The 55,635-nt window shown below is 71.7% G+C and carries 54 protein-coding genes, 1 tRNA gene and 3 pseudogenes (1 of these 58 cut by a window edge); 43 read left to right on the top strand and 15 right to left on the bottom strand.

Annotated features, from left to right (window positions below; translation table 11 throughout):
* Positions 1-281 precede the first annotated feature (281 nt).
* The 4 genes from lpdA to MVG78_RS12745 all read left to right on the top strand — a co-directional run bounded on the left by lpdA (position 282) and on the right by MVG78_RS12745 (position 4,048).
* Positions 282-1,676: a dihydrolipoyl dehydrogenase gene (lpdA, locus tag MVG78_RS12730; RefSeq protein WP_247560428.1), complete on the top strand. Its 1,395-nt coding sequence runs from the start codon at positions 282-284 to the stop codon at positions 1,674-1,676.
* Between the two features lie 7 nt (positions 1,677-1,683).
* Positions 1,684-2,793 (top strand): lipoyl synthase, encoded by a 1,110-nt coding sequence (gene lipA, locus MVG78_RS12735; protein WP_247551995.1) that lies wholly within the window; start codon positions 1,684-1,686, stop codon positions 2,791-2,793.
* On the top strand, positions 2,793-3,281 hold the full coding sequence (locus tag MVG78_RS12740) for a type II toxin-antitoxin system RatA family toxin (RefSeq protein ID WP_247551997.1): 489 nt from the start codon (positions 2,793-2,795) through the stop codon (positions 3,279-3,281). The genes lipA and MVG78_RS12740 overlap by 1 nt, the downstream gene beginning before the upstream one ends.
* A gap of 131 nt (positions 3,282-3,412) precedes the next feature.
* A complete protein-coding gene (locus tag MVG78_RS12745; protein WP_247551998.1) occupies positions 3,413-4,048 on the top strand; it encodes a glutathione S-transferase family protein in 636 nt (211 codons plus the stop codon).
* Positions 4,049-4,052: 4 nt separating this feature from the next.
* On the opposite strand, the gene MVG78_RS12750 is transcribed toward MVG78_RS12745, so the two are convergent.
* Positions 4,053-4,748 (bottom strand): LrgB family protein, encoded by a 696-nt coding sequence (locus MVG78_RS12750; protein ID WP_247552000.1) that lies wholly within the window; start codon positions 4,746-4,748, stop codon positions 4,053-4,055.
* The gene (locus MVG78_RS12755) at positions 4,738-5,181 is read right to left on the bottom strand and encodes a CidA/LrgA family protein (protein WP_247552002.1); all 444 of its coding nucleotides are present in this window, start codon (positions 5,179-5,181) and stop codon (positions 4,738-4,740) included. Before MVG78_RS12755 ends, MVG78_RS12750 begins: the two co-directional genes overlap by 11 nt.
* 128 nt (positions 5,182-5,309) lie before the next feature.
* Between MVG78_RS12755 and MVG78_RS12760 the strand changes: the two genes are divergently transcribed.
* Positions 5,310-6,197, top strand: coding sequence for a LysR family transcriptional regulator (locus MVG78_RS12760; protein ID WP_247552004.1), 888 nt, complete (start codon positions 5,310-5,312; stop codon positions 6,195-6,197).
* A gap of 77 nt (positions 6,198-6,274) precedes the next feature.
* The gene (locus MVG78_RS12765; RefSeq protein ID WP_247552005.1) at positions 6,275-7,342 is read left to right on the top strand and encodes a threonine aldolase family protein; all 1,068 of its coding nucleotides are present in this window, start codon (positions 6,275-6,277) and stop codon (positions 7,340-7,342) included.
* Positions 7,343-7,383: 41 nt separating this feature from the next.
* Here MVG78_RS12765 and MVG78_RS12770 read toward each other — a convergent pair whose 3' ends face one another.
* From MVG78_RS12770 to MVG78_RS12785, 4 genes are all read right to left on the bottom strand, one after another.
* Complete coding sequence (locus tag MVG78_RS12770) at positions 7,384-7,872, bottom strand: CinA family protein (protein ID WP_247552007.1); 489 nt, start codon at positions 7,870-7,872, stop codon at positions 7,384-7,386.
* A complete protein-coding gene (locus tag MVG78_RS12775; RefSeq protein WP_345892828.1) occupies positions 7,872-8,327 on the bottom strand; it encodes a phosphatidylglycerophosphatase A family protein in 456 nt (151 codons plus the stop codon). Before MVG78_RS12775 ends, MVG78_RS12770 begins: the two co-directional genes overlap by 1 nt.
* 31 nt (positions 8,328-8,358) lie before the next feature.
* Positions 8,359-8,943 (bottom strand): alpha/beta fold hydrolase, encoded by a 585-nt coding sequence (locus tag MVG78_RS12780; protein WP_247552010.1) that lies wholly within the window; start codon positions 8,941-8,943, stop codon positions 8,359-8,361.
* 307 nt (positions 8,944-9,250) lie between these two features.
* Complete coding sequence (locus MVG78_RS12785) at positions 9,251-11,188, bottom strand: lytic transglycosylase domain-containing protein (protein WP_247552012.1); 1,938 nt, start codon at positions 11,186-11,188, stop codon at positions 9,251-9,253.
* A gap of 247 nt (positions 11,189-11,435) precedes the next feature.
* On the opposite strand from MVG78_RS12785, the gene dapA reads away from it, so the two are divergent.
* The 3 genes from dapA to MVG78_RS12800 all read left to right on the top strand — a co-directional run bounded on the left by dapA (position 11,436) and on the right by MVG78_RS12800 (position 13,786).
* Positions 11,436-12,314, top strand: a complete 879-nt coding sequence (dapA, locus tag MVG78_RS12790; protein WP_247552014.1) for a 4-hydroxy-tetrahydrodipicolinate synthase — start codon at positions 11,436-11,438, stop codon at positions 12,312-12,314.
* A 145-nt stretch (positions 12,315-12,459) separates the two neighbouring features.
* Positions 12,460-12,957: an SsrA-binding protein SmpB gene (gene smpB, locus MVG78_RS12795; protein ID WP_247552016.1), complete on the top strand. Its 498-nt coding sequence runs from the start codon at positions 12,460-12,462 to the stop codon at positions 12,955-12,957.
* 160 nt (positions 12,958-13,117) lie between these two features.
* Positions 13,118-13,786, top strand: coding sequence for a sulfite oxidase-like oxidoreductase (locus MVG78_RS12800; protein ID WP_247552018.1), 669 nt, complete (start codon positions 13,118-13,120; stop codon positions 13,784-13,786).
* Between the two features lie 7 nt (positions 13,787-13,793).
* Here the strand turns inward: MVG78_RS12800 and MVG78_RS12805 are convergent, their stop codons facing one another.
* A complete protein-coding gene (locus tag MVG78_RS12805) occupies positions 13,794-14,192 on the bottom strand; it encodes a hypothetical protein (RefSeq protein ID WP_247552020.1) in 399 nt (132 codons plus the stop codon).
* A gap of 331 nt (positions 14,193-14,523) precedes the next feature.
* Here MVG78_RS12805 and MVG78_RS12810 point away from each other — a divergent pair, with 331 nt between their 5' ends.
* From MVG78_RS12810 to MVG78_RS12860, 11 genes are all read left to right on the top strand, one after another.
* On the top strand, positions 14,524-16,125 hold the full coding sequence (locus MVG78_RS12810; protein WP_247552023.1) for an ABC transporter substrate-binding protein: 1,602 nt from the start codon (positions 14,524-14,526) through the stop codon (positions 16,123-16,125).
* Positions 16,109-16,648, top strand: coding sequence for a 2-amino-4-hydroxy-6-hydroxymethyldihydropteridine diphosphokinase (folK, locus tag MVG78_RS12815; protein ID WP_247552025.1), 540 nt, complete (start codon positions 16,109-16,111; stop codon positions 16,646-16,648). Before MVG78_RS12810 ends, folK begins: the two co-directional genes overlap by 17 nt.
* 97 nt (positions 16,649-16,745) lie before the next feature.
* Positions 16,746-17,144, top strand: a complete 399-nt coding sequence (rpoZ, locus tag MVG78_RS12820) for a DNA-directed RNA polymerase subunit omega (RefSeq protein ID WP_247552027.1) — start codon at positions 16,746-16,748, stop codon at positions 17,142-17,144.
* Positions 17,145-17,155: 11 nt separating this feature from the next.
* Entirely contained in the window at positions 17,156-19,447 is a 2,292-nt protein-coding gene (locus tag MVG78_RS12825) for a RelA/SpoT family protein (protein WP_247552030.1), read from the top strand.
* Positions 19,448-19,514: 67 nt separating this feature from the next.
* Positions 19,515-19,979, top strand: coding sequence for a holo-ACP synthase (acpS, locus tag MVG78_RS12830; RefSeq protein WP_247552032.1), 465 nt, complete (start codon positions 19,515-19,517; stop codon positions 19,977-19,979).
* Between the two features lie 82 nt (positions 19,980-20,061).
* Positions 20,062-20,817, top strand: a complete 756-nt coding sequence (gene lepB / locus MVG78_RS12835) for a signal peptidase I (protein ID WP_247560430.1) — start codon at positions 20,062-20,064, stop codon at positions 20,815-20,817.
* Between the two features lie 5 nt (positions 20,818-20,822).
* On the top strand, positions 20,823-21,527 hold the full coding sequence (gene rnc, locus MVG78_RS12840) for a ribonuclease III (protein WP_247552035.1): 705 nt from the start codon (positions 20,823-20,825) through the stop codon (positions 21,525-21,527).
* Entirely contained in the window at positions 21,520-22,545 is a 1,026-nt protein-coding gene (gene era / locus MVG78_RS12845; RefSeq protein ID WP_247552037.1) for a GTPase Era, read from the top strand. The genes rnc and era overlap by 8 nt, the downstream gene beginning before the upstream one ends.
* Positions 22,546-22,552: 7 nt before the next feature.
* Complete coding sequence (recO, locus tag MVG78_RS12850) at positions 22,553-23,350, top strand: DNA repair protein RecO (RefSeq protein ID WP_428480812.1); 798 nt, start codon at positions 22,553-22,555, stop codon at positions 23,348-23,350.
* Positions 23,351-23,408: 58 nt separating this feature from the next.
* Positions 23,409-25,643, top strand: a complete 2,235-nt coding sequence (gene parC, locus MVG78_RS12855; RefSeq protein ID WP_247552041.1) for a DNA topoisomerase IV subunit A — start codon at positions 23,409-23,411, stop codon at positions 25,641-25,643.
* Between the two features lie 122 nt (positions 25,644-25,765).
* The gene (locus MVG78_RS12860) at positions 25,766-26,968 is read left to right on the top strand and encodes a patatin-like phospholipase family protein (RefSeq protein ID WP_247552043.1); all 1,203 of its coding nucleotides are present in this window, start codon (positions 25,766-25,768) and stop codon (positions 26,966-26,968) included.
* Positions 26,969-26,992: 24 nt separating this feature from the next.
* Here MVG78_RS12860 and MVG78_RS12865 read toward each other — a convergent pair whose 3' ends face one another.
* Both MVG78_RS12865 and MVG78_RS12870 read right to left on the bottom strand, forming a co-directional pair.
* Positions 26,993-27,769, bottom strand: a complete 777-nt coding sequence (locus tag MVG78_RS12865; protein ID WP_247552045.1) for an arginyltransferase — start codon at positions 27,767-27,769, stop codon at positions 26,993-26,995.
* Positions 27,770-27,823: 54 nt separating this feature from the next.
* A pseudogene (locus tag MVG78_RS12870) lies at positions 27,824-30,366 on the bottom strand (penicillin acylase family protein).
* Here MVG78_RS12870 and MVG78_RS12880 point away from each other — a divergent pair.
* Together MVG78_RS12880 and MVG78_RS12885 are read left to right on the top strand one after the other, a co-directional pair.
* Entirely contained in the window at positions 30,359-31,231 is an 873-nt protein-coding gene (locus tag MVG78_RS12880; protein ID WP_247552047.1) for an alpha/beta fold hydrolase, read from the top strand. The pseudogene MVG78_RS12870 and the gene MVG78_RS12880 overlap by 8 nt on opposite strands.
* A gap of 148 nt (positions 31,232-31,379) precedes the next feature.
* Complete coding sequence (locus tag MVG78_RS12885) at positions 31,380-32,531, top strand: alpha/beta hydrolase (RefSeq protein ID WP_247552049.1); 1,152 nt, start codon at positions 31,380-31,382, stop codon at positions 32,529-32,531.
* 46 nt (positions 32,532-32,577) lie between these two features.
* Here MVG78_RS12885 and hemB read toward each other — a convergent pair whose 3' ends face one another.
* On the bottom strand, positions 32,578-33,573 hold the full coding sequence (gene hemB / locus MVG78_RS12890) for a porphobilinogen synthase (protein WP_247552051.1): 996 nt from the start codon (positions 33,571-33,573) through the stop codon (positions 32,578-32,580).
* A gap of 179 nt (positions 33,574-33,752) precedes the next feature.
* Here hemB and MVG78_RS12895 point away from each other — a divergent pair, with 179 nt between their 5' ends.
* From MVG78_RS12895 to thiL, 10 genes are all read left to right on the top strand, one after another.
* Positions 33,753-34,643, top strand: a complete 891-nt coding sequence (locus MVG78_RS12895) for a dienelactone hydrolase family protein (RefSeq protein WP_247552053.1) — start codon at positions 33,753-33,755, stop codon at positions 34,641-34,643.
* A gap of 131 nt (positions 34,644-34,774) precedes the next feature.
* Complete coding sequence (gene rpiB / locus MVG78_RS12900) at positions 34,775-35,218, top strand: ribose 5-phosphate isomerase B (RefSeq protein ID WP_247552055.1); 444 nt, start codon at positions 34,775-34,777, stop codon at positions 35,216-35,218.
* 8 nt (positions 35,219-35,226) lie between these two features.
* Positions 35,227-36,531, top strand: coding sequence for a serine hydroxymethyltransferase (glyA, locus tag MVG78_RS12905; RefSeq protein ID WP_247552057.1), 1,305 nt, complete (start codon positions 35,227-35,229; stop codon positions 36,529-36,531).
* 15 nt (positions 36,532-36,546) lie between these two features.
* Positions 36,547-36,999: a transcriptional regulator NrdR gene (nrdR, locus tag MVG78_RS12910; RefSeq protein WP_027281366.1), complete on the top strand. Its 453-nt coding sequence runs from the start codon at positions 36,547-36,549 to the stop codon at positions 36,997-36,999.
* A 94-nt stretch (positions 37,000-37,093) separates the two neighbouring features.
* Entirely contained in the window at positions 37,094-38,218 is a 1,125-nt protein-coding gene (gene ribD, locus MVG78_RS12915; RefSeq protein WP_247552059.1) for a bifunctional diaminohydroxyphosphoribosylaminopyrimidine deaminase/5-amino-6-(5-phosphoribosylamino)uracil reductase RibD, read from the top strand.
* On the top strand, positions 38,218-38,835 hold the full coding sequence (locus MVG78_RS12920; protein WP_247552061.1) for a riboflavin synthase: 618 nt from the start codon (positions 38,218-38,220) through the stop codon (positions 38,833-38,835). Before ribD ends, MVG78_RS12920 begins: the two co-directional genes overlap by 1 nt.
* Complete coding sequence (ribB, locus tag MVG78_RS12925) at positions 38,832-40,004, top strand: 3,4-dihydroxy-2-butanone-4-phosphate synthase (protein WP_247552063.1); 1,173 nt, start codon at positions 38,832-38,834, stop codon at positions 40,002-40,004. Before MVG78_RS12920 ends, ribB begins: the two co-directional genes overlap by 4 nt.
* A complete protein-coding gene (gene ribH, locus MVG78_RS12930; protein ID WP_247552065.1) occupies positions 40,001-40,495 on the top strand; it encodes a 6,7-dimethyl-8-ribityllumazine synthase in 495 nt (164 codons plus the stop codon). Before ribB ends, ribH begins: the two co-directional genes overlap by 4 nt.
* Entirely contained in the window at positions 40,492-41,022 is a 531-nt protein-coding gene (nusB, locus tag MVG78_RS12935; protein ID WP_247552067.1) for a transcription antitermination factor NusB, read from the top strand. Before ribH ends, nusB begins: the two co-directional genes overlap by 4 nt.
* A gap of 7 nt (positions 41,023-41,029) precedes the next feature.
* On the top strand, positions 41,030-42,037 hold the full coding sequence (thiL, locus tag MVG78_RS12940) for a thiamine-phosphate kinase (RefSeq protein ID WP_247552069.1): 1,008 nt from the start codon (positions 41,030-41,032) through the stop codon (positions 42,035-42,037).
* Positions 42,038-42,149: 112 nt separating this feature from the next.
* Here the strand turns inward: thiL and MVG78_RS12945 are convergent, their stop codons facing one another.
* A complete protein-coding gene (locus MVG78_RS12945; protein WP_247552071.1) occupies positions 42,150-42,623 on the bottom strand; it encodes an outer membrane protein assembly factor BamE in 474 nt (157 codons plus the stop codon).
* Positions 42,624-42,797: 174 nt separating this feature from the next.
* Here MVG78_RS12945 and MVG78_RS12950 point away from each other — a divergent pair, with 174 nt between their 5' ends.
* The 11 genes and pseudogenes from MVG78_RS12950 (at position 42,798) to MVG78_RS13000 (ending at position 51,993) form a co-directional block, all read left to right on the top strand.
* On the top strand, positions 42,798-43,385 hold the full coding sequence (locus MVG78_RS12950) for a ubiquinol-cytochrome C chaperone family protein (protein ID WP_247552072.1): 588 nt from the start codon (positions 42,798-42,800) through the stop codon (positions 43,383-43,385).
* The gene (locus tag MVG78_RS12955; protein ID WP_247552074.1) at positions 43,382-43,894 is read left to right on the top strand and encodes a YceD family protein; all 513 of its coding nucleotides are present in this window, start codon (positions 43,382-43,384) and stop codon (positions 43,892-43,894) included. The genes MVG78_RS12950 and MVG78_RS12955 overlap by 4 nt, the downstream gene beginning before the upstream one ends.
* Before the next feature lie 226 nt (positions 43,895-44,120).
* Positions 44,121-44,324 (top strand): 50S ribosomal protein L32, encoded by a 204-nt coding sequence (gene rpmF / locus MVG78_RS12960; RefSeq protein WP_026033043.1) that lies wholly within the window; start codon positions 44,121-44,123, stop codon positions 44,322-44,324.
* A gap of 83 nt (positions 44,325-44,407) precedes the next feature.
* Entirely contained in the window at positions 44,408-45,565 is a 1,158-nt protein-coding gene (gene plsX / locus MVG78_RS12965) for a phosphate acyltransferase PlsX (protein ID WP_247560433.1), read from the top strand.
* A gap of 14 nt (positions 45,566-45,579) precedes the next feature.
* Positions 45,580-46,542, top strand: a complete 963-nt coding sequence (locus MVG78_RS12970; RefSeq protein ID WP_247552076.1) for a beta-ketoacyl-ACP synthase III — start codon at positions 45,580-45,582, stop codon at positions 46,540-46,542.
* 244 nt (positions 46,543-46,786) lie between these two features.
* On the top strand, positions 46,787-47,116 hold the full coding sequence (locus MVG78_RS12975; protein ID WP_247552077.1) for an integration host factor subunit alpha: 330 nt from the start codon (positions 46,787-46,789) through the stop codon (positions 47,114-47,116).
* A gap of 14 nt (positions 47,117-47,130) precedes the next feature.
* Positions 47,131-47,424: pseudogene (locus MVG78_RS12980) on the top strand (MerR family transcriptional regulator); the annotation flags it as partial.
* Between the two features lie 194 nt (positions 47,425-47,618).
* A tRNA-Pro gene (locus tag MVG78_RS12985) sits at positions 47,619-47,695 on the top strand.
* Positions 47,696-47,936: 241 nt separating this feature from the next.
* Complete coding sequence (locus tag MVG78_RS12990) at positions 47,937-49,241, top strand: ArgE/DapE family deacylase (protein ID WP_247552082.1); 1,305 nt, start codon at positions 47,937-47,939, stop codon at positions 49,239-49,241.
* Positions 49,238-50,488 (top strand): Zn-dependent hydrolase, encoded by a 1,251-nt coding sequence (locus tag MVG78_RS12995; RefSeq protein WP_247552084.1) that lies wholly within the window; start codon positions 49,238-49,240, stop codon positions 50,486-50,488. The genes MVG78_RS12990 and MVG78_RS12995 overlap by 4 nt, the downstream gene beginning before the upstream one ends.
* Before the next feature lie 5 nt (positions 50,489-50,493).
* The gene (locus tag MVG78_RS13000) at positions 50,494-51,993 is read left to right on the top strand and encodes a M81 family metallopeptidase (RefSeq protein WP_247552085.1); all 1,500 of its coding nucleotides are present in this window, start codon (positions 50,494-50,496) and stop codon (positions 51,991-51,993) included.
* A gap of 276 nt (positions 51,994-52,269) precedes the next feature.
* Here the strand turns inward: MVG78_RS13000 and MVG78_RS13005 are convergent, their stop codons facing one another.
* The 4 genes and pseudogenes from MVG78_RS13005 to MVG78_RS13020 form a co-directional block, all read right to left on the bottom strand.
* The gene (locus MVG78_RS13005; protein WP_247552087.1) at positions 52,270-53,901 is read right to left on the bottom strand and encodes an NTP transferase domain-containing protein; all 1,632 of its coding nucleotides are present in this window, start codon (positions 53,899-53,901) and stop codon (positions 52,270-52,272) included.
* Positions 53,898-54,605, bottom strand: coding sequence for an XdhC family protein (locus MVG78_RS13010; protein WP_247552088.1), 708 nt, complete (start codon positions 54,603-54,605; stop codon positions 53,898-53,900). Before MVG78_RS13010 ends, MVG78_RS13005 begins: the two co-directional genes overlap by 4 nt.
* Positions 54,602-54,945: pseudogene (locus tag MVG78_RS13015) on the bottom strand (XdhC family protein). Before MVG78_RS13015 ends, MVG78_RS13010 begins: the two are co-directional and overlap by 4 nt.
* Positions 54,942-55,635, bottom strand: the 3' portion of a protein-coding gene (locus MVG78_RS13020) for a vWA domain-containing protein (RefSeq protein WP_247552090.1). Its footprint extends 509 nt past the window's final position; the window shows 694 of its 1,203 coding nt (coding positions 510-1,203); its start codon lies off the right edge, out of view; it ends in the stop codon at positions 54,942-54,944. The pseudogene MVG78_RS13015 and the gene MVG78_RS13020 overlap by 4 nt, the downstream one beginning before the upstream one ends.

Raw genomic sequence — 55,635 nt, forward strand, 5'->3', positions numbered from 1 at the left:
ACTGGGGGATCGGCATGGTCCTCCTGGCGCCCTTCGGCCTCGCTGCCGCGCGCCGGGCCGGGCGGCTCGGCCCCCTCCTGCTCTACGCGTCGCCCGCCTGGATCATGCTCCTCGTCCATGCCGGCGCCTCGGTGAACCAGGAACGCTACAACCTCGCCCTGATGCTCGGCGGCGCCATCGCCGCGGCCTGGGAATCCTCTCACTCGCGGCCCGGCGGATACCGGGGCTGCGCCGCCTGCCGGGTCTGGCGGCGGGCTGATCACACGGAAGGACAAGAACCGATGGCCGAGCAGTTCGACCTGGTGGTGGTGGGCGGTGGCCCCGGCGGCTATGTCGCGGCGATCCGCGCGTCGCAGCTGAAGATGAAGACCGCGCTGGTGGAGCGCGAGAACCTCGGCGGGATCTGCCTGAACTGGGGCTGCATCCCGACCAAGGCCCTGCTGCGCGCCAGCGAGATCAACCACCTCCTGCACACGCTGGATGCCTATGGCTTCGCCGCCGACAATGTCCGCTTCGACTTCCAGAAGGTGGTGAAGCGGTCCCGCGCGGTCGCCTCGCAGCTCTCGGGCGGCGTGAAGCACCTGCTGAAGAAGAACAAGGTCACGGTCTTCGACGGCCATGCCAGGCTGGCCGGGCCGGGCAGGCTCTCGGTCGCCAAGGACGGCAAGCCGGTCGCCGAGATCCAGGCGAAGCACATCGTGCTCGCCACCGGCGCCCGCGCCCGCGTCCTTCCCGGCATCGAGCCGGACGGCAAGCTGATCTGGTCCTACCGCGAGGCCCTGGTGCCGCAGGAAATGCCCAAGTCCCTGGTGGTGATCGGCTCCGGCGCCATCGGCTCGGAATTCGCCTCCTTCTACCTGAACATGGGCGCCAAGGTGACGCTGATCGAGGCGCTGGACCGCATCCTGCCGGTCGAGGATGCCGAGGTCAGCGCCTTCGTGCAGAAGGCCTTCCAGAAGCAGGGCATGACCGTCATGGCCGGCGCCAAGGTGCAGGGCGTGAAGAAAGGCGCCGACAGCGTCACGGTCACGGTGGAGGCCGGCGGCAAGATCCAGGAGATCACCGCCGACCGGCTGATCTCGGCGGTCGGCATCGTCGGCAATGTCGAGGATCTCGGCCTGGAAGGGACCAAGGTGAAGGTGGAGCGGACCCATGTGGTCACCACCGGTTTCGGCGAGACCGGGGAGCCCGGTGTCTACGCCATCGGCGACCTGACCGGCGCCCCCTGGCTGGCGCACAAGGCGAGCCACGAGGCCATCGCCTGCATCGAGGCCATCGCCGGCGGCCACCCTCACAAGATGGACACCAGCAACATCCCGGGCTGCACCTATTGCCGCCCGCAGGTCGCCTCGGTGGGGCTGACCGAGGCCAAGGCCAGGGAAGCCGGGCACGAGGTGCGCGTCGGGCGCTTCCCCTTCATCGGCAACGGCAAGGCGATCGCGCTGGGCGAGCCCGAGGGCTTCGTGAAGACCGTCTTCGACAGCAAGACCGGGGAGCTGCTGGGCGCCCATATGGTCGGCCCCGAGGTGACCGAGATGATCCAGGGCTATGTCATCGCCAAGACCATGGAGACCACCGAGCAGGAGCTCATGGACACGGTCTTCCCCCACCCCACGGTCTCGGAAGCCATGCATGAGTCGGTGCTTGATGCCTATGGCCGCGTGATCCACATCTAGGGGCGTCATGGCCAACCGTATCCTGGTGGATCACCGCGCCGGCGGCGTGGTGCAGCAGAATGGCGAGGCGGCGGGTGCCGCCATCGCCCCCACCCCGAACGAGGAGGTGCGCGCCGCGCTGGCGGCGCGCAAACCCTCGCCTGTCGCCCCCTCCCTGGCGGCCCTGCGCCATCCGGAGAAGGCGCACCGGCCGGACAACCCGATCAAGCGGAAGCCGGAATGGATCAGGGTGAAGGCCCCGACCCATCCGGTCTATCACGAGACGCGCGAACTGATGCGCGACAACAAGCTCGTGACGGTCTGCGAGGAAGCGGCCTGCCCGAATATCGGGGAATGCTGGTCCAAGCGCCACGCCACCATGATGATCATGGGGGAGATCTGCACGCGGGCCTGCTCCTTCTGCAACATCACCACGGGGATGCCGAAGCATCTGGATGCGGACGAGCCGCGCCGGGTGGCGGATGCCGTGGCCAAGCTCGGCCTACAGCACGTCGTCATCACCTCGGTGGACCGCGACGACCTGCGGGACGGCGGCGCCCGGCACTTCGCCGAGACCATCGCCGCCATCCGCCGCGCGGCCCCGGACACCACCATCGAGATCCTGACGCCCGACTTCCTGCGCAAGAACGGGGCGCTGGAGGTGGTGGTGGAGGCCAAGCCGGACGTCTTCAACCACAATCTGGAGACGGTGCCGAAGCTCTATCCGAGTATCCGGCCCGGCGCCCGCTACTTCCACTCGCTCCGCCTGCTGGACCGGGTGAAGGAGCTGGACCCGATGGTCTTCACCAAGTCCGGCATCATGGTCGGGCTGGGCGAGACGCGGGTCGAGGTGCTGCAGGTCATGGACGACATGCGCTCAGCCGAGATCGACTTCCTGACCATCGGCCAGTACCTCCAGCCCACGGTCAAGCACGCCGCCGTGGACCGCTTCGTCGAGCCGGCGGAGTTCGAGGACTATGCCGCCATGGCCCGCTCGAAGGGCTTCCTGCTGGTCTCCGCGACGCCGCTGACCCGTTCTTCCTACCATGCCGACCGCGACTTCGCGGCGCTCCGGGCGGCCCGGGAGGCCAGGCTCGGGCTGCAACCGGCCGGGCAGGGGGCGCGTTCGGCCGTCTGATGCCGACCCATGCCGAAAAGAGGCTGCTCCGGTACACGCCGGAGCAGATGTTCGATCTGGTCGCGGATGTCGGCCGGTATCCGGAATTCCTGCCCTGGTGCGTGGGCGCGCGCGTCATCTCGCGGGACGAAGGGAAGCTGATCGCCGACCTGACCATCGGCTTCAGGATGTTCCGCGAGACCTTCCGCTCCCAGGTCACGCTGGAACGGCCGGATCATGTCCAGGTCGAATATCTCAACGGTCCCTTCCGCTACCTGAACAACCACTGGCGCTTCCACCCCATGCCGCTGCCTGGCGGCGGCACCGGGTGCGAGGTCGATTTCTTCGTGGATTTCGAGTTCCGCTCCCGCCTGCTCCAGGCGGTGATCGGCACCGTCTTCGGTGAGGCGGTACGGCTGATGGTCCGGGCCTTCGAACGCCGCGCCATGGCCCTTTATGGCCGCCCCGGCGTGACCCAGCCGAGTGGCGAGCCGCAGCCGATCAGCTAGAAAGCCGCAGGAACAGCGCCTTACAGAAAGAAGCTGACCTTGTGAGGGATCGGCTCATGCGGCGGATTGATGCCGGGCATCAGGCTTATTGACTCGCCTGCGCCCGGCCTCCGGCGGCAGGCTTGCCCGCCATGGAACCCTATATCCTCTATGGCGACCGCCGCTCCGGCTCCTGCACCGCGGAAATGGCCCTGGCCGAGATCGGCGCACCCGTGGAACTGCGCCCGGTACCGCTGGAAGGCGACCATCAGCTTTCCGATGAATACCGCAAAATCAATCCAATGGGCCGCATTCCTGCCATGATTCTTCCGGATGGAACGGTGCTCACGGAGAGCCTCGCCATCCTCCTGACCCTATCGGACCGGCATCCCGAGGCAGCCCTCCTGCCGCCGCCCGGCGATCCGGAACGGGCCTGGGCCCTGCGCTGGATGGCGCTCGCCGCCGGGGAATTCTATCCGCATGTGACCCGGGCCGATTACCCGGAACGTTTCAGCGCCGACCCGTCCCACGCCCCCGCCATCCGTGAGCGGGCGCGCGAGATGGGGCGGGAGATCTGGCTTCTGGTGGAGCGGGAGGCGAGGCCGGACCCCTTCATCCTGGGGCCGCGCTTCTCGGCGGCGGATATCTACCTCTCCGTCCTGACCCGCTGGATGGGCGGGGAGGACTGGGTACCGGCCCATTGCCCCGGGCTGGAGGCCCTGACCCGTGCCGTGGCGGCCCGCCCGGCGGCGGGGTCCGTCTGGCGGAAGCACTTCCAGCCGGGCTGAGCCGTCACCCCATCAGGGCAGCCACGCCCACCGCCACCAGCACGTTCAGCAGCCCCGCCAGCACCATCACCGTGCTGGCCACCGAACCGTCCTGCGCCGAAAGCTGATAGGCCCGCCCGACCCCGGCGCCATGCGCGCCCATGCCCAGCATGGCGCCGCGCGCGAAGCCGCTGCGCAGGCGCAGCAGGCGGATCAGCACCGGCCCCACCGTGGCGCCGAAGATGCCGGTGATGGCCACGAAGCTGGCGGTGATGCCCGGGACGCCGCCGATCTCCTGCGAGGCGATCATGGCGAAGGGCGTGGTCACGGAGCGGGGGAAGAGGCTCAGCTCCATGACCGGGGAGAAGTGCAGCAGATGCGCCAGCGCGGCGGAGACGGCCACGGACAGCAGGCTGCCCGCCAGGACCCCGGCCATCAGCACGGGCCAGTAGCGCCGGATCAGCGCACGCTGGTCATAGATCGGCAGGGCGAAGGAAATGGTCGCCGGCCCCAGCAGCGCCCCCAGCCAGGCCGTGCCGCCGAGATAGGTCCGGTAATCCGAATGGGCCAGCGGGATCAGCACCAGCAGGGAAGCCCAGGTGACCAGCAGGGGAGCGCTCCACCACGCCATGAAGCGGCGGTGCAGGGCGCGGCTGCCCGCATAGATCGCCAGCGTCGCCAGCAGCCAGGCCAGGGCGGCGAGGGGATGCTCAGGCCACATGCTGCCCATCCTGAAGCGCGTCCTCACGCGCCTCCGCCCGCTCCATGAAGCGGATGCAGAACTCCACCACCAGACCCGTCCCGGCCATCACGACCAGCGTGCCGGCCACCACGGAGAGCAGCACCAGGAGGCCGTCGAGGCTGAGGAACTCGGCATGGTCCAGCAGGGCCAGCATGGGCGGCACGAAGAAGAGCATCAGGTGGTCCTGCAGCACCAGCGCGCCGCGGCGCAGGCTCTCCGGCTGCATCCGGCGGGAGGCGAGGAGAATCAGGACCACCCCCAGGCCCAGGATGGTGCCGGGCAGCCCGATCCCCGTCCGCTGGACGAACTGGCCGCAAAGCCAGGACACGAGGACGAAGAAGCCGAGCTGGAGCCACCAGCGCTTCTGGAACTCGTGTCGGAAAGGGCCTGCGAGATTGGCGGGAATGCTCATGATGGGGTCCGGGGCGGGGTCCATGGTCCGGAAAAGAAATCCGGACGTCAGAACCCCAGAATAGGGAGCGCCGCAGCATACCCAAAATGAATTGCTGGAATTCTGTCCATTCCGATGCAGAATAAGATATGGACCTGCGCACCCTCCGGGCCTTTGTCGAGGTCGTGCGGCGCAACGGCTTCTCCGCCGCCAGCCGCGAGATCTTCGCGAGCCAGCCCACCGTCAGCAAGGCCGTCCGCCAGTTGGAGGACGAACTCGGCCTCGGCCTGTTGCACCGCCTGCCCCACGGGGTGCGGCCCACGGAGGCCGGGGAGGTCGTGCTGCGCCATGCCCAGGCCATGCTGGCCAGCCGCGAGACCATGCTGGCCGAGCTGGACGCGCTGCGTGGCCTGACGCGTGGCCATCTGCGCCTGGGGCTGACCCCCTTCGGCAGCGCCGCGCTCTTCGCGCCGCTGGTGGGGCGCTTCCGGGCCGCCCATCCGGACATCACCATCGCCCTGCTGGAACAGGGCTCGCTCACCCTGTCGGAAGCCGTGCTGGGTGGGGAGATCGAGATGGCCATGGCCATCCTGCCGATCGCGGCCGGGCTGGAATGGCAGCCCGTCTGGGACGATCCACTGGTCGCCCTGCTGCCGGAAGGCGATCCGCTCGCCGGGCGGGCGGCGATCCGGCTGGAGGAACTGCGCGACCGGCCGCTGATCCTCTTCGAGACCGGCTTCGCGCTGAACGAGGTGATCCAGCGCGCCTGCGCCGCCCGCGGCTTCACCCCGCGCGAGGCGGCGCGCAGCGGGCAGAGCGACTTCATCACCGCCCTGGTGGCCTCCGGCCTGGGCGTGGCACTGCTGCCGCGCCTGATGGTCGCCCCGCGCGCCCCGCTCTCCATGCCCGTGGCACTGGTCGAGGAGCCCGATTTGCGCTGGCAGTGCGGGCTGATCTGGCGGCAGGACGGCGCGCTTTCTCCGGCCGCCAGGGCCTGGCTGGAAATGGTGCGGGCGGCCCTGCCGCTGCGCCGCTGATCCGGCGGGCGAGGGGATGACGCGATGCGACATCCCTGCCAACGTCCGCGCCGAAGCAGTGTCAGGAGTCCGCGCGCATGGTCCATGCCCCGCCCCGCCCGCCCGCCGGTGCGCCCCCCGTCCGGATCAACCTCTATTCCGACACCCAGACCCGGCCCACCCCGGCGATGCTGGAGGCCATGACCCGGGCCGAGGTGGGGGACGACCAGTCCGGCAACGACCCGACCATCAACGCGCTCTGCGACCGCATGGCCTCGCTGCTGGGCAAGGAGGCCGCGGTCTTCCTGCCCTCCGGCACCATGTGCAACGTCATCGCCACGCTGGTGCACACGCGGCCGGGCGACGAGATCCTGGCGCATGAGACGGCGCATATCATCAACAGCGAGGGCGGCGCCCATGCCGCGCTGGGCGGGGTGCAGATCACCGGCCTCAAGGGCCCGCGCGGCATGTTCGACGCCGAGGCCGTCCGCGCCGCGATCCGCCCGCGCAACCGCAACGCCCCGCCGCAGACGATGCTGGAGGTCGAGCAGACCTCGAACCATGGCGGCGGCGCGATCTGGCCGAAGGCGCAGCTCGACGCCGTGGCGGCGGTGGCGCATGAGCAGGGCTGGGCCACGCATATGGACGGCGCCCGGCTGCTGAACGCCTGCGTCGCCTCCGGCATCCCCGCCGCCGAGATGTGCGCCGGCTTCGACACGGCCTGGCTCGACTTCACCAAGGGCCTCGGCGCCCCGCTCGGCGCGGTGCTCTGCGGTTCGGAGGAGTTCATCGGCCATGCCTGGCGCTGGAAGCAGCGGCTGGGCGGGGCGATGCGCCAGGGCGGCGTCTGCGCCGCGGCCTGCCTCTATTCCCTCGACCACCATGTGGACCGTCTGGCGGAGGACCACATGAATGCCAGCGCCCTGGCGCGGGGCCTCCGGCAGGTCCCGGGCATCGAGGTCACCAACCCGGACACCAACCTGGTCTACTTCGACCCGCGCGGCGCCGGCTTCTCCCCCGCCGACCTGCAGACGGAGCTGCGCCGCCAGGGCATCCTGGTCAGCGCCCTGGCCGGCAAGATCCGCGCCTGCACGCATCTCGACGTGTCCTCGGGCATGATCGAGGAAACCCTGGCCGCCATCCGCGGCATCGTCGCCGGCCGCTGAACGGCGCAGCCGGGGGGGGAGCAGTCCCTCCCGGCCCGGCCTCAGGCGGCGGCTTCGTCCAGCAGGCGGAGCGCCTCGGCCACGGTCGCGGCCCGGACGGCGCCGCGGTCGCCGGGGAAGACATGGCGCAGCGCGCGCACCGGCCGGCCCCGCCGGGCGAGGCCGAACCAGACCGTTCCCACCGGCTTGCCCGGCACGGCGCCGCCGGGGCCGGCGATGCCCGTCACCGACACGGCGAGGTCGGCGCCCGAACGCTCCAGCGCCCCTTCCGCCATGGCGCGGGCGGTCTCCTCGCTGACCGCGCCGGCGGCGGCGATCACCGGTGCCGGCACGCCCAGCATCGCCGTCTTGGCCTCGTTGGAATAAGTCACGAACCCCGCCAGCACCGTGGCGGAGGAGCCGGGGATGGCCGTCAGCGCGGCGGCGATCAGCCCGCCGGTGCAGCTTTCCGCCGTGGCCAGGGTCAGCCCCCGGGACTGGAGCCGTTCCAGCAGGCGTCCGGCCTGCGCCAGGGTTTCCTCGGGCAGCATCACAGGACACTCCGCGCGATCGCCAGCACGGCGGCGGCGAGCGCCCCGGCCAGCACGTCGTCCAGCATCACCCAGACCGGCCCGTCGCGCCGGTCGGCCCAGCGGACCGGCGGCGGCTTCAGGATGTCGAAGAAGCGGAACAGGAGGAAGGCGGCCAGGACCCAGGGGAGCCCGGCCTGTGGCGCCAGGGCGGCCAGGGCAAAGCTCTGCCCGGCGGCCTCGTCCACCACCACCCAGGGCGGGTCGCTCTGCGCCCGGGGCAGGCGGCTGACGGCCAGCACCCCGGCCAGGGTGAAAAGCACCGCCGCCAGCATGCAGGGTCCGGGGCCGAGCCAGGCGAGGGGCAGGACCAGGGCCGAGCCCCAGGTGCCGGGCGCCGGCCGCAGCCATCCCACGCCGCCCATCGAGGCGACGAGCACCGCGAGGCGGGGAGCGGCCCGCAGCGGCGCGGTCACGGGTGCAGACAGGGGGTGGACCGGGGGACGGTCACGCCAGCCGGTCCAGGAAGGCGTCCAGGCGCGGGACGATCTCCGGCTCCTCCAGGAGTGGGGCATGGCCGGAATGCGGATGGACCACGAGTTCCAGGTCCGGCTTCTCCCGCCGCATGCGGTTCACCGTGTCGGCCGAGAGGAGCTCGCTCCGCTCGCCCCAGACCAGCATGGCCGGCACGTTGCCCAGGCCGGAGAAAAGCGGGCCGAAATCCGTCACCGGCGCCTTGGCCTCCATGGCCTGCGCGATGCGGAGATCCCATCGCGGATGCAACCGGCCATCGGGGCCGCGCTGATAGGTGCGCGCGGCGAGGCGCAGCCAGCCGGCCTCGTCCGCCACGGTGAGCTGCGGCAGCACCTTGCGGAGATACTGGGCCGCCTCGGCCTCGGTGGCGAAGGCCGGGTCCAGCCCCAGGAAGTCCCGCACCCGGCCCAGGCCGCCGCTCTCGACGCGCGGCCCGATGTCGTTCAGCACCACCCCACGCAGCATGGCGGGCCGCTGGAGGGCCAGGAACATGGAAAGCAGCCCGCCGAAGGAGGTGCCCACGGTGACCACCCGGGGCATGCCGAGCGGCGCAGACATCCAGGATGTCGGCCAGGGCCTCGCGCGGGTCGTAGCGCCCGATCTCCTCGGCACGGTCGCTTTCCCCATGGCCGATATAGTCGAGCGCCACCACGCGGCGCTGCCCCGCATGGCGCTCCGCCAGGGGGCCGAAGTCCAGCGCGTTCCGCCCGATCCCCGGCAGGCAGAGCAGCGGGGTGCGCGAGGCATCGCCCGCCCAGTCCAGCGCCGCCAGGGTGAATCCGTCGCGGCTGCGTATCCGGCGCTCCCGGGGGGCTTGCTCCGGCATGCTCAGGGGGCCAGCCAGCGGGCCAGGGGATGCGGCTGCTCACCCTCGCCGCCCAGGGCACGGTAGACGACCATGTTCTCGATCACGCGCTGCACGTAGTTCCTGGTTTCGGAGAAGGGGATCAGCTCCACCCAGTCGATCATGTCCACGCCGGTGGCCGCGCTGGGCGTGCCCGGCTCGCCATAGGTGGCCAGCCATTCCGCGACCCGGCGCGGCCCCGCAGGCCGCCGCCGCCAGGGCCGGGTTGTTGCCGAAGCGGGAGAGCTGGTCGCCCAGATAGATCGAGCCGAGCTTCATGTTGTGCGCCGGATCGCTGGTCAGCCAGCCGAACTGGTGCGGGATGCCGTTCTTGCGGGCCACCTCGGCCGCCGTGGTGGGCAGGAGCTGCATCAGCCCCCGGGCATTGGAGGGCGAGACCGCCTGCGGGTCGAAATTGCTCTCCTGCCGCGAGATGGCGCGGACCAGGGCCGGCTCCAGCCCGTCCGGCGTGGGGTAGGGGGTGGGCCAGCCCTCGGGCACCAGGGCCACGCCGTCGATGCCGGAGCGGCGGGAAACCCAGACCGCCTGGTCGGGGCGGCCGGTGCTGTTCGCCAGCCGCGCCACCAGCAGCCGCGTCCCCGCATCCGGTGACAGTTCCTCCAGCCGCAGCAGGAAGGGCAGCGCCCGCCTTTGCAGGCCGAGATCGGCCAGGGTGAGCACCGCCCGGGGAAGCTCCCGCTCCACGAAGAGCGCGGTCTGGCCGGGCGGCGGCGGCGCGGTGCCCGCGGCGCGGATGCGCTCCGCCAGCCGGGCGGGACTCTCATTCAGGGTGAAGGAGGCGAGCTGTCCGTAATAGGAGGTCGGCAGGCTGGCGGCGGCATTCCAGGCGGCCCTGGCCCCCGCCGCATCGCCCTGGGCGGCCAGGGCGCGGCCCTGCCAGTAGGCGGCGCGGGAGCGTGTGATGATGCTGGTGCTGTCCTCGGCCACCCGGCTGAAGTGGAGATGGGCGGTGGCGGGCTCGTTCAGGCGCCGCAGGGCGATCCAGCCGGCCAGGAACTCCGCCTCGCCACGCGCGGCACCCGGCCCGGGCTGCCCGTTCTCGGCCGCGACAGCATAGGCGGCGCGCGGCTCGTTCAGCCGGATCAGCTTGCGGGCGAGGACCTCGCGCTCCGCCCAGACCGCCCTGGCGGCTTCGGGGGGCAGGTTCCGTTGCAGCCGCGCGGCGCTTTCCCAGACGGTGGCGGCCTCGGCATCCCGGTCCCGCCGCCGCAGCCAGCGGGCCTGTTCCAGCAGCAGCCCCAGATCGGGCGTGCTCACCGCCGGCAGCAGCGCCTCGGCATCCGGCCGGTCCCCGGCCAGGGCCAGCCGGGCCGAGGCGGAAGGGCGGCGCGCCGGGTCGAGATAGGGCATCACCCGCGCCGCCGCGCCGGGTTCGCGGGCATAGGCCAGCCGGTCGAAGCGCTGCCAATGGTCCTCCGGCGTCAGCACCGAGGCGTTGCGGGCCAGGAAGCCGGGCTCCGCGACGGCATCGCCCGGCGCCTGGACCCAGGCGGCGCGCAGCACCGGCGTGACCTCGCCCAGCCGTCCGGCGCGGTTCAGCGCATCGGCATAGCGCTGCGCGCCATCCAGGCTGCGCGGCGGGCGCTGCGCGAAGAAGCGCAGCGCCAGCGCATCGTCGGGGCTGGCGAGCAGCGCCTCCTCGGCGCGCTTCGCGATCAGGCCGGGCAGGGGCCAGTCCGGATTCGCCTCGATCCAGGCGACCAGCTCCTCCGCCGTGGCCTGGTCCTTGGCCTGAAGGCGAATCCAGGTGACCAGCTTGCGCACCATCGGATCGGCGGTGAGGGCGAGGCCCTGGGCCTCCACCATCCGGCCGGAATCCGCCATGGCCAGGGCCACGCGCCCGGCATTGCGCTGATCCTCCGGCGACCAGGGCTGCGCGGGAATGGATTGCGGGAAGGCGACGGTGGCGAGCAGCAGGGCGAGGGCGGCGCGGCGCATGACACCGCCTTTACCCGAGCGCGGCCGCTTTGTCCCGCGGCGGGTTGTATCCGGCGCCGCTCGTTTCACGCCTGTTCCGTCCCGTCCGCGCCATCCGCCCCCTTCGCCAGCCACCCGGGCGGGCTTTGGCGCGGAAGCCGGCCCGCGCCGCCTTGTTCCGGGCCCGCCGGGCGCCTAGTTTCGGCACCTTCCCCATGCCAGCCGGCAGGGGGCGCGTTCTCGCCTGCCTTTCCAAGGATCAGCCGCCATGTTCAAGGGCTCCCTCGTCGCCCTGGTCACCCCGATGACGCGCGAAGGAGTCCTGGACGAGAAAGCCTTCCGCGACCACGTCGAATGGCAGATCGGGGAGGGCACCCAGGGCTTCATCCCCGTCGGCACCACAGGCGAGAGCCCGACCCTCTCCCATGCCGAGCATGACCGCGTGGTGGAGCTCTGCGTCGAGGTTTCCGCCGGCCGCGTGCCGGTCATGGCCGGCGCCGGCTCCAACAGCACGGCCGAGGCGATCCGCCTGACCCGCCATGCCAAGGAAGTGGGCGCGGATGCCGCGCTGGTGGTCACGCCCTACTACAACAAGCCGACGCAGGAGGGGTTGTACCGCCACTTCATGGCCATCGCCGATGCGGTGGACCTGCCGGTGGTGATCTACAACATCCCGCCACGCTCGGTGGTGGACATGAGCGTCGAGACCATGGCGCGGCTGGCGAAGCACCCCAATATCGTGGGGGTGAAGGACGCCACGGCGAACCTCGCCCGCCCGCTGCACACCCGCGCCGCCTGCGGCCCGGATTTCTGCCAGCTTTCCGGCGAGGACCATACGGCGGTGGCCTTCCTGGCCGCCGGTGGCCATGGCTGCATCAGCGTCACCGCCAATGTCGCCCCGCGCCTCTGCCGGGAGATGCACGATGCCTGGGCGGAAGGACGGGTGGCCGAGGCCATCGCCATCCAGGACCGGCTGCTGCCGGTGCATGACGCGATGTTCTGCGAGACCTCGCCGGGCCCGGTGAAATACGCCGCCAGCCTGCTCGGCTACGGCTCCGACCATTGCCGCCTGCCGCTCGCACCGATCGCGGAGGGCAGCCGTGGCCGGGTGCGTGAGGCGATGGTGACGGCGGGACTGCTCAACTGAGGACGGCCCCCGGGGCGCAACCCCCGGGATGCCAGGAGCGTGACGGCCCGGGGCTCACCGGCCCGGGGCCGGGCCACGCGATGACAGGAAAGGCCGGTGCCCGGCCCGCCGCGCGGGCGGGGGCCGGACCCCGGGGACGGACAGCATGGCAGAGCCACGCAAGAAGGGCCTGATCAGCCACGGAACCGCCGCGACCAACCGCAAGGCGCGTTTCGACTACAAGATCAACGACACGGTGGAGGCGGGCATCATGCTCGTCGGCCCGGAGGTGAAGTCGCTGCGCGCCGGCCGCGCCACGCTGACCGAGGCCTGGGCCGGGGAGCGGGATGGGGAGATGTGGCTGTTCAACTGCTACATCCCCGAATGGCAGGCGGGCTCGGTGGTGGCGAAGTTCGAGCCGCGCCGCCCGCGCAAGCTGCTGCTCCACCGCAAGCAGATGGCCTCGCTGGCCGGGGCCGTGTCGAAGGAGGGCGCGACCCTGGTGCCGCTGGAGATCCTGTTCAACCAGCGGGGCATGGCCAAGGTCGTGCTCGGACTGGCCGAGGGCAAGAACAAGGCGGACAAGCGCGCCGCCATCGCCGACCGCGATTGGAAGCGCGACAAGGCCCGGCTGATGCGCGACCGGGGCGGCGACAGGGGGTGACCTCGGGGGTGACCTCGGAGCCGGGATAGGCGTTCCGGTTCCGGTATTGTGTCCCGGCGCATAGTCCCCGCCCCGAGCTGATCGATACCGGCGGGTGGCCCGTTGCGCCGCCAGGCCCGCCGCCTCATGTGCCAGCCGTGCCGCATTGCGAGGATGGCAGATGAGCGAGGACGGGACGGGGCCGGCCGGGCGTATCCGCGACAAGCTGGTGGAAACCAAGCGGCGCTGGGCCGAGGAAGGCCGGCTGCTCACCGGCCGGCCCGGCGATCGCGAACGGGACCGCCTGCCGCCCGGCCAGCGCCTGGTGACCGACTTCCCGGTGCTGGATCTCGGCGTGCAGCCGGATGTGCCGCTGGAGAAGGCCCGGCTGCGGATCGACGGGCTGGTGGCGGCGCCGGCCCTGCTGGACTGGGGCGCCTTGCAGGCCATGCCGCGGCAGGGCTTCCGCAACGACATCCACTGCGTCACCCAGTGGTCCCGCTACGACAATGACTGGGAGGGCGTGCCGGTCGGCGCCCTGATCGAGCATGTGCGGGTGAAGGACGAGGCGCGCTTCGTCTCGCTCGAATCCCACGATGGCTACACCACCAACCTCGCCCTGGAGGATTTCGCGCGGCCGGAGAACCTGCTGGCCTTCCGCTGGAACGGCGCGCCGCTGACGCGGCAGCATGGCGGGCCGATGCGGCTGGTGGTGCCGCATCTGTATTTCTGGAAAAGCCCGAAATGGCTGCGGCGGATCGAGTTCCTGGCCCAGGACCGGCCGGGCTTCTGGGAGGTCCGCGGCTATCACCACCGTGGCGATCCCTGGCTGGAGGAACGCTACGGCTGAGGCGGGCTCAGAAGCTCAGCCGCAGCGTGGCGACGCCGACCATCGGGCGGCGCTCCGCCGGGTCGTATTCGACGGCGGCGCAGACCAGGGCGCCGACCGAAACCTCGCCCAGATCCTCGATCCGGCCGATCCCATAGCGTGCGCCCAGGGCCATCTGCGGGCGGCTGTCCCAGACCGCCCTGGTCAGCGGCAGGAAGGGCGAGGCTTTGGCGATGCTGACCCCGTCATCCAGGAGCCCCTGCGCGTTCAGGCGGGCGACGAGATAAACGCTGTCGCCGCCGACATTCTGCGAGGGCACGGCACCGCCGAAGGCCGCCGTGACCACCAGCCCATCGTGCGAAGGCCCGGCGGGCTGCGCGGAAGCATGGCCGGCGGCTGCAAGCAGAATCGCCGCCAGCCCGCCCATGAGTCCCGTCCGGATCCGCCGATACTGCAAGACCACGCCCCCTGCATGTCATTGTGCGATGCGGCATCAAACCGCCATGGCCGTCTTAGGGGCAGGGCACGCCTTATTGCAAACACAATTTCGCCCGAATTGGACCGATACGCGTCCGTATGAAAATTAACAATAACAAAGCTTAAAAAGGATCAACTTATATATCACAGAAGATCTCGCCTCATGCGCTGCCACAATGCTGCGAAATCATGGCACGCGTTCCGCGACGCCGGACGGCTGGAAAGCCTGGGCGCCACCGCCTAGCCTCCGCGCGAACCGGGAACGGAAGGGATTCGGCGTGATGCGACGCAGGAGCTTCTTGGCGGCGGGCGCCCTGGGGGTGGCGGCGCCGGCACTGGACGTCCCCATCCTGGCCAGCCCCGCTCTGGCCCAGGGGAATGCGCGGGTGCTGCGCTTCGCGCCCGAAAGCAACCTGGCCAATGCCGATCCCGTCTGGACCACCACGACCATCGCCCGGAACCACGGGCTGATGATCTGGGACATGCTCTACGCCCGCGATGCCCGGTTCACGCCGCAGCCACAGATGGTGGCGGGGCACGAACTGTCCGGCGACCGGCTCACCTGGCGCTTCACCCTGCGGGACGGACTGCTCTTCCATGATGGGGAGCCGGTGCGGGCGGTGGACTGCACCACCAGCATCAACCGCTGGGCGAAGCGCCGTCCGCTGGGCCAGAAGCTGCTGGAACTGACGGAGGAGATGAAGCCGCTCGACGACAAGCGCTTCGAGATCCGGCTGAAGCACCCCTTCGCCCTGATGACCCATGCCTTCAGCGATAGCTGCTTCGTCATGCCGGAGCGGATCGCGAAGACCGACGCCTTCCAGCAGATCACCGACTATGTCGGCAGCGGCCCCTATCGCTTCCTGCGCGACGAATGGGTCTCCGGCGACCGCGCGGTCTATGCGCGCTTCGACCGCTACCAGCCGCGCCAGGAGCCGCCGAGCTATCTCGCCGGTGGCAAGGTGGTGCATTTCGACCGGGTGGAATGGCGGGTCATGCCCGACAGCGCCACCGCCTCCTCGGCCCTGCAGAATGGCGAGGTGGACTGGGTGCAGGTGCCGCAGTTCGACCTGCTGCCCATGCTGCCCATGCTGCGCGCCGCGCGCGGGGTGAAGGTCGCGGTGAACGACCGGGTGGGGGTGATGGGGATGCTGGCGCTGAACCACCTGCACCCGCCCTTCGACAACCCGGAACTGCTGCGCGCCATCCTCTCGGTGCTGGACCAGCGCGACTTCATGACCGCCGCGCTGGGCGACGAGAAGGATCTCTTCCACGTCCCCTGCGGCGTCTTCACCCCTGGCCTGCCCATGGCCAACGATGCCGGGATGGAGGTGCTGACCGGCCCCCGCGACATCGAGCGGGGGCGGAAGCTGGTGGCCGAGAGCGGCTACAAGGGCGAGCGGATCGTGCTGATGTCGCCCTCCGACTACCCGACCACCCAGACCTTCGCCCAGGTCGCGGCGGACCTGTTCAAGCGGCTCGGGCTGAACGTGGACTATACCAGCATGGACTGGGGCACGCTGGTGCAGAGGCGGACGAGCAAGGAGCCGGTGGAGAAGGGGGGATGGAGCGCCTTCGCCACCACCTATGAGGGGCTGACCGTGGCCGATCCCGCCACGCACATCCCGTTGCGGGGCAACGGCGCCGCGGGCTGGTTCGGCTGGCCCACCAGCCCGCGCCTGGAGGCCCTGCGCGACCGCTGGTTCGACGCCCCGGACGAGGCGGCGCAGAAGCAGATCGCGCGGGAGATGCAGGCGATCGCCTTCGAGGAAGTGCCCTTCCTGCCCCTGGGCCAGCTCTTCTACCCGACCGCCTACCGCACCTCCCTGCAGGATGTCGTGCCCGCCAACATGCCGATCTTCTGGAATGTCCGGCGCGGCTGAGGCGGCGGGGCGGCCCTTCGCCGGCACGCCCTTCGCCGACACGCTGATCGCGCTGGGGGCCAACCTTCCGGCCGCCGACGGCACCGGGGCGCTGGAGACCTGCCGCCGCGCCGCGGCGGCGCTGGACGGCCTTTGCGGCCTGCCGCTGATGGCGCTCTCCAACTGGTGGGAAACGCCCCCCGACCCGCCGGACCCCCGCTCGCCCCCCTATGTGAACGGCGTGGCCCGCCTGCGCGGAACGGCGGAGCCCCTGGCGCTGCTGCGCGCCCTGCAGGCGATCGAGGACGCGGCGGGGCGGGTCCGCCCCTATCCCAACGCCCCCCGGACCCTGGACCTGGACCTGATCGCGGTGGGCAGCACGATCCGTCCGGCGCCGGACCCCATCCTGCCGCATCCCCGGGCACATCTGCGGCGCTTCGTGCTGCTGCCCCTGGCCGAGGTGGCCCCCGGCTGGCGCCATCCGGAAGGGCCGGTGGAGGCCCTGCTGGACCGTCTCCCGCCCATGCCGATGCGGCGGCTCTGACCCGCCCGGAGCGTCTGCCTTCCGGCAAAAGCCTTGCGGCGCAGGGGGGTGACGTCTATCTAGTTTTGTCCTCCCAAGCAGCGACTGGTTTTTCGATATGGCACGCGTCACGGTAGAAGACTGCATCCTTCAGGTTCCGAACCGCTTCGAGCTTGTGCTGAAGGCGGCGCAGCGTGCCCGCAACATCAGCCGGGGCGAGGAACTGACGCTCGACCGGGACAACGACAAGAACCCGGTCGTGGCCCTGCGCGAGATCGCGGAGCAGACGGTGGACCTCGATGCGCTGGAGCAGGACATCGTGAAGTCCCTGCTGCGCGCGCCGGAGCCCGAGCCGGTGGAGGAGGAGGTCATCGACCTCATCGCCACCGACGAGAACATCTTCGGCGTCATGGACGTGAACGAGAACGAGGGCGGCGATTCCTCTGCCTCGGGCGAGGAACTGAACCCCGATGACATCGAGGCGGCCATCGCCGCCGAGCTCGGCGGCCGCCGCTGAGAGGCCCGGGCGTGCACGCTGCCGGAGCCGGCGGGTTCTGGGCGGCGCACGCCCCTGACGGCGCGGGCGGCACGCTGGCGGACGTCGCCCCCGCCGCCATTCCGGCGGAGGGTGACGGCGCCCAGCTCGGTGCCCTCGTCGCCTCCTATGACGGACGGGCCGACGCGGCCCTGATCCAGCGGGCCTATGAGGTCGCCCGCAAGGCCCATGAGGGCCAGACCCGCGAGAACGGCGACCCCTATATCGGCCATCCCGTGGCCGTGGCGCGGATCCTGGCCGGCTACCGGCTCGACACCGCCTCCATCGTCACCGCCCTGCTGCACGACACGGTCGAGGACACCGGGCTGACGCTCCAGGCGCTGGAGAAGCAGTTCGGCACCGAGATCGCGCGCCTCGTGGATGGCGTGACCAAGCTGACCCGGCTGGAGATCCAGTCCGAACGCACCAAGCAGGCCGAGAACTTCCGCAAGCTGGTCCTGGCGATGAGCGAGGACATCCGCGTCCTCCTCGTGAAGCTGGCCGACCGGCTGCACAATGTCCGCACCCTGCATCTCGTGGTGAAGCCCGAGAAGCGGCAGCGCGTGGCGCGCGAGACGATGGAGATCTACGCGCCGCTCGCGGAGCGCATCGGCATGGACGCCCTGCGCACGGAGCTGCAGGCGATCTGCTTCCGCGAATTGCAGCCGGACGCCTTCCAGACCATCTCCGCCCGCCTCGCCTTCCTGCGTGGCCAGGGCGCCGACCTGATCGACGAGATCGCGGCCGACCTGCGGCACAAGCTCTCCGAGGCCGGGGTGCCGCTGATCGACATCCAGGGGCGGGAAAAGGCGGCCTATTCCATCTGGCTGAAGATGCACGAGAAGAAGGTCGAGTTCGAGCAGCTCTCGGACATCATGGCCTTCCGCGTCATCGTGCCGGACAAGGGGCAGTGCTACGCGGCGCTGGGGGCGGTCCACTCGGCCTATCGCGTCGTGCCGGGGCGCTTCAAGGACTACATCTCCACCCCCAAGCCCAACGGCTACCAGTCACTCCACACGGGCGTGACGGTGCCGGAGCGGCGCAACGCCAAGATCGAGGTGCAGATCCGCACGCCGGAAATGCACGAGGTCGCCGAATACGGCGTGGCCGCGCACTGGATCTACAAGCAGGGGCGGGAAGGGACACCACCGCCGCGGCGCCGCTATCCCTGGGTCAAGGACCTGCTGGACATCCTGGAGAATGCCGGGGGGGAGGCGCAGGACTTCCTGGAGCACACCAAGCTCGCCCTGCACCAGGACCAGGTCTTCTGCTTCACGCCCAAGGGCGACCTGATCGCCCTGCCGCGCGGCGCCACGCCGGTGGACTTCGCCTATCAGGTCCACAGCGCCATCGGCGATGCCTGCGTCGGCGCCAAGATCAACGGCCAGATCAAGCCGCTGCGCCAGCGGCTGGAGAATGGCGACCAGGTCGAGATCATCACCGCCCGGGGCAACACCCCTAACCCGGCCTGGGAACGCTTCGTCGTCACCGGCAAGGCGCGGGCCCGCATCCGCCGCTTCGTGCTGGCGAGGCAGCGGGAGGAAGCGCGCGAGAACGGCCGGGGCGCCATGGCCCGCGCCTTCCGGCAGGAAGGGCTGGACTTCTCCGAGAAGATCGTCGAGCCGGCGATCAAGGCACTCAAGCAGCCGGGCTATGACGAGCTCTGCATCGCCGTCGGCAGCGGCAACATCCAGCCCAAGGACGTGCTGCACGCCGTCTATCCGGAACTGCGCGGCCCGGCCCGGCAGGCACATGAGGTGCTGCCCTTCACCCATGCGCGCGGCAAGCCCGGGGCCACGGTGCTGCCCAGCCGGCAGGCACGGCGGCCGGAGGCGGCCTATGGCATCTCCGGACTCGTGGCGGGCATGGCGGTCAGCTTCGCCGGCTGCTGCCATCCGGTGCCGGGGGACCGGATCGTGGGCATCGTGACCACCGGCAAGGGGGTCACGATCCACAACGCCGAATGCTCGACCCTGACCTCCTTCGCCGCCACGCCGGAACGCTTCATCGACGTGGACTGGGACATCGCCTCCGGCTCCGTGGGGCAGCATCTGGCGCGGCTGTCCATCATCACCGCCAACGACAATGCCGCCGTGGCGGCGCTGACCATCGCCATCGCGAAGCAGGATGCGAAGATCCAGTCGCTGAAGTTCCTCCACCGGGCCAGCGACTTCACGGAACTGCGGGTGGACCTGGAGGTCCGGGACCTGCGGCACCTGTCCGGCGTCATCGCGACCCTCCGCGCCACCAGCGGGATCGAGCAGGTCGAGCGCGCCAAGGGCTGAGGCCCATGGCCAGGCCCGGGAAAGGCCGGGGGCGACGTTTCCCCGGCGCCGCGCTATGACCGGGGGCATGATCATCGGCCTCGGCAACGACATCGTGGACATCCGCCGCATCGAGAAGGTGCTGGCGCGGCACGGGGAGCGCTTCGTCCAGCGCGTCTTCACGGAGGCTGAGCGGCGCAAGGCGGAATCGCGCACCGAGAAGCTGCGCGCCGCCACCTATGCCAAGCGCTTCGCGGCCAAGGAGGCGGCGTCCAAGGCGCTGGGCACGGGCTTCAGCCACGGCGTCTTCCACCGCGACCTGGGGGTGGTGAACCTGTCCACCGGGCAGCCGACGCTGCGCCTGACCGGCGGCGCCTCGGCGCGGCTCTCCGCCATCACGCCGCGGGGCTATGCCGCCCAGGTCAGCCTCACCATGACCGACGAATACCCCTATGCCGAGGCGATCGTGATCATCTCCGGCATCCCCGTGGCCCTGGCCGCCGGTGCCGCCGGCATGGGCGGTATCGGCGCCGCGCCGCACGGCCTTCCTTGACAGGCCGGAGGGGCAGGGGGTCTAACCGGCCCCCTGCGGCCCCTTCCGTGCCGCGCGAATGTGGATCCTTCCCTTGAGCAGCATGGCGAAGAACAAGGCCCAGGGCGGCTGGGTGGAGAGCCTCAAGACCATCGTCTACGCCGTGATCATCGCGGTGGGCATCCGGACGGTGGCCTTCGAGCCCTTCAACATCCCCTCCGGCAGCATGATCCCGACCCTCCAGGTCGGCGACTATCTGTTCGTGTCGAAATACGCCTATGGCTATTCGAACGCGTCCCTGCCCTTCACGCCAGACCTCTTCTCCGGGCGCGTCTTCGGCCGCCTGCCGGCGCGTGGCGACGTGGTGGTGTTCAAGCTGCCCTCCGACGGCACGACGGACTACATCAAGCGCATCGTCGGCCTGCCCGGCGACCGCATCCAGATGCGCGGCGGCATCCTCCACGTGAACGGCCAGCCGGTGAAGCGGGACTTCGTCGGCCCCTATACCGTGACGGGCGACGGGCCGACGATGGAGGCAAAGCGCTATCTGGAGACGCTGCCGCCCAGCCCCGGCGCCCAGCCCCGGACGCACAGCATCATCGAGTTCTCGGATAACGGGCAGGCGGACAACACGCCGGAATACCTCGTCCCGGCCGGGCATCTCTTCGCCATGGGCGACAACCGGGACAACAGCCAGGACAGCCGCTACATGAACGCGGTCGGCTTCGTGCCGGTGGAGAACCTGGTGGGCCGCGCCGAGTTCATCTTCTTCTCCTGGGACGGCTCCGCGCCCTGGTGGCAGATCTGGCGCTGGCCCTTCGAGGTCCGCTGGAGCCGGATCTTCTCAGGGATTCACTGACCGCCGTGAGTGACTTCGCCGACCGCCTGGGGCACCGCTTCGCCAATCCGGCCCTGCTGTCCCAGGCCCTGACCCACCGCTCGGCCGCCGATCCGCGCCGCCGTCAGCTCGACAGCAACGAGCGCCTGGAATTCCTGGGCGACCGCGTGCTCGCGCTCGCCATCGCCGAATGGCTGGCCGAACGCTTCCCGCAGGAGCGGGAGGGCGAACTGGGCAAGCGCCTCGCCGTGCTGGTGGCGGCCGATACGCTGGCCAAGGTCGGGGAGGGGATCGGCCTGTCCGAGGCCCTGCGCATCCCACCGGCCGAGGGCCGCACCGGGCTGCGCCAGCGCGCCACCGTCCTGGCCGATGCCACGGAGGCGCTGATCGGGGCGCTGTATCTCGATGGCGGGCTGGAGGCGGCGCAGCGCTTCGTCCGCCGCTACTGGGCCGAGCTGATCGCGGCCGATCCGACCCCGCCCATGTCGGCCAAGAGCCGCCTGCAGGAATGGACGCTGGGCCGCGGGCTGGGCCTGCCGGTCTACCGGATGGCCTCCACCACCGGCCCCTCCCACGCACCTGTCTTCGTGATCGAGGTGCAGGCGCAGGGCCGTACCGCCGAGGGCAAGGGCGACACCAAGCGCGCCGCCGAACAGGCCGCCGCCGAAGCCTGGCTGTCCGGGCTGCCCCCGGAGGCGGGGTCCGAGCCCGAGAAGAAGAATCATGACTGACAGCGGGGCGGGCACGCCCGAGGATTCCCTGCCGGCCGATGGGCCGCCCGATGGGCCACCGGCCGCTGGCGGGGCGGAGACGCCTTCCGGGCAGGCCCCTTCCGGACAGGCACAGGCCGCCGGGCCGACCCGGGCGGGCATCGTCGCCGTGCTGGGCGCGCCCAATGCGGGCAAGTCCACGCTGGTGAACCGGCTGACCGGCGCCAAGGTCACCATCGTCTCGCCCAAGCCGCAGACCACGCGCTTCCGGGTGCGGGCGGTGCTGATGCATGGCCGCTCCCAGGTCGTGCTGACGGACACGCCGGGCATCTTCCGCCCCAAGCGCCGCCTCGACCGCGCCATGGTCGCCGCCGCCTGGACGGGCGCGCAGGATGCCGACATGGCGCTGCTGGTGGTGGATGCGCGGGCCGGGCTGACCGAGGCGGTGCAGGCCATCGTCACCCGGCTGAAGCGCGGCTCCCCGACGCTCTGGCTGGTGCTGAACAAGACCGACCTGCTGGACACCAAGCGGCTGCTGCCGCTGACCGCCGCCCTGAACGAGCAGCTCACCTTCGCCGAGACCTTCATGGTCAGCGCCGAGACCGGGGACGGGCTGGAACGGCTGACCGCGAAGCTGGCCGAGGCCATGCCGGAGGGGCCCTGGCTCTTCCCGGAGGACGAGCTCTCCGATCTCAACGAGCGGATGCTGGCGGCTGAGATCGTGCGCGAGCAGATCCTGCGCCAGACGCATGAGGAAGTGCCGCACCACGCCACGGTGGAGACCGAGAGCTGGCAGGAGCGGCGTGACGGCAGCGTGCGGGTGGACTGCACCATCTATGTCGGCCGGGCCAGCCAGAAGGCGATCCTGATCGGCGATGGCGGAGCGCGCATCAAGGAGATCGGCCGCCGGGCGCGGGAGGAGCTAACCCGCCTGCTGGAGCGCCGTGTCCATCTCTTCCTGAACGTCAAGGAGCGCCCGGGCTGGGACGAGGAGCGCGCCCGGCTGCGCGCCATCGGCCTGCACGAGGAAGAGGGCTAGCCCCCTGATCGAGTGGCAGGCCCCGGCCATCGTCCTCGATGCCCGCCCCTATGGCGAGGGCGGGGCGGTGGCGGTGGTGCTGACCGAGGCGCATGGGCGCCATGGCGGCATGGTCCATGGCGGAACCTCCCGCGGGCAGGCGGCGGTCTGGCAGGCCGGCAACCTGATCGAGGCACGCTGGCGGGCCCGGCTGGCCGACCAGCTCGGCAACCTGAGCGGGGAGCTGGTGCATCCCACCGCCGCCCTGGCGATGGAGGACCCGCTGGCCCTCGCGCTGCTCTCCGCCGCCTGTGCCGTGGCCGGGGAGGCGCTGCCGGAGCGGGAAGCGCATCCGCGCCTGTTCCGGGGGCTGCTGCCCATCCTGGCGCGGCTCGGCACGCAGCCGGCGGCGACGGCGGAGCTGCTGCCCGACTATATCCGCTGGGAGCTGATGCTGCTGACCGACCTGGGCTATGGGCTCGACCTTTCCCGCTGCGCCCAGACCGGGGTGGCCGAGGGGCTGACCCATGTCTCCCCCCGCACCGGCCGGGCCGTCTGCGCGGAGGTGGCGGAACCCTACCGCGACCGCCTCCTGCCGCTGCCGGCCTTCCTGCGCGATCCGGCCGCCGCCTCGGGGCCGGAGGACTGGGTGGCCGGGCTGCGGCTCACCGGGCATTTCCTGGCCCGCGACGCCTTCGGCACACGGCACCGGCCGGTCCCCGCGGCGCGGGAGATGCTCCATGACCGGGTCTCCGCCCTGGCCGCGCCCCCGGAGCTGTCCCCGGAGCCGCCGTCGGAGGTTCCCCCCGGCGATGTTTCGGCGTAGAACGCCACACTGAGATCAAGAACGAAGCAAGAACACCGTCGGGCGAGAGGACTGAGCGATGCCGGATGACCTGAAGACCCTTCCGGAAGGTGGGCGCGTCAACGAGACGCGGCTGGCCGAGGCGCTGAGCGAGCGCTACCTCGCCTATGCGATGTCCACCATCGTCTCGCGCTCCCTGCCGGATGTGCGGGACGGGCTGAAGCCGGTGCACCGGCGGCTGCTCTGGGCGATGCACCAGCTCAAGCTGGACCCGGCGGGCGGCTTCAAGAAATGCGCCCGTGTGGTGGGCGACGTGATCGGCAAGTTCCACCCGCACGGCGATGCCTCGGTCTACGAGGCCCTGGTGAGGCTGGCGCAGGATTTCGCCGCCCGCTACCCGCTGGTCGAGGGGCAGGGGAATTTCGGCAATATCGACGGCGATAACGCCGCGGCCATGCGCTACACCGAGTCCAAGCTCACCGAGGTGGCCAAGGCGCTGCTGGAGGGGATCGAGGAGGACTCGGTCGATTTCCGCCCGACCTATGACGGGGAGGAGCGGGAGCCGGTGGTGCTGCCGGCGGCTTTCCCGAACCTGCTGGCCAATGGCGCGAACGGCATCGCGGTCGGCATGGCGACCTCCATCCCGCCGCACAATGCGGGCGAGCTCTGCGCCGCGGCGCTGGAGCTGGTGCGCAACCCGGCGGCCACGACGGCCGAGCTGGTCCGCCACGTGCCTGGCCCGGACTTCCCGACCGGCGGCGTGCTGGTGGAAAGCCCCGAGGCGATCCTGAGCGCCTACGAGACCGGGCGCGGCGGCTTCCGCCTGCGCGCGAAGTGGGAGGTCGAGCCGCTCAAGAATGGCACCTGGCAGGTCGTGGTCACGGAAATCCCCTACCAGGTCGCCAAGTCCCGCCTGATCGAGCAGATCGCCGAGCTGCTGGAGCAGAAGAAGCTGCCCCTGCTGGCCGATGTGCGGGACGAGAGCACCGATGTGGTGCGCGTGGTGCTGGAGCCGAAGTCCCGCGCCGTCGATCCCGCCATGCTGATGGAGACGCTGTTCCGCGCCACGCCGCTGGAATCGCGCATCCCGCTGAACATGAACGTCCTGGCCGCCGACCGCACCCCGCGCGTGATGGGGCTGAAGGAGGTGCTGCGCCACTGGCTCGACCACCGGGAGGTGGTGCTGGTGCGGCGCTCGCAGCACCGGCTGGCGGCGATCGAGCGGCGGCTGGAGATCCTCGACGGCTATCTCGCCGTCTATCTCAACCTCGATGAGGTGATCCGCATCGTGCGCGAGGAGGACCACCCCAGGGAGGCGCTGATCCGCGCCTTCTCGCTGACCGAGGTGCAGGCCGAGGCGGTGCTGAACATGCGCCTGCGCGCCCTGCGCAAGCTGGAGGAGATGGAGATCCGCCGGGAGCACAAGAAGCTCACGGCGGAGGGCAAGACGCTGCAGCGCCTGCTGTCCAGCGAGGCGGCGCGCTGGAAGCGGATCGGCGAGGAACTGGAGGCGACGCGGGAGAAGTTCGGCTCCGGCGCGCTGGGCGGCCGCCGCACGGTGCAGGCCCAGGCCCCCGCGGCGGCGCTGGTGGATGAATCCGCCTTCGTGGAGCGCGAGCCGATCACCGTCATCCTGTCGGAGAAAGGCTGGCTGCGGGCCCAGAAGGGACATCTGCCGCCGGAGGCGGAGCTGCGCTTCAAGGAAGGCGACTCCCTGCAACTGAGCCTGCATGCGGAGACCACGGACCGCATCGTCTTCATGGCCTCCAACGGCCGCGCCTATACCATCAAGGCCGATGCCATCCCGCGCGGGCGCGGCGACGGGCAGCCCGTGCGGCTCATGGTGGATCTGGGCAACGAGGACGAGATCATCGCCGCCTTCGTGTACAAGGAAGGGCTGCGCTTCCTGCTCGCCTCCAAGGCCGGGCGCGGCTTCATCGCGAAGGCCGAGGACCTGCTGGCCGAGAAGCGCACCGGCAAGAACGTCCTGACCGTGGAGGCCCCCGACCGGCTCTTCGTGGTGGCGGATGTGGAGGGCGACAGCGTGGCGGTGATCGGCGACAACCGGAAGCTGCTGGTCTTCCCGCTGGAGCAGGTGCCGGAAATGACCCGGGGCCGTGGCGTGACGCTGCAGGGCTACAAGGATGGCGGCCTGTCGGATGTGAAGGTCTTCCGCCGCGCCGATGGCCTGACCTGGCAGCTCGGCGGGCGCACCCGCACCGAGACGGCGCTGTCCGGCTGGCTGGGGAACCGCGCCGGTGCCGGCAAGATGCCGCCAAACGGCTTCCCCAAGAGCAACAGCTTCGACGGCTGAGGCCGGGGGCACACCGGGCCGGAATCGCGTGCGGGCCGGGCGCGCGCCGGGTAGCATCCCCGGAATGGAGTGATGCGGTCCGGCCGGGGACCGCGCTCCAGCCATGGTTCAGGAGGGCCTGCATGGCCATGACCCCGGTCACCGCCACCCCGGTGCGGGCGCATCCCCAGAACGGGCCGAAGCCGACGGTGATCCTCGCGCTCCAGGGCGGTGGCGCGCTCGGCGCCTATCAGGTCGGGGCCTATCAGGCGATGGAGGAGGCCGGCTTCACCCCGGACTGGGTGATCGGCATCTCCATCGGCGCCTTCAACGGGGCGCTGATCGCGGGCAACGAACCGGCGGAGCGGCTGGAGCGGCTGACCGGGTTCTGGCGCACCATCTCCCGCCCCGACCCGCTCCCGCGCGGCCGGAACCCCCGCCTGTCCGATGCCTTCAGCTATTGGGAGGCGCTGCTCCTGGGCCAGCCGGGCTTCTTCACGCCCCGCATCCCGGGGCCCTATCTGGCGCCGCCCGGCTCCGAGGCGGCGCTCAGCTTCTACGACACGGCACCGTTGCGGGGGACCCTGGAAGGGCTGGTCCGCTTCGGCCGCCTCGGCCCGGAAAGCGGGACACGGCTCAGCCTGGGGGCCACGGATGTGGAAACGGGCGAGCTGGTCTTCTTCGACAGCCGCGAAAGCCGGATCACCCCCGAGCATGTCATGGCCAGCGGCGCCCTGCCGCCAGCCTTTCCGCCGCAGCGCATCGGCGGCCGCACCTACTGGGATGGCGGCTGCGTGTCCAATACCCCGCTGGAGGCCATCCTGCGCAGCCCGCCGGCGGGCCATTGCGTCGTCTTCATCATCGACCTCTGGAGCCGCCAGGGGGAGGTGCCGGACAGCATGGACGGGGTGCAGTGGCGGCAGAAGGAAATCCAGTATGCCAGCCGGACCTGCCGCGGCATCCGCTCGCTGGCCGCGCGGGTGGATCTCTGCCACGCCCGGAGCCTGCTGCGCGAGGCGCGGCCCGATCTGGCGGGGCAGGACCCGCCGGAGGAAGCAGCCCTGGCACGGACCACCCGGATGGACATCCTGCACGTGACTTACGACCCGGGTCCGGCGGCGATTTCCGGCAGCGACGCCGAATTCTCCCGCGCCTCCATCGAGGCGAGGCGCGAGGCGGGCCATGCGGAGCTCTGGGCAGCGCTGCGGCAGGCGCCCTGGGCGCGGCGCAAGCCAGCGGGGCTGGCCGCCATGCTGCATGAGGTCTGCCGGGGAGAGGTGAGGACCGAGGCCGGCCCCTCCGCGAACGGCCTCTCCCCGCCGCCGCTCGCCGCGCCCGTGGCCTGATCCCGGCCAGTAGGAAAGGGAGCCCTATTCCACGGGGGCAGGGGAGGCGGCGACCGGCTCGCCTTCCCCCTCGATCTCCGCATCCGTCAGCGGGCGCCAGGTGCCTCCGGTCAGCACCTCGCTGGGGCGGAAGCGGGCCTTGTAGGCCATCTTCCGGCTCTGTGGCACCCAGTAGCCGAGATAGACATAGGGCAGGCCGAGCCGGGCGGCATGCTCCACCAGCCAGAGGATGGTGAAGGTGCCGAGCGACCGCCGCGCCGAGTTGAGGTCATAGAAGGAATAGACGGCCGAAAGCCCATCCCCCAGCATGTCCGTCAGGCAGGCACCCACCAGCCGGTCCGGTGCCTCGCGGAACTCGACCACGCGGGTGGTGATCGGCGTGTCCTCGACCATGGCGCGGTAGTCGTAGAACCCCATCGAGGCCATGTCGCCATCGCCATGGCGGCCCTGCTGGTAGCGCTGGAAGAGCGCGTACTGCTCCGCCGTCGCACGGGCGGGCGTTTCGCGGCCCTGGAGATCGGCATTGCCGCGCCCGACCTTGCGCTGCGTGCGGTCGGGCGTGAAATCGGCCACCCGGATGCGGATCGGGATGCAGGCGCGGCAGCCCGGGCAGACCGGTGCATAGGCGATGTTGTGGGAACGGCGGAAACCCGCGCGCGACAGCCGGTCGTGCAGCGCCTCGCCATCCGGCCCGGCCAGCTCGGTCACGATCTTCCGCTCCGTCCGTCCCGCCAGATAGGGGCACGGCAGGGGCGTGGTCGTGTAGAAGAACTGCGGACGGGTGGGGCTGCGGGAAAGCATCGTCCCTCTTATTCTCGTGATTGCGGAGCCCGGCCGCAATGCATCAATGCCGTTTCAACGTGCCGGAGCGGGAGAAAGATGCAGTTTTCCCGCCACGGGCGCGTCCCGGCCCAGGCGCAGCGGGTGCCCCGCCGCCCAGGCGGCGTTCAGGTCGGCCCAATGGGCGGAGAGGGGATTGCCCGACTGGCCTGTGGCGATCACCGCCAGCAGCCCGTCCGGCGAGGCCAGATCCGCCACCAGCCGCAGGCCCGCCCCGTGCACATGGGCGAAATCCGCCCGGTAGCCGCCCCGGTTCACCGTCTCCCCGTCACCCGGGGTCGGCACGCTGATCCGGGTCAGGCGCGACAGCAGCGGCACGAAGCGCAGCAGCGGATGCTCGAACAGCGCCCGGTGCGCCTCGCCCCAGTGCCAGGCGGCAGGGTCCGGGCCGAAACGCGCGGCCAGCCTGTCGCTGGCCCGGGACAGCGCCTCGGCGGCCAGGGCGTCGCAGCCCCCCGGGCCGCACCAATGGGCCGCGCCCGCCTCGGTGGTCAGCGCGAAGCGGAGGAATTCCGGCCCCGCCTCCCAGCTCCCCTCCGGCACGCCGCCGGCGCGCAGGGCCAGGGCACCGGCCTCCTGCATCCAGGCGTTGAAGATCAGCGGCTGCGGCCGGTCCGCCGCCATCTCGCCGTCCCAGCCGTCCAGCAGGTCCCGCGCCGCGCCGGCCAGCCCGGCGGGGCGGGGCAGGGCCCGGAGGCGCGGCAGCAGCTCGCGCGCCAGCAGGCTGACCGTATCCTCCTGGAGCGCCACGAAATCCTCCGGCGCATGGCGCGGCCGGGCCGCGAGGGCGCCGGCGATGCGGCGGAAGCGCCAGTCGCCGAACCAGTCGCGGCCGAGGAAGACGGGCGAGTCCTGCGGCTGCACCCGGTTGTTCGCATTGGCCACCGCGCCGGAGGCCGGGCGCAGCGTGTGCGGCATCTGCGCGAAGGGAACCCAGCCGGTCCAGTCATGGCTGCCGTCCCAGCCCGGCGCCGGCAGGCTGCCATCGCCCGAGGCGCGGATGGGCGTGCGGCCCGCCAGGAACAGCGCCACCTCGCCCGCCGCCTCCGCCACCACGACATTCTGCGCGGGGCTGCTGATGCGCGCCACGGCGGCGCCGGCCTCCTCCAGCGTCGTGGCCCGGTTCAGCGCGTGCAGACCGGAGGCCGCCGTATCGCCCGGGGCCAGGTTGGCCATCTGCACCGCCAGCACGGTTCCCGGGGGAGTGGTGCCGGGAACCGGGTCCAGATCCGAGACCACCGGCCCGTGGCGCGTCTCGCGCACCCGCAGCACCTCCTCAGGCTGGCCGCGCACGGCGATCCGTTCCTCCCGCAGCGTGAAGGGGCGGAGGCCATCCGGGGTCTCGTAGCCCTCCGCACCGGCGAGGCGCTCGACGAAGACGTCCTGCGTGTCGGAATGGGTGGTGGTGAAGCCCCAGGCCAGCCGGTCACTGCGGCCGATCACCATGAAGGGCACGCCCGGCGCCGTGGCCCCGGCCAGGAAATGCCCCTCCGGCAGTTCGATCCGCGCCAGGTACCAGAGGACCGGCGCCCCGAAGCCGAGATGCGGGTCCGAGGCCAGCAGCGCACCCCCGTGGTGGAGCGCCGCGCCGCCACGGCCCAGGCATTGGAGGCGCTGTCCGGCAGGGGCGCGTCGCCCGGGAATTCGGGCAGGGCGGCCAGCAGCCGCCCGGGCATCGCCGGATCGAGCGCGGCCACCTCGGCATGGCCGGAGGATTCATCCGCGGGCCAGAGCTCGTCGATCCGCTCCGGCGGCAGGCTGCGCGCCAGCCGGGCGCGGGCGAGCTCGGTGCGCCAGTTGCCGGACAGGTAGAGGCCCATCAGCTTGCCCCAGAGCAGGCTGTCGGCGGGCCGCCAGGGCTCCGGCGCCCCCAGCAGCAGGAATTCCGGGGCGGCGAAGCGGCCACGCTCCGCGATCCAGGCATTCACCCCGGCGGCATAGGCGTCCAGCAGGCGCCGCGTCTCCGGGGCCTGGGCCGCGAGATCGGCCTCCGCCCTTCCGGCCAGATCCAGCACGCGCATGAAACGGTCGGCGCGCAGCGCCGCCGGGCCCGCGATCTCGGCGAGGCGGCCCGAGGCGCCTCGCCGCATCAGGTCCATCTGGAACATCCGGTCGCGGGCATGCAGCAGGCCCAGCGCCATGGCGGCGTCGGTCTCGTTCCGCGCGGCGATGCGGGGGATGCCATGCTCGTCGAAGGCCACCTCCACCGGGGCGGAAAGGCCGGGCAGCGAAAGGCTCGCCTCGCGTGGCGGCAGCGTCCACCACAGGCAGCCCGCCACGGCGGCGCTGGCCAGCAGCAGGAGAAGGGCGAGGATGCCGAGGCCGGCGCGCAACCTGCGGCGCCACGGACGGGGATGTTGCGGGCGGCGCATGCCGGCGCAGTATGGCCAGGGGCACGGTCCGGGCACCAGGGGCGGCCGGAGCCGGGGCGCGGCGGAAGCCCGCGGCCTGCCCCGGCCATGGACGGATCGTGATCGGGCCGCGCGGCGGGGCATGGAAGCATCCCCCGCGAAGCCCTGGCACGACTCGCGGAACGGGAGACGCCTTCGCATGACCATCCTCGAAAGGGCCTGGGCGGAAGCTCCCCGGACAGGCGCCTATCGCTGCAGCTTCAACCCCCTGGCCGCGACGCTGCGCTGGACCGAATGGGGCCCGCTGGACGGCGATCCGGTGATCTGCGTGCACGGGCTGACCCGCACCGGGCGGGACTTCGACGTGCTGGCTCGCCTCCTGGCCGGGCAGGGGCGGCGGGTGATCTGCCCCGACATCTTCGGGCGCGGCATCAGCGACTGGCTGATCGAGGGCGCGCTCTACAGCGTGCCGACCTACGTGACGGGCCTGGCGCCGATGCTGGCCTCGCTGGAGCGGCCCTATGACTGGGTCGGCACCTCCATGGGCGGGCTGATCGGCATGTCGGTGGCGGCGCTGCCGGGGAACCGCCTGCGCCGCCTGGTGCTGAACGATGTCGGCGCCTTCATCCCGGCCGCCGCCCTGGCGCATATCGGTGCCTATCTGTCGGAGGTCCTGAGCTTTCCCGACATCGAGGCGCTGGAGCGGCACCTGCGGGCGATCCATGCCGGCTTCGGCCGGCTGACCGATGCGCAGTGGCGGCACCTCGCGGAAACCAGCGCGCGGGCGACGGCCGATGGGCGGCTGGTGATGCATTACGACCCGGCGATCGGCGAGCCCCTGCGCCTCGCACCCCCCGCCGATGTCGATCTCTGGGCGCTCTGGCGGATGCTGGACCTGCCGGTGCTGCTGCTGCGCGGCGAGGACAGCCCGCTGCTGCTGCCGGACACGGCGGCGCGGATGCTGGAACGGCCCGGCACCGAGCTGGCGGTGATCCCCGGCTGCGGCCATGCGCCGGCGCTGATGAGCCTGTCCCAGACCTCCCTCGTGACGCACTTCCTGGCCCGGCGCTGAAACGGGCCGGCCCCGGCCCACCGCATGGTTGCACTGTGACGGAACGTGTCAGCCATGCGCCATGTTCGGGAACCCCCCGGCTCCTCGGCGTTCCCGGACCGTCTTCCCGGCCCCCTGGCCGGGTCCGGAAACCGGAGGAAACCCGCCGATGACCCCGCTCTCCCGCCGATCCGCCCTGTTCCTGGGCCTTGGCATGCCCGCCCTGCTCTCGGCCTGCGCGAACACCTCCGCCCCGCCCACCGGCCCGGCCGATCCGTCGGGCCTGGCGGACCCGGAGATGCGGGCGCTGCTGGAAAGCCTCGCCTCGCTGAACCCGAAGCCGGTCGAGACCCTCTCGCCGCTGGAGGCCCGGCTTCAGCCCGGCCTTGGCGACGCGGTGAAGAACCTGCTGCGCCAGACGGGCAAGTCCACCGACCCCCGCCCGCTGCCGCTGGTGCGCGACATCTCCATCCCCGGCCCCGGTGGCGCCCTGCCGGCCCGCGTCTACAGCTCGGCGCAGATCCCCGAGCGCCGTGGGCAGAAGCCGCTGCCGCTGATCGTCTATTTCCACGGCGGTGGCTGGGTGCTGGGGAATCTCGACACCTACGACTCCTCCTGCCGCGCCCTCTCGGCCGATGCGAATGCCGTGGTCGTCTCGGTCGATTACCGCAAGGCACCGGAGAACAAGTTCCCGGCCGCGCATGACGATGCCTATGCCGCCTATGTCTGGGCGGTGCGGAACGCCACGGTGCTCGGCGCCGATCCGAACAAGGTCGCCATCGTGGGCGAGAGCGCGGGCGGCAACCTCGCCCTGGCCACGGCCCTTGCGGCCCAGGCCGGCAACGGGCCGAAGCCCCTGGCCGTGGGCGCCATCTACCCGGTCGCGGGCACCGACCGGACGCCGTCCTACCAGCAGTTCGCCAATGCCAAGCCGCTCAGCACCCCGGCGCTGCTGTGGTTCCTGGGCCAGTACACCAATGGCGGCTCGGACCTGCAGGACCCGCGCCTGAACATCTATGGCAAGGCCGATCTGCGCGGCATGCCGCGGACCATCATCCTCAACGCCCAGATCGACCCGCTGGTCGATGACGGCGCCCGGCTGGAGGAAGCGATGCGCCGGGCCAACGCGCCGGTCGAGCGGCAGGTCTATGCCGGCGTCACGCACGAATTCTTCGGCGCCGACGCCGTGCTGTCCAAGGCCAGGGAGGCCCAGACCTTCCTGTCCGGGCGGCTGCGCGACATCTTCCTGGAGGCACCGGTCCCCTCCGGCCCGGCCGCGCCGCGCGGACGCATGCGCCCGGTGCCGCCCCAGCACCGCTAACCCTGGCTGGCGCCCGGGAGGTTCATCCTCCCGGGCGCTTCCCGGCTCAGCCGGCGCGCAGGCGCCGCGCCGCGTCCAGGGCGAAATAGGTCAGCACCCCGTCGCAGCCGGCACGCTTGAAGCTCATCAGCGCCTCCAGCACCACGCGGTCGCCATCCAGCCAGCCGTTGCGGATCGCCGCCATCAGCATCGCGTACTCGCCGCTCACCTGATAGGCGAAGGTCGGGACGCCGAACCCGTCCTTCACCCGGCGGATGATGTCGAGATAGGGCATCCCCGGCTTGACCATCACCATGTCGGCGCCTTCCGACAGGTCCATCGCCACCTCGCGCAGCGCCTCGTCGGAATTGGCCGGGTCCATCTGATAGGTCTTCTTGTCGCCCTTCAGCGCGCCGCCCGAACCCAGCGCGTCGCGGAAGGGGCCATAGAAGCCCGAGGCATACTTGGCCGCGTAGGACATGATCCGCGTGTCCACGAGGCCCTTGTCGTCCAGCGCGCGGCGGATGGCGGCGATGCGGCCGTCCATCATGTCGGAAGGGGCGAGGCAGTCGATTCCGGCCTCGGCCTGCACCAGCGCCTGCTTCACCAGCACCGCGACGGATTCGTCGTTGTGGACATAGCCGTCGCGGATCACCCCGTCATGGCCATGGTCGGTATAGGGGTCGAGCGCCACGTCGCCGATCAGCCCGAGCTTCGGGAAGGCCGCCCGCAGGGCGCGCGCGGCGCTGCAGATCAGGTTCTCCGGGTTATGCGCCTCGCTGCCCTCGGCATCCTTCCGCCCGGCCGGCGTGGCGGGAAAGAGCGCGATGGCCGGGATGCCCAGCTCCACCGCCTGTCCGACATGCTCCACGAGACGGTCCAGGCCGACACGGAACTGGCCGGGCATGGAGGCCACCTCCTCCGGCGCCCCGTCACCCTCGCGGATGAAGATCGGCCAGATCAGGTCATCCACCGAGAGCCGGTTCTCGGCCACGAGACGACGGGTCCAGTCGTCGCGCCGGTTGCGGCGCGGGCGGGCGAGGGGAAAGCTGGGAATGATCACGCTGTTCTCGGGCCTCTGCGAAACGGAACCGCCGGGCGCCACGGGCGGGCAGGGGCGGTCCGGCCATCGGAGCCTCCTATGTGGCCAAACCGCCGCCGGATGCCAAATTCCCGTTGCGCGGGGCTGCGGCCGGAACCGGAAGGGGCTCGCCCCGCGCATTCCATCCGGGAGGCCCTGGCATGAATCCGTTCCGTCTCCGCCGGCTGGCGGTCCTGGCCTGCCTGCTCTCCGGCTTCGCCATATCCCGGCCGGCGATGGCGGCGCCGGAACCCGTCTCCTTCCCCGGCCCGGACGGCGTCACGCTCCGCGCCCTGCTGGTGCTGCCCGGGGATGGGCGGCGGGACGTCCCAAGGGGCGTGCCGGTGGTGGCCCTGCATGGCTGCGGCGGGCTGGGCGGGCCGAACCGGCCCATGCACCTGCCGGCACGGGAGGCCGACTGGGCGGCGCGCCTCGCCGCCGAAGGCCATCCCGTGCTCTTTCCCGACAGCTTCGGGCCGCGCGGCGTGTCGGAGGTCTGCCATGGCGGGGAGCGCGGCATCCAGCCGGAGAACCTTCGGCGCGGGGATGCGCTGGCCGCCGCCGCCTGGGCGGAGCGGCAGGGCTGGGCGCTGCCCGGAGGCGTCGTGCTGCTGGGCTGGTCGCATGGCGGCAGCACGGTGCTCGCGGCGGTGAACCGCGCCTTCGGGCCCGTGCCGGAAGGGCTGCTCCGGGGCGCCGTGGCCCTCTATCCCGGCTGCGTCCGCACCGGGCGCGCCCTGCCGCCCTTCGCGCCGGCATCGCCCGTGCTGATGCTGCTGGGCGGCGCCGATGACTGGACCCCGGCGCGTTTCTGCGAGGCCCTGGCGCGTCACACCAATGACCGCCTGGGACCCGTCGTCGAAAGCGTGACCTATCCGGGGGCGGAACACGGCTTCGACCAGCCCCATATGCCGGTGCGGGAACTGTCCGGCCTGGCGATCACCCCGAAGGGCGATGGCCGGGTGCGGATGGGCACCGACGCGGCGGCCCGTGCCGATGCGATCCGCCGGGCCGGGGCGTTCCTGGCGCGCCTCTCGCCCGGTGGAAGATGAACCCCGCCCGCGATGCCACGACCGGTGCATGGCAGCCCGGGCGGCCACAGCGGGTGGTCGTTGTTTCACGGAACCACCAGCCATGGTAGGGAACGGCACATGACACAATCCTCCCCCCGCGCGCCACGTTCATGGTGGCGATGGGAAGCGACCATGCCGGCGTCGAGCTGAAGGCCGCGCTGAAGAAGGCGCTGGAAGGCGCCGGCCATACGGTCGAGGATTTCGGCACGCACGGGCCGGAAAGCGTGGATTACCCGGATTTCGCGAACAAGGTGGCGCAGTCGGTCAGCTCCGGCCATGCCCAGTTCGGCGTGCTGGTCTGCGGCACGGGAATCGGCATCTCCATCGCGGCCAACCGCCACCCGAAGATCCGCTGCGCCCTGGTGCACGACGTCACCGGCGCCCGGCTGACCCGCCAGCACAACGACGCCAACGTCATCGCGCTCGGCGCGCGGATGATCGGGCCGGAAGTGGCGCTGGATGCCGTCCGCACCTTCCTGACCACTCCCTATGAGGGCGGCCGGCACGAGCGCCGCGTGGCCAAGCTGACCCCCGAACGCACGCCTTCCGCCTGAGGCCCCCGATGAACGACCAGACCACCGCCCCGAACCTGTCGCGCTTCTTCTCCGCCCCGCTGAGCGAGACCGATCCCGAGATCGCCGCCGCGCTGACGGGCGAGCTGGCGCGGCAGCAGGACGGGATCGAGCTGATCGCCTCCGAGAACATCGTCTCCCGCGCGGTGATGGAGGCGCAGGGCTCGGTCCTGACCAACAAGTACGCGGAGGGCTATCCCGGCCGCCGCTACTATGGCGGCTGCGAGGTCGTGGACATCGCCGAGTCCCTGGCGATCGAGCGCGCCAAGGCGCTGTTCGGCGCCGGCTTCGCCAATGTCCAGCCGCATAGCGGCGCCCAGGCCAACCAGGCGGTGTTCTTCGCCCTGATGCAGCCGGGCGACACCTTCATGGGCCTCGACCTCGCCGCCGGCGGCCACCTGACCCATGGCTCCCCGGCCAACCAGTCGGGCAAGTGGTTCAAGGTCGCGCCCTATACGGTGCGGCGCGAGGACCAGCTCATCGACATGGAGGAGGTCGCCCGCATCGCGCGGGAAAGCCGGCCGAAGGTGATCGTGGCTGGTGGCTCCGCCTATGCCCGGCACTGGGACTTCGCCCGCTTCCGCGAGATCGCGGACGAGGTGGGCGCCTATTTCATGGTGGACATGGCGCATTTCGCCGGTCTCGTGGCCGGCGGCGCGCATCCCTCGCCGGTGCCGCACGCCCATGTCACCACCACCACGACGCACAAGACCCTGCGCGGCCCGCGCGGCGGCATGATCCTCACCAATGACGAGGCGCTGGCCAGGAAGATCAACAGCGCCGTCTTCCCGGGCCTCCAAGGCGGGCCGCTGATGCATGTCATCGCCGCCAAGGCCGTGGCCTTCGGCGAGGCGCTGCGCCCCGAGTTCCGCGCCTATGCCCGCCAGACCGTCGCCAACGCCAAGGCCCTGGCCGAGACGCTGCAGGGGCTGGGCTTCGGCATCGTCACCGGCGGCACGGACAACCACCTGATGCTGGTGGACCTGCGGCCCAAGTCGCTGACCGGCAAGGCCGCCGAGGCGGCGCTGAACCGCGCCCACCTGACCTGCAACAAGAACGCCATCCCCTTCGACCCGGAGAAGCCGATGGTGACCTCCGGCGTCCGGCTGGGCTCCCCCGCCGGCACCACGCGCGGCTTCGGGGAGGCCGAGTTCCGCGAGATCGGGCAGCTCATCGGCCAGGTTCTCGAAGGGCTCGGCAAGGCCAACGATGCCGGGGCCAACAGCGCGGCCGAGGCGGCGGCGAAGGCCCGGGTCCTCGAACTCTGCACCCGGTTCCCGATCTACCAGGCCTGACGGGACCGCCGGCCGGTGCGTTGCCCTTTCTGCGGAAGCGAGGATACGCAGGTCAAGGACAGCCGGCCGGCCGATGAGGGCAACTCCATCCGCCGCCGCCGCGTCTGCAACGGCTGCGGCGAGCGCTTCACCACCTTCGAACGGGTGCAGCTCCGCGAGCTGACGGTGGTGAAGACCGACGGCCGCCGCGTGCCCTTCGACCGCGACAAGCTCGGCCGCTCCATCCGCGTCGCGCTGCGCAAGCGGCCGGTGGAGGAGGGGGCGGTGGACCGCATCGTCAACAGCCTGCAACGGCGGCTGGAGACGGACGGGGACAGCGAGGTCACCTCCAGGCAGATCGGCCGCATGGTGCTGGAGCGGCTGAAGGAGCTGGACCAGGTCGCCTATGTCCGCTTCGCCAGCGTCTATGAGAATTTCCGCGAGGCGAAGGACTTCCAGGACCTGCTCGGCTCGCTGGACAATGGCTGAGGGGGTGCCAAACCCGCCCCCCTTCGCCATGCCTCACGATCACGACATCCCCGCGCCAGGGACCCCGCCAGGGACAGAGACCGACCGGCAGCACATGCGCGTCGCGCTGGCCCTGGCGGCGCGCGGACTGGGCAACACCTGGCCGAACCCCGCCGTCGGCTGCGTCATCGTGCGCGACGGGGTGGTGGTCGGGCGCGGCTGGACCTCGCCGGGCGGGCGCCCCCATGCCGAGGTGAACGCGCTGACCCGGGCGGGCGAGGCGGCGCGCGGCGCCACCGCCTATGTGACGCTCGAACCCTGCTCCCACTGGGGCAAGACCCCGCCCTGCGTCGATGCGCTGGCCAAGGCCGGTGTGGCGCGGGTGGTCTCGGCACTGCGCGACCCCGACCCGCGGGTGAACGGCAACGGCATCCGCCGGCTGCGGGAGTCCGGCATCGAGGTCACGGAAGGGGTGCTGGAGGCGGAGGCCCGGGCGCTGAACGCCGGCTTCATCCGCCGCATCGAGACCGGCCTGCCGCTGGTCACGCTCAAGCTCGCCACCACGCTGGACGGCCGCATCGCCACCCGCACGGGGGAAAGCCGCTGGATCACCGGCCCCGAGGCGCGGCGGCTGACCCATGCGCTGCGCGGCACGCAGGACGCCATCCTGGTCGGCAGCGGCACCGTGCTGGCCGACGATCCCGACCTGAGCTGCCGGCTGGAGGGCTTCACCCCGCGCCCGATCCTGCGCGCCGTGGCCGATACCCGGCTCCGCACCCCGCCCACCGCCCGGCTGCTGCAAGGCGGGCCGGAGGCGGTCCACCGCCGGGGGGAGGTGGTGGTGCTGACCGTGGCGGGGCATGACCGCGCGGCGATGGACCGGCTTTCCGGCGCCGGGGCGACGCTGGTCGTGGTGCCGCCCTCCGGCAGGCCCGCCGCCGACCCCAGCGGCGCCCGGGATTCCGACCGGCTGGACCCGGAGGCGATCCTCCGTGCCCTGGCGGCGCGCGGCGTGACCCGGCTGATGGTCGAGGGTGGCGCCACGCTCGCGGCTTCCCTGCTTCGCGCGGGACTGGTCGACCGGCTCGCCTGGTTCCATGCTCCCAGCGTCATGGGGGGCGATGGCCTTCCCGCCGCGCAGGCCCTGCCGGTGGATTCCCTCGCCGCCCTTCCCAAGTTCCGTCGCACCGCCACCATCCCGTGCGGTCCCGACCTGCTGAGCGAGTTCGAGCGCGCCTGATGTTCACCGGAATCGTCACCGCCACCGGAGAGGTCCTCTCCGTCTCCCCGATCGGCGGGGGGCGGGACATGCGCCTGCGTGTCCGCACCCCGCCCGGATGGCTGGAGGGGGCGCAACTGGGCGCCTCCATCGCCTGCAACGGCTGCTGCCTGACCGCCGTGGCGCTGGAGCCCGAGGGCTTCGAGGCGGAGGCCTCGGCCGAGACCCTGTCCCTGACCGTGCTCGGCGAATGGCGGCCCGGCACCCGGATCAACCTGGAACGCCCGCTGCGCATGGGCGACGAGCTGGGCGGCCATGTCGTCTCCGGCCATGTGGACGGTCTGGCGGAGGTGGTCTCGGTGACGCCCGAGAACGGCTCGGAACGCTGGGTCTTCCGCCCGCCGGCGCATCTGGCCCGCTTCATCGCGCCCAAGGGCTCGGTGACGCTGAACGGCGTCTCGCTGACGGTGAACGAGGTGATGGGCAACGCGGAGAAGGGCAGCCTCTTCGGCGTGAACCTGATCCCGCACACCCGGGAGGTCACCACCTTCGGCGCGCTGGGCCCGGGCGCGAAGGTCAATCTCGAGATCGACATGCTGGCCCGCTATGTCGCCCGCCTGAAGGAGTTCGAGGCATGAGCGCCTCCGCGACCAATCAGCCCGTTTCCGCCTCGCTGTCCGATTTCCTCAGCCCGACCGAGGAACTGATCGAGGAGGCCCGCCGGGGCCGCATGTTCATCCTCGTGGACGACGAGGACCGGGAGAACGAGGGCGACCTCGTGATCCCGGCGCAGTTCGCCACGCCGGACGCGATCAACTTCATGGCACGCCACGCGCGCGGGCTGATCTGCCTCGCCATGACCCGCGCGCGGGTGGAAGCGCTGGGCCTGCCGCTGATGAGCCAGAGCAACGGCACCCGGCACCAGACCGCCTTCACCGTCTCGATCGAGGCGCGGGAAGGGGTGAGCACCGGCATCTCCGCCGCCGACCGCGCTCGCACCGTGGCGGTCGCGATCAACCCGGAGATGGGCCGCCGCGACATCGTGACGCCGGGCCATGTCTTCCCGCTGGCGGCGCGCGAGGGCGGCGTGCTGGTGCGCGCCGGCCATACCGAGGCCTCGGTGGATTTCGCGCGGCTGGCCGGGCTGAACCCCGCCGGCGTGATCTGCGAGATCATGAACGACGACGGCACCATGGCCCGCCTGCCGGACCTGGTGGCCTTCGCCCAGCACCATGGGCTGAAGCTCGGCACCGTGGCCGACCTGATCGCCTATCGCCGCCGCACCGAGCGGCTGGTGAAGCGGGTCGAGGAGAATGTGCTGGAGGATGCGCCGGGCGGGCCCTGGAAGATCATCGTCTATGCCAACACCATCGAGTATGGCGAGCACATCGCCCTGGTGAAGGGCGAGCCCGACCGCAACGGCCCCGCTTTGGTGCGGATGCACGCGGTGAACATGCTGGCCGACACGCTGAGCCGCCAGGGGCCGGCCGAGCTGCACGCCGCGATGGAGGAGATCGGTCGCTCCGGGCACGGCGTCGTGGTGCTGCTGCGGGAGATGCGCCCGACCATCCTGAGCGAGCGCGTGCGCGCCGGCCGCGACCGCACGGCGCCGGAGCTGCGGGACTACGGCATCGGCGCGCAGATCCTGACCGATCTGGGCGTGAAGGAGATGGTGCTGCTGTCGAACCACCCGCGCCCCATCGTCGGGCTGGAGGGCTACGGGCTGACGGTGCGGGAAGGCCGTGGAGTGGATACGCGGCCGATCTCGGAATGCGGGAAGGCCGTCCAGAAGGGGAAGCAGGCATGAGCACGCAGGACGCACCGGAGCGCGGCCAGGCGGTCCTGGAGGGACCGGCGCCGCGCGTGCTGCTGATCCAGGCGCCCTACTATGCCCAGGTCGTCGGCGGGATGCGCGACGGCGCCCTGGCGGTGCTGGAGCAGATCGGCGCCCGGACCGAGGTGGTGGATGTCGCCGGGGCCTTCGAGCTGCCGGCGGCGCTGCGCATGGCCCTCCGCGCGAAGGGGGAGAAGGGCGGCCATGACGGCTACCTGATCCTCGGCTGCGTGGTGAAGGGCGACACCGATCATTACGAACATATCTGCCGGGAAGCCTGCCGCGGCGTGATGGACATCACCGTGGAGACCGCCGCGCCCGTGGGCTTCGCGCTGCTGACCGTCGCGACGCTGCAGCAGGCCATCGAGCGCTCGCGCCCGGACCGGCACAACAAGGGGGCGGAGGCGGCCCATGCGCTGATCGGCCAGATCGCGCTCGCCCGAAGCCTGGGATTATCCGAATGAACGACACGCCGAAGAGCAATACGAAGAGCAAGGGACAAGGCGGCGGGAACAAGGCGCGTCCGCGCCTGGGCGCCCGCGTGGCCGCGGTGCAGGCCCTGTTCCAGTCCGAGGCCGTCGGCGAGAATGCCGAGGCCATCATCCAGCAGTTCATCCAGCACCGCCTCGGCGCGCTGCCGGGTGAGGGCGGCTTCGAGGAAGGGCGGGTGCCGCAGGCGGATGTGCCGCTCTTCACCAGCATCGTCCGCGCCGTGGCGAAGAATGTCGAGACCATCGACCCGATCGTGGCCGCGCATCTGTCGCCGGGCTGGAGCATGGACCGGCTCGACCCGGTGCTGCGCGCCCTGCTGCGGGCCGCGGCCGGGGAGCTCTGGTCCGGCACCGAGCCGCCGGCCAAGGTGGTGATCAACGAGTACATGGACGTGGCCCACGGCTTCTTCGACGGTGCCGAGCCGCGCTTCGCCAATGGGGTGCTGGACGCCATGGCCAAGGACCTGCGGGCCAGCGAGTTCAACACCGCCCGCGCCTGAACCGTCCTTGCCCCCGCATCCGTCCGAGGCCCCGCCCACCGGCGGTGGGCCACTCCCCGGGGAATTCGGGCTGATCGCCCGGCATTTCCGGCCTCTCGCCGCACCGGGGGCGCTCGGCCTGCTGGACGACGCGGCGCTGCTCGACCCGCCCGCCGGCAGGACGCTGGTGCTGGCGGCGGATGCGATGGTGGAGGGGGTGCATTTCCTCCCCACCGATCCGCCGGACACCGTGTCGCGCCGGCTGCTGCGCACCAACCTGTCCGACCTCGCCGCCATGGGGGCGGAGCCCCTGGGCTACCTCCTGACCACCGCCTTCCCGCGCGGCACGCCGGAATCCGTGGTCGCCGGCTTCGCCGCCGGGCTGGCCGAGGACCAGCGGCTCTTCGGCCTCCAGGTCCTGGGCGGCGACACGGTCTCCACGCCCGGCCCGGCCTGCCATTCCCTGACCATCCTGGGCACGGTGCCGCCCGGCGCGGCCCTGCGCCGGGATGGGGCGCGGGCGGGCGACGATGTCTGGGTTTCCGGCTGCATCGGCGATGGCGCGCTGGGGCTGGCGGTGGGGCAGGGGCGCCTGCCGCCCGATCCGGAGGGTTATCTGCTGCGCCGCTACCGCCTGCCGGACCCGCGCCTCGCCCTGGGCGTCGCGCTGCGCGGCGTGGCGCGGGCAGCGATGGATGTGTCCGACGGGCTGGTGCAGGATCTGGGGCATCTCTGCCGCGCCGCCGGGGTCGGGGCGGCGATCGAGCTGGCCCGCGTGCCGCTCTCCGGCCCGGCGCGGGCGGCGGTGGCGGACGACGAGTCCCGGCTGCTGCCGCTCCTGGCTGGTGGGGACGACTACGAGCTGCTTTTCGCCGCCGATCCCGCCGATGCGTCCCGGGTGGAGGAAGCATCCCGCCGCAGCGGCATCCCGGTCACGAGAATCGGCCGATTCCAGGCAAGCCCGGCCTCGGTCCTGGTGCTGGACCGGGCGGGACAGCCGGCGTCCCTGCCGCGGGGAGGCTGGAGCCACTTCTGACGGACGAGGGGTGGCCTTCCGGGGTGGGGCGCACCCATCCCCGGAAGCCTGGACCCGATCTTCAGGCCTCGATTTTCAGGCGAAGATCAGGCGTGTTTCCGAAAGGCGCGCCTCAGCGCCCGGGGCCGCCGCCCGGGCCCTGGTCGCCCGTGGCGGAGCCCATGGCGCCGGCGCCGTTGAAGCGGCCGATATTGCCGAAGAGCTGCTGCAGCACGGTGCGCTCGGTGCCGGGCGAGGGGGTCTCACGCGACACGAAGGTCACGTCCTGCCGGTCCTTGTCGGTCAGCTCGCGGATGTTCCGCACCACGCCGTTCTGGTCGAAGCTGATGGCGACCACCCGCTGGTCGCTGACCCCCGGCATCTGGGCCGGGCGGATATGGGTGACCTCGCTGATATAGTACCACTCGTTGGGGTCGAAGGTCCCCGTGGCGCTGGGCGAGCCGAGCAGCGCGGTCACGTCCTGCCGCGTCTGCACGCCGGGCGTGATCTGGGCGAGCTGCTCCGGGTCCACCCGGTTGCCACGGATCTCGCGCGGAGCGCCGAAGATCGAGCAGCCACCAAGGGGCACGGCCAGCAGTGCTGCCATGGCCAATGCGAGACCGGCGCGGCCGGCTGGCAGAAGGCGGGATCGCCCCGAAGGGCGGCGATTGACTGGGGAGGGGGCGCGGGCCATCTCGTCGGGCGGATTGCCACCGCCTCGCCCTCCGGTCAACGGTGCTGCGCGGGCGGGGCGGCTTTGAAACGGTGATCGGGACAGAATATGGGCCTCCTCGGCCTTCTCCGGCGCAAGCCCTTCGAGCGGGCGGGCTTCGAGCTCTACACCGCCAGCGTGGCGGCGGCGCGCGCGCCGAGCCTGTTCGGGACCATCGGGGTGCCCGACACGCTGGAGGGGCGCTTCGACGCCATCGCCCTCCATGTGGCGCTGCTGGTGCACCGCCTGCGCCATGACCCGGACCCGCGCGGGCGGGAACTCGCCCAGGCGGTCTTCGACGCGATGTTCGCCGACATGGACCTGAACCTGCGGGAGATGGGCGTGGGCGACATGTCCATCGGCCGGCGCGTGAAGACGATGTGGGAGGCTTTCCATGGCCGCGCCCGCGCCTATGAAGCGGCGCTGGAGGCCATGGGGGCGGCCGGAACGGCGGATTCGGCTCCCCTGGAAGAAGCCCCCCTGGAGGAAGCCCCCCTGAAAGAGGCCCTGGCGCGCAACATCTGGCGCGGCGAGGCGCCGGAGGGTGCCCCCGCCCTGCTGGCCGCCCGCGCATGCCGGATCGCGGCCGCCCTCTCGGCCCGGCGGATCGACGATCTCGCCGCCGGCCGCCTCGACCTGCTGGAGTTCCAGACGTGACGAAGAACGAGTTCTCCCGGCCCGTGGTGCTGGCCAACATTCCCCGTTCCGGCCAGCGCGAGAGCCTTTCCGCCACGCCGGAGGAGCGGGAGGCCCTGGCCCGCCGCCTGGACCTGCTGTCGCTGGAGAAGCTGGAGGCGAAGCTGGCGCTGACCCCGCAGGCCGGCGGCCGTATCGCGGTGCGCGGCCAGATGCGCGCCAGCGTGACCCAGGCCTGCGTGGTGACGCTGGAGCCGGTGCAGCAGGAGATCGAGGAGGAGATCGACTGGCGCGTGCCGCCACCGGGCGCCGAGCCCACGGAGACGGACGAGGAGGACATCCTGGAGGGCCCGGACGAGGTGGAGGCCGAGAATGGCGTGCTCGATCTCGGCGAGGCCCTGGCGCAGCAGCTTGCCCTGTCCCTCGATCCCTATCCGCGTGCCCCGGGGGCGGGACTCGGGCCGGAGGGGGCGGGCGACAAGCCCGTCACCCCTTTCTCCGCCCTGAGCCGCCTGAAGCGGGGCGCCTGAGGCGAGGCACCTGAAGCAGGGCCCTCGACCGGGCAGATCCCCGGCATGTCCCCTCCGCGGGGCCGCCGGGGCGCTGGCGGGAGGCCCGGCCAGCCCTCAGGCTTGCTTCCCGCTTGCTTCCCGGGGGGCGGGTGGTAGAGGCCCGCCCTCAGCTTGCATCGATTCCGGTCGATCGCGCCCAGATCACGCAGCTCTTGCAAAGCCATTTTAGAAAGGCCCGGCGACCATGGCCGTCCCTAAGAAGAAAGTCTCGCCCTCCCGCCGCGGCATGCGTCGCAGCCACGAGGCCCTCACCGCCTCCGCCTATCACGAGTGCCCGAACTGCGGCGAGCTGAAGCGCCCGCACCATGTCTGCTCCTCCTGCGGCCATTATGACGGCCGTGAGGTCGTGCAGGCCGGCGACGCCCTGAAGGCCGCGGTCCGCACCTGAGCCACGACGGCACCGCGAGACCTGTCGTGTCCGAAGGGTCCGTCGCGGGCCGCGTGCCCGCCTACTCGCTCGCCATCGATGCGATGGGCGGCGACAATGCACCCGATGCCGTGCTGGACGGGATCGAGCTCTCGGCGGAACGCCACCCCGAGGCTCGCTTCCTGCTGCTGGGCGACGAGGCGAGGCTCTCGGGCCTGCTCGCTCGCCGCCCGCGCGCGGCTCGGGCCTGCAGCCTGCGCCATGCCGCCGAGGCCATTCCGGGCGACATGAAGCCGACCGCCGCGCTGCGCGTGCGGGGCTCCTCCATGCGCATGGCCATCGACGCGGTGGCCGGCGGGGAGGCGGCGGGGGTCGTCTCGGCCGGGAATACCGGCGCCCTGATGGCCCTGGCCAAGATCGTCCTGAAGACGCTGCCGGATATCGACCGGCCGGCCCTGGCGGCGATCGGCCCCTCGGCGCGCGGCGACGTGGTGCTGCTCGACCTGGGCGCCAACGTCCAGTACGACGCCCGCAACCTCGCCGAATTCGCCGTGATGGGCGATGCCTTCGCCCGCGCCGTCCTCGGCCTGCCGGCGCCGACCATCGGCCTGCTGAACGTGGGCTCGGAGGAGCTGAAGGGCGACGAGCGCGTCCGCCAGGCCGCCGAGATCCTGCGCGACAGCCATCTGGGCGCGAATTTCCGCGGCTTCGTCGAGGGCCACGACATCACCGCCGGCACGACCGACGTGGTGGTGACGGACGGCTTCACCGGCAACATCGCCCTGAAGACGGGCGAGGGCGCCATGAAGCTGATGGGCGGGCTGCTGAAGCAGGTCTTCACCTCCACCATCCTGGCGCGGATCGGCTACCTGCTGGCGCGCCCGGCGCTGGACCGGCTGCGCGACTACATGGACCCCCGCCGCTACAACGGCGCGGTGCTGGTCGGGCTCAACGGCGTGGTGGTGAAGAGCCATGGCGGCACCGACGCGCTGGGCTTCGCCCATGCCGTGGACGTGGCGCTGGACATGGTGAGCCACGGCTTCAACGAGCGCATCCGCGAGGGTGCCGCCCTGTTGCGGCGGGGTCCCGCGGCGGCCATGCCGGAGGGCGGGGCCACCGTGGCTACGCCCGCGGCGCCTCCTGGCGGAACCGCCTCCGCCGGGCCTTCCGGCGGGCCTGCGAATGGCGGGCCCAGGCACGACCCGGGCTGCGACACGCCCGGCCACGAAACCCCGGGCCTCTCCTCCACCGCCCTCCGCTGAAGAATCGACCGCCCATGCGCGCCATCATCGCCGGGACCGGCGGCTACCTGCCCGAACGTGCCCTCAGCAACGAGGAACTGGCCCAGGCCTATGGGCTCGACACCTCGGATGAATGGATCCGCGAGCGCACGGGCATCCGCCGGCGGCATATCGCCGCGGCCGGGGAGACGGCCTCCTCCATGGGCGCGGCGGCGGCGGCGCGGGCGCTGGAACAGGCGGGAATCGCGGCCGCCGAGGTGGATGCGGTGATCGTCGCCACCTCGACCCCGGACAGCGCCTTTCCCTCCACGGCGGCGCTGGTCCAGGCGGCGATCGGCGCGCCCTCCGGCATCGCCTTCGACCTTTCCGCCGCCTGCACCGGCTTCGTCTATGCCCTGGGCATGGCGGAATCGCTGATGCGCGGCGGGCAGGCGCGCACCGTGCTGGTGATCGGCACGGAGGTCTATTCCCGCATCGTGGACTGGTCCGACCGCGGCACCTGCGTGCTGTTCGGCGACGGTGCCGGAGCGGTCGTGCTGCGTGCCTCGGAGGAGGAGGATCGCGGGCTGCTGTCCTGGCACCTGCATGCGGATGGCCGCTTCGCCGATATCCTGCATGTCGAGGGCGGGGCCGGCAGCACCGGCGGCCCCGGCCTGCTGCGCATGGCGGGGCGCGAGGTCTTCCGCCATGCCGTCTCCAAACTCGCCGCCGTGGTGGACGAGGCCCTGGCGGCCAATGGGCTGGACCGTTCCGCCGTGCAGTGGCTGGTGCCCCACCAGGCCAACCTCCGCATCATCGAGGCCATGGGCAAGAAGCTGGGCCTGCCGCGCGAGCGGGTGGTGGTAACCGTGGACCGGCACGCCAACACCTCCGCCGCCTCGATCCCGCTCGCCCTGGCCGAGGCCACGCGCGACGGCCGCATCGCGCGGGGCGACCTGGTGCTGATGGAGGCCATCGGCGGCGGCCTGACCTGGGGTGCGGCGCTGGCGCGCTACTGACCCCTCCGCGCGGCGCCGGACTCCGAAAACTTTCCGGCGCCCCCGGGGCGCCGCGCCTCCCTGGCCCCACCCGCCGCCTGATCTTCCCGCCCTCGCGGGGCGGGCCGCCCGCGCGGCCCATGCTGGCGGCCATTTCTGTGGCTTCCCTGCCGCAGTGTGGTGCCGAATCCCCGTTCATGGTTGACGCTCCCCCAAGGGGCGGTTTTCACTCCATTTCCATGGGCAACCCGGGGTATGGATGGGCATGCAGACCGTCACGCGCGCGCATCTCGCAGACGCGATCTACGCGCAGGTGGGACTGTCCCGGAACGAGAGCGCCGCGCTCCTGGAGGATGTCCTGGAACGGATCTCTGCCAGCCTCGCGGCGGGCCATCCGGTGAAACTCTCCGCCTTCGGCACCTTCACCGTCCGCCAGAAGGCCCAGCGCGTCGGGCGCAACCCCAAGACGGGGATCGAGGTGCCGATCTCGCCCCGCCGCGTCCTGTCCTTCCGGGCGAGCCAGGTGCTCAAGGCACGCATCAACGGAGATTCCCCGCCGGTGGATGGAGAGACCGATTCCCAGGATGATGACTGATGCCGTCTGAGGTGATGGAAGACACCCCGCTTCGCCCGCGCAAGGCGCCCACGGCCTTCCGCACCATCAGCGAAGTCGCGGAGGACCTGCATATCCCGCAGCACGTGCTGCGCTTCTGGGAAAGCAAGTTCCCGCAGGTCCGCCCCCTCAAGCGTGGCGGCGGCCGCCGCTATTACCGGCCGGACGACATCGCCCTGCTGAAGCGGATCGGCGACCTGCTCTACACCCAGGGCTACACGATCAAGGGCGTGCAGCGCCTGCTGCGCGACAGCGGGGCCGAGTCCGCGGCGAACCCGCCCGCGCCGGAAACGCCGATCGGGCGAGAGGACCTCCTGGCCGAATGCCTGGAGGAACTGGAATCCATCGCCGCCCGCATCCGCTTCATCACCCGCGGCCCCAGCCGGGAATTCTGACCGGCACCCCTCTTTTCCGGCGCCGCCGCGAAGCTTTTCGGGCAGGGGGCCTTGGCGGGGCGGTGAGCCGATGCTAGACGGCCTCCGCACGGAGCGTAGCGCAGCCTGGTAGCGCATCAGTCTGGGGGACTGGGGGTCGTGGGTTCGAATCCCGCCGCTCCGACCATTCCCGAACACCCCGAAATCCCATCCGCGAGTTTGCCGGCCCCTTGGGCAGGGCCCGTGGCATATGCCCCGATTTCGGACGTATCCCCTTGTTTGCGGCCCGAAAAACCCTGTCCGCGGGTGTTTCCGCCAGCCCGGCTTAGGGTCTAGCCTCCGCCCCCGGCAATCACCGGAGGCAACATGGCCAGGACCCAGGACGGCGCGACCGCCGCATCCCTTTCCCTCGGGCAGGGGCGCCGGCCGTGACGCTCGATCCCGGTCTCCGCCGCGCCATCCTGGACGCCGTGGCCTCGCTGGAGATGGATGCCGTGGAGCGGCTGGCGCGCCTCGTACGCTGCCCTTCCACCCTGGGCCAGGAACAGGGCGCCCTCGACGAGATGGCCCGCAACTTCGAGGCGCTGGGCCTCGCCCCGCGCCGCGTGCCGACCGTCCCGGCGGCGCTGAAGGACCATCCCGGATTCTCGCCGCCGCTGATCCCCTATGACGGCCGCGACAACGTCGTGGCGGTCTTCACCCCGCGCGAGAAGCGCGGCCGCAGCCTCGCCCTGCAGGGCCATGTGGATGTCGTGCCGGAAGGCGCGGCGGATCTCTGGGCCACGCCGCCCTATGAGCCCTCCGTGCGGAACGGGCGCATGTACGGGCGCGGCGCGGGAGACATGAAGGCCGGGATCGTCTCCTACCTCACCGCCTTCGAGGCGCTGCGCCGGGCCGGCGTGCAGCCCGCCGCCGAGGTGCAGATGCAGGCGGTGATCGAGGAGGAATGCACCGGCAACGGCGCGCTCGCTGCCATGCTGGCCCTGCCGCGCACGGATGCGGTGATCATCCCGGAACCGGGGCCGGGCTTCGCCGCCGTCTATTCGGCCGAGGTCGGGGTGATCTGGGCCTGGGTCACCGTCACCGGCCGCCCGACCCATGTGCGGGAGATGCATGCCGGGGTGAATGCCATCGAGGCCGCCGGCATCATCGCCGCAGGCTTCAAGGAATACGAGGCGGAGATGAACCGCGCGGAGCGGGTCCATGCCTCCTTCCACGGCGTGAACCATCCCGTGAACGTCAATCTCGGCAGCATCGAGGGCGGGGAGTGGAACTCCTCCGTGCCGACGCGGGCGCGGATCGGGCTGCGGGTCGGCATCATGGTCGGCTATCCGGCGGCACAGGCGAAGGCGGATATCGAGGCCCTGGTGGCGAAGCTGGCGCAGGACCAGCGGCTGCGCGGCGCCCAGGTGAAGCTGGAGTTCAAGGGCTTCCATGCCGAGGGCTGCGTCTTCGACATGAACAGCGAGATCGTCCGCCTGGCCAGGCACCACTATGCGGACGCGGCGGGCCAGGAACTGCGCGGCTACGCCGCCTCGGGGCTGACCGACGGGCGCTTCTTCACGCTCTACCAGGACACGCCCACGGCGGTCTTCGGGCCGGATGCGCAGGACATCCACGGCATCGACGAGAGCGTCGGCCTCGCCAGCATGCACGACATCACCCGCACCATCGCCCTGACCATGGCCGAGTGGTGCGGCGTCGAACGCCTCGATCCGGGAGCCCGCGCATGAGCACCGGCAGCAACCTGCCCATCTCCGGCACACGGCTCTGGGACTCGCTGATGCAGATGGCCAGGATCGGCGGCACGGCGAAGGGCGGCTGCAACCGGCAGACCCTGACCGCCGAGGATGGCGAGGGGCGGAAGCTGCTGGCCCGCTGGGGCGCGGAGATCGGGCTGACGCTCACCACCGACCGGCTGGGCAACATGGTGCTGCGGCGGGAGGGGCGGGACCCGTCGCGGCCCGCCGTGGCCATGGGCTCGCATCTCGACACCCAGCCGACCGGCGGCAAGTTCGACGGCGTGCTGGGCGTGCTCGCCGGGCTGGAGGTGATGCGGGCGCTGCACGAGGCCGGGATCGAGACCGAGGCACCGGTCGTGCTGATCAACTGGACCAACGAGGAAGGCGCCCGCTTCTCGCCGCCCATGATGGGCAGCGGCGCGGCCATGGGGATCTTCACGGAGCAGGAGATCCTGGACAAGCGCGACGCCGAGGGCGCCCGCTTCGGCGACGCGCTGGAGGCCATCGGCTGGAAGGGTGACGCCGATCCCGCCGACCTGCGGAAGCTCGGCGCCTATTTCGAATTGCATATCGAGCAGGGCCCGGTGCTGGAGCGGGAGGGGCTGGACCTCGCCATCGTGACCCACGCCCTGGCGCAGCACTGGCTGGAGGTGACGGTACGCGGCGCCGACTCGCATGGCGGCGGGCAGATGCAGGGGCGGCGCGACTCCCTCGTCGCGGCGGCCATCCTCATGCAGGCGGTGGAGGAGATCGCCCTCGCGGCCGGCGGCGACGGGCGCGGCACGGTGGGCGTGGTGAAGGTCACGCCCTCCTCGCGCAATGTCGTGCCCTCCGAGACCTGGTTCAGCGTGGACATGCGCCATGGCGACCCGGCGGCGCTGAAGGGCATGGCCGATGCCCTGAAGGCCCGGGGCGCCGAGGTGGCGGCGCAGCGCGGCGTCGAGGTCGAGGTGACGGATTTCTGGTACTCGCCGCACACCCCCTTCGCGCCGGAACTGGCGGAACGGCTGCGGGAGGCCGCCCGGCGGCGCGGCTATCGCCACAAGGACATGGCGACCGGCATCGGGCATGACGCGGTCTATGTGGCGCAGAAGCTGCCGGCCGGCTTCGTCTGGGTGCCCTGCCACGGCGGCATCAGCCACAACGAGGAAGAGAGCATCACGCCGGAATGGGCCGAGGCCGGGGCCAGCGTGCTGGCCGATGCGGTGCTGGCGACGGCCGGCGTGGCGAGGGGCTGAGGATCATGCGCATCGCCATCGGCGGCTTCCAGCACGAAAGCCATTCCTTCGCGCCGCGCCCCGCGACCTGGGCGGATTTCCTGGCGCCGGGCGGGGCGCCGCCACTGCTGCGGCCCGCCGCGATGCCGGATGCGATCCGCCCGACCAGCTTCCCCGCCGCCGGCGCCATCCGCGCCGCCGAGGCGAAGGGCATCGCCGTGGCGCCGCTGAGCTGGGCCACCACCGGCCCCTCCGGCCCCGTCACCGCCGAGGCTTTCGAGCGCATGGCCGCGCTGCTGCTGCACGACCTGCAGGAGGCGATGGCGCAAGGCCCGCTCGACGCGATCTACCTGGAACTGCATGGCGCCATGGTGGCGGAGGGCTTCGGCGATGCGGAGGGCGAGCTGCTGCGCCGCTTCCGCGCCGTGGCCGGCGACATCCCGATCGGCGCCAGCCTGGACCCGCATGCCAACCTGACCGCCGCCATAGTGGCGCATAGCGACATCCTCGTGCCCTACCGCACCTATCCGCATGTGGATGGCGCGGAATGCGGGGCCCGGACGGTGGAACTCCTGCTCCGGCGCATCGAACGCGGCGCGCCCTTCGCGAAGAGCTTCCGGCAGGCGGATTACTGGACCCCGATCACCGGGCAATGCACGCTGGTCCCGCCTATGGCCGATGTGATGGCGGAGCGGGCGCGGCTGGAGGCGATGACCCCGGGCGTGGTGGAGCTCGGCTTCTGCTTCGGCTTCCCCTATGCCGATTTCGCCGATTGCGGCATGGCGGTCGCCGCCTATGCCGAGGGCCAGGACGCCGCCGACACCGCCGCCGAGGGCTTCCTCGCCGATCTGGCGCGGCGGGAGGCGGATTTCGTGCCCGACCTGCTCGGCGCCGCCGAGGCCGTCGCCACGGCCATCCGCCTCTCGCGGGAGGTGAACGGCCCCGTCGTCATCGCCGACACGCAGGACAATCCCGGCGGCGGCGGCCACGGCGACACGACCGGCCTGCTGCGGGAACTGGTGCGGCAGGAGGCCCAGGATGCCACCGTGGCCCTGATCAACGACGCCGAAAGCGCCGCGGCGCTGCATGCGGCGGGCGAGGGGGCCACCGTCACCCTCGCCCTCGGCGGCAGGACGGACGGCGCCCCGGCGGAGGTGACCGGGGTGGTGGCACGCCTCTCGGACGGGCGCTTCACCTGCACCGGCCCCATGGCCAGGGGCAACCGGGTCGATCTCGGCCCCTCCGCCCTTTTCACCATCGGCGGGGTGAAGGTGATCGTCACCAGCCGCAAGATGCAGGCGCTGGACCAGGCGCTGATCCGGCATTTCGGCGTGGACCCGGCGGCGGAGCGCATCCTGGCGCTGAAATCCAGCGTGCATTTCCGCGCGGATTTCCAGCCCATCGCCGGGCGCGTGCTGGTGGCCGTGGCACCGGGGCCGGTGGTGGCCGATCCCTCGGCCCTGCCCTTCCGCCACATCCGCCCGGGCGTGCGGCTGAAGCCCGGCGCGAATGCGGTGACAGGCTGAACGCCTCCCCGGAAGGGGCGACCCTTCCGGGGAAGGCTGGAACGCAACTGCCCTTGTTCTTCAGCCGATCCTGTGGCATGGGAATAAAATCAACACGCCACCTTGTCATCACAGTACCACCCCCACGGAGGCGAGCGAGCCAAGGTGGCTACCATCCCGCCCGATAAAGGGCTAAAATCCTAAAACGCTAAAGCATTAAAGGGCCACATCCGGCGGCGTGCTCCGTCCCGCGCGGGCAGTACGGCGAATGGTCCCGGCACCATGCCGCCCACCGTATCAGGCTGGGGCATCCAGCCCGGCCAGGGCCTCCGGCGTGTCGAAGTCGCGCAGCACGGAATCTTCCGTCACCGGAACGGTGGCGAGATGCGCGGCATGGCGGGCCAGCAGCCCGCGCGCGCCCCGGTCTCCGGTCAGGGCGCGGATCTCGGCGAAGAACTCCCGGCCCCAGAGGACCGGATTGCCCGGCTGCCCCTCATGGACCGGCTGCACCACGCTCCGCCCCGCCGCGGGATCGAAGCCGTCCAGGATGCGGTCCAGCGTGCCTGGGCCGACCAGCGGCATGTCGCCGAGGCAGACCAGCGCTCCCTCGGAATCCTCCGGCACCGCCTCCAGCCCGGCGCGGAGCGAGGCGGAAAGCCCCTCGGCATGGTCCGGCGCATGCACGAAGCGCACGGGGCGCCCGGCCAGGGCGGCCTCCACGCGCTCTCGCTCATGGCCGGTCACCACGATCACCGGATCGGCCCGGCTGGCCAGGACATGGTCCACCGTGCGGGCGATCATCGGCCGCCCGGCGGCATCCTCGGCCAGCAGCTTGTTCACCGGCCCCATGCGGCGCGACAGGCCGGCGGCCAGCACCAGCGCGGCCACGGGGCGGTGGCCGGGGCGGGGCAGGGGTTCGGCCCGCCCGGCGGCGGCGCGGGGCAGGGGCCGGGTCTCGATCTCCATCAGCAGCCCGCCGGCGCCCAGGCGCTGGATATCGCGGCCGGTGACGGGAATGCCGGCGGCCAGGCGCTGCAGCACCCAGTCGAAGCCGTTCAGCGCCGGGCTGCGGGCGCAGCCGGGCAGGACCAAAGCGGGCCGCCCTTCCAGGCGCCCCAGGCAGAGCAGGTTGCCCGGGTCCACCGGCATGCCGAAATGCTCGATCTCACCCCCCGCGCGGGTGATGGCGGCGGGGCCGACATCGCGCCGGTCCACCACGGCGGAGGCCCCGATCACCATCAGCAGGTCGGCGCCCGCCGCCCGCAGCCGGTGCAGGGCTCCGGCGATGGCGGCCTCCTCATGGGGCACCCGCTCGGCGGGCAGCAGCTCGCCGCCCACGGCCTCCACCCGGGCGCGCGTCGCCTCCAGCGTGCCGGCGAGGATGCTCTCCTTCATGCCCGGCAGGCTGCTCATCGCCAGCCCGGCCCGGAAGGGGCGATAGGGATGGAAGGACAGGGCATGGCCGGCGCGGGCGAGGGCTTCCGCCTCCACCAGCACGGCGCCGGGCACGGCGAAGGGGATGACCTTGATGGTGGCCGCCATCTCCCGCGCCGAAAGGGGCGCGAAAGCCGGCTGCGTGGCCAGGGTCAGGCTCTCGTCCAGCGCGTTCAGCCGGTCGATCAGCGCCACGTCCAGCGCCAGCACGCCCGGCATGGCGGCGAAAAGGTTCACCCGCCCGGTCGCGGCGCGGGAGCGGGTGAGGCCAGGCCGCAGCAGCGCCTCGGCCAGCCGGCCGGCGGCCTCGTCCTCGGCCACGTCTCCGGGTTCCAGCCGGGCGGCGATGACCTCCCGCTCCCCGGCCTCCGCCAGGGCCGCCAGGGCGGCCGCATCCAGCACCGTGCCCTTCTTCAGCACCCGCCCCGGCAGGCGGTGTGTATGCGCCAGGACGGCGCCCAGCGCTTCCTCCAGCGGGGTGGGGCCGAAGATCACGTCCTTTGCCCGAGCGCGGCGCCGCGGCGCACCGCCACGATCTCCGCCAGGATGGAAACCGCGATCTCCGGCGCGGTGACGGCGCCGATGTCCAGCCCGACCGGCGCGTGGATGCGGGCGGTGGCGGCTTCGCCATGGCCCAGCCCGGCCAGCCGGGCGAGGCGCTTCGCATGAGTGCGGCGGCTGCCCAGGGCACCGATGTAGAAAGCCTCGCTGCGCAGCGCCGCATCCAGCGCGGCATCGTCGAATTTCGGATCATGGGTCAGCGTCACCACGGCGCTGCGCGGGTCCGGGCCGAGCAGGGCCATGGCATCGTCCGGCCATTCATGGATCAGCGTGGCGCCCTTCGCGAAACGCTCCTCCGTGGCGAAGGCGCGGCGCGGGTCCACCACCGCCACGGCGAAACCCGCCGCCACCGCCATCGGCACCAGGGCCTGGGCGATATGCACCGCCCCCACCAGGATCAGCCGCAGCGGCGGGTTGTGCGGATGGACGAACCAGGTCTCGCCCGCCAGTTCGACGTTCCCCGCCGCATCCTCGGCCAATGCGTCGCGGGCGGCCTCGGCCAGCAAGGGCGGGATGTCCTCCACATCCTCCCCGGCCCCCCAGAGGCGCTGCGCCCCATCCGGCAGGCGGGTCAGCAGGGCGACAGGGCGTTTTTCCGCCTGGGCGGCACGCAGCCGCGCGAAGAGCTCCGTTCTCAACCCAGCTTCTCCACGAAGACCTTGAGCTTGCCGCCGCAGGCGAGGCCGACCTCCCAGGCGCGCTCATCGGAAATGCCGAAATCCAGCAGTTGCGGCCGGCCGTCGCGCATCACCGCCTGCGCCACCTCGGCCACCGCACCCTCGATGCAGCCGCCGGACACGGAACCGGCGAGGCGGCCGGAGCCGCTGACCGCGAGGCGGGAGCCGGGCGGGCGGGGGAGGAACCCCAGGTCTCCACCACCGTGGCCAGGGCCACCGCCTCGCCTTCCTGGCGCCAGGCATCGGCGGCGGCCAGGATGTCCTCGCCGGCAACAGGGGTGTCCTTGGGGGTTTCGCTCATGCGGGCCTCCTTGATGCGGCCTTTGGGGGCGAGCCGCCCGGGATGGACAGCGCCTCCACCAGCGCGCGCAGGCTGTCGAGGTTATGCACCGGGCGATGCTCGTGGACATGCGGCAGCAGCGCCCGGATGCCCTGAGACCTGGGTTGGAAGCCCGCATAGCGCAACAGCGGGTTCAGCCAGATCAGCCGCCGGCAGGAATGCGCCAGCCGTTCCGCCGCCTCGCCCAGCCCCTCGCCCCCGGCGCGGTCCAGCCCGTCGGTGATCAGCAGCACCACCGCGCCCTGGCCCAGCACGCGCCGCGCCCAGTCGCGGTTGAAATGCTCCAGCGCCTCGCCGATCCGCGTGCCGCCGGACCAGTCCGGCGCGGCCCGGCCGACCATCTGGAAGGCGACCTCCGGATCGCGGTGGCGGAGCTGCCGCGTCACATTGGTCAGCCGCGTGCCGAAGAGGAAGGTGTGGACCCGGTCGCGGTCATTGGTCACGGCATGGAGGAAATGCACCAGCACCTGGGCATAGCGCGCCATGGAGCCGGAGATATCGCAGATCGCCACCAGCGGCGGCGGGCGCTCCACCCTCCGGCGGCGCTCGATGGCCAGGATCTCGCCACCCCGGCGCAGGCTGGCCCGCACCGTGGCGCGCAGGTCGCTGCGCGGCCCGTGCGGATCGGGGCGGAAGCGCCGGGTCGGGCGC

The organism is Roseomonas gilardii subsp. gilardii (genome assembly GCF_023078375.1).
In the GTDB taxonomy this organism is placed as follows: Bacteria; Pseudomonadota; Alphaproteobacteria; order Acetobacterales; family Acetobacteraceae; genus Roseomonas; species Roseomonas gilardii.

Excerpts from the sequence above, each read along its gene's own strand:
- lpdA (WP_247560428.1), top strand. The coding sequence starts at position 282 with ATGGCCGAGCAGTTCGACCTGGTGGTGGTGGGCGGTGGCCCCGGCGGC.
- lipA (WP_247551995.1), top strand. The coding sequence starts at position 1,684 with ATGGCCAACCGTATCCTGGTGGATCACCGCGCCGGCGGCGTGGTGCAG.
- MVG78_RS12740 (WP_247551997.1), top strand. The coding sequence starts at position 2,793 with ATGCCGACCCATGCCGAAAAGAGGCTGCTCCGGTACACGCCGGAGCAG.
- MVG78_RS12745 (WP_247551998.1), top strand. The coding sequence starts at position 3,413 with ATGGAACCCTATATCCTCTATGGCGACCGCCGCTCCGGCTCCTGCACC.
- MVG78_RS12750 (WP_247552000.1), bottom strand. The coding sequence starts at position 4,748 with ATGTGGCCTGAGCATCCCCTCGCCGCCCTGGCCTGGCTGCTGGCGACG.
- MVG78_RS12755 (WP_247552002.1), bottom strand. The coding sequence starts at position 5,181 with ATGAGCATTCCCGCCAATCTCGCAGGCCCTTTCCGACACGAGTTCCAG.
- MVG78_RS12760 (WP_247552004.1), top strand. The coding sequence starts at position 5,310 with ATGGACCTGCGCACCCTCCGGGCCTTTGTCGAGGTCGTGCGGCGCAAC.
- MVG78_RS12765 (WP_247552005.1), top strand. The coding sequence starts at position 6,275 with ATGGTCCATGCCCCGCCCCGCCCGCCCGCCGGTGCGCCCCCCGTCCGG.
- MVG78_RS12770 (WP_247552007.1), bottom strand. The coding sequence starts at position 7,872 with ATGCTGCCCGAGGAAACCCTGGCGCAGGCCGGACGCCTGCTGGAACGG.
- MVG78_RS12780 (WP_247552010.1), bottom strand. The coding sequence starts at position 8,943 with ATGTCTGCGCCGCTCGGCATGCCCCGGGTGGTCACCGTGGGCACCTCC.
- MVG78_RS12785 (WP_247552012.1), bottom strand. The coding sequence starts at position 11,188 with ATGCGCCGCGCCGCCCTCGCCCTGCTGCTCGCCACCGTCGCCTTCCCG.
- dapA (WP_247552014.1), top strand. The coding sequence starts at position 11,436 with ATGTTCAAGGGCTCCCTCGTCGCCCTGGTCACCCCGATGACGCGCGAA.
- smpB (WP_247552016.1), top strand. The coding sequence starts at position 12,460 with ATGGCAGAGCCACGCAAGAAGGGCCTGATCAGCCACGGAACCGCCGCG.
- MVG78_RS12800 (WP_247552018.1), top strand. The coding sequence starts at position 13,118 with ATGAGCGAGGACGGGACGGGGCCGGCCGGGCGTATCCGCGACAAGCTG.
- MVG78_RS12805 (WP_247552020.1), bottom strand. The coding sequence starts at position 14,192 with ATGGGCGGGCTGGCGGCGATTCTGCTTGCAGCCGCCGGCCATGCTTCC.
- MVG78_RS12810 (WP_247552023.1), top strand. The coding sequence starts at position 14,524 with ATGCGACGCAGGAGCTTCTTGGCGGCGGGCGCCCTGGGGGTGGCGGCG.
- folK (WP_247552025.1), top strand. The coding sequence starts at position 16,109 with ATGTCCGGCGCGGCTGAGGCGGCGGGGCGGCCCTTCGCCGGCACGCCC.
- rpoZ (WP_247552027.1), top strand. The coding sequence starts at position 16,746 with ATGGCACGCGTCACGGTAGAAGACTGCATCCTTCAGGTTCCGAACCGC.
- acpS (WP_247552032.1), top strand. The coding sequence starts at position 19,515 with ATGATCATCGGCCTCGGCAACGACATCGTGGACATCCGCCGCATCGAG.
- lepB (WP_247560430.1), top strand. The coding sequence starts at position 20,062 with ATGGCGAAGAACAAGGCCCAGGGCGGCTGGGTGGAGAGCCTCAAGACC.
- era (WP_247552037.1), top strand. The coding sequence starts at position 21,520 with ATGACTGACAGCGGGGCGGGCACGCCCGAGGATTCCCTGCCGGCCGAT.
- parC (WP_247552041.1), top strand. The coding sequence starts at position 23,409 with ATGCCGGATGACCTGAAGACCCTTCCGGAAGGTGGGCGCGTCAACGAG.
- MVG78_RS12860 (WP_247552043.1), top strand. The coding sequence starts at position 25,766 with ATGGCCATGACCCCGGTCACCGCCACCCCGGTGCGGGCGCATCCCCAG.
- MVG78_RS12865 (WP_247552045.1), bottom strand. The coding sequence starts at position 27,769 with ATGCTTTCCCGCAGCCCCACCCGTCCGCAGTTCTTCTACACGACCACG.
- MVG78_RS12880 (WP_247552047.1), top strand. The coding sequence starts at position 30,359 with ATGACCATCCTCGAAAGGGCCTGGGCGGAAGCTCCCCGGACAGGCGCC.
- MVG78_RS12885 (WP_247552049.1), top strand. The coding sequence starts at position 31,380 with ATGACCCCGCTCTCCCGCCGATCCGCCCTGTTCCTGGGCCTTGGCATG.
- MVG78_RS12895 (WP_247552053.1), top strand. The coding sequence starts at position 33,753 with ATGAATCCGTTCCGTCTCCGCCGGCTGGCGGTCCTGGCCTGCCTGCTC.
- rpiB (WP_247552055.1), top strand. The coding sequence starts at position 34,775 with ATGGTGGCGATGGGAAGCGACCATGCCGGCGTCGAGCTGAAGGCCGCG.
- glyA (WP_247552057.1), top strand. The coding sequence starts at position 35,227 with ATGAACGACCAGACCACCGCCCCGAACCTGTCGCGCTTCTTCTCCGCC.
- ribD (WP_247552059.1), top strand. The coding sequence starts at position 37,094 with ATGCGCGTCGCGCTGGCCCTGGCGGCGCGCGGACTGGGCAACACCTGG.
- MVG78_RS12920 (WP_247552061.1), top strand. The coding sequence starts at position 38,218 with ATGTTCACCGGAATCGTCACCGCCACCGGAGAGGTCCTCTCCGTCTCC.
- ribB (WP_247552063.1), top strand. The coding sequence starts at position 38,832 with ATGAGCGCCTCCGCGACCAATCAGCCCGTTTCCGCCTCGCTGTCCGAT.
- ribH (WP_247552065.1), top strand. The coding sequence starts at position 40,001 with ATGAGCACGCAGGACGCACCGGAGCGCGGCCAGGCGGTCCTGGAGGGA.
- nusB (WP_247552067.1), top strand. The coding sequence starts at position 40,492 with ATGAACGACACGCCGAAGAGCAATACGAAGAGCAAGGGACAAGGCGGC.
- MVG78_RS12945 (WP_247552071.1), bottom strand. The coding sequence starts at position 42,623 with ATGGCAGCACTGCTGGCCGTGCCCCTTGGTGGCTGCTCGATCTTCGGC.
- MVG78_RS12950 (WP_247552072.1), top strand. The coding sequence starts at position 42,798 with ATGGGCCTCCTCGGCCTTCTCCGGCGCAAGCCCTTCGAGCGGGCGGGC.
- rpmF (WP_026033043.1), top strand. The coding sequence starts at position 44,121 with ATGGCCGTCCCTAAGAAGAAAGTCTCGCCCTCCCGCCGCGGCATGCGT.
- plsX (WP_247560433.1), top strand. The coding sequence starts at position 44,408 with ATGGGCGGCGACAATGCACCCGATGCCGTGCTGGACGGGATCGAGCTC.
- MVG78_RS12970 (WP_247552076.1), top strand. The coding sequence starts at position 45,580 with ATGCGCGCCATCATCGCCGGGACCGGCGGCTACCTGCCCGAACGTGCC.
- MVG78_RS12975 (WP_247552077.1), top strand. The coding sequence starts at position 46,787 with ATGCAGACCGTCACGCGCGCGCATCTCGCAGACGCGATCTACGCGCAG.
- MVG78_RS12995 (WP_247552084.1), top strand. The coding sequence starts at position 49,238 with ATGAGCACCGGCAGCAACCTGCCCATCTCCGGCACACGGCTCTGGGAC.
- MVG78_RS13000 (WP_247552085.1), top strand. The coding sequence starts at position 50,494 with ATGCGCATCGCCATCGGCGGCTTCCAGCACGAAAGCCATTCCTTCGCG.